The sequence below is a fragment of the Corallococcus sp. AB018 genome (genome assembly GCF_003986945.1).
In the GTDB taxonomy this organism is placed as follows: domain Bacteria; phylum Myxococcota; class Myxococcia; order Myxococcales; family Myxococcaceae; genus Corallococcus; species Corallococcus exiguus.
In genome coordinates, this window is record NZ_RAWR01000047.1 from 1 (window position 1) to 48,627 (window position 48,627).

The window sequence follows — 48,627 nt, forward strand, 5'->3', positions numbered from 1 at the left end:
CCCCCGCACGTCCTCCCCTGGCGCCGGCGCGGGCGCGTTCCAGAAGGGCCCCTTCACCTCCGGCAGCGCGTCCATGGCCTCCCGCTTCGGGTCGCCGCCCAGGTACGCACGCGTCCAATCATTGAGCACGGGATCCGAGGACACCCAGCGCGCCGTCCTGGCGTCCGCGTCCACCAGATACAGCAGGCCCGTGGGGCGCGGGTTTCGCGCGTCGAAGCGCTGCCCCACGGCGAGCGACACCAGTAGGCCCAGGCCCAGCAGCGCGGCCCCGCCCGAGACCCACGGAAGCCCACGGCCCGCCAACCACAGCCAGCCCGGCGCGAGTAGACAGATGCCGAGCATCAACAGGTCGGAAGGCACCGCGGCCCGCTCCAAAGGCAACACGGTGTAGAAAGTGGCCAGCACGTTCGGCAGCAACAGCAGGAGCGGCAGCGCCGCCAGCCCCCACAGCGGCACGTGCCATCGAGGGAGTGGCTCCGTCCCCCGGCCTCCCAGCCACAAGAGCAGCAGGACCATGCCCGCCAGGGGCCAGAGGAACAGCGCGCTCGCGCCCGGCAACACGATGCTCACCGCGATGCAGATCACCGCCCACGGCACGCATCCGCCCGCCGCCAGCTCCATCACCGGCGCGCGCCGGCGGAGGTACAGCCCGACGCCCATCGCCGCCATCACCCACAGCACCACCGCGAGGATGAAGCGCGAGTTGTCCTGCGTCTCCGACCGGCTGAGGGCGCGGAAGCCGGGCTGGAGGGCGCGCAGCAGCGGCCACGCGAGCCGCGCGAGGCTGCTGGCCAGGAAGCCCACGAGCAACAACACCAGCGACTCCCGCAGCATGGCCCACAGGCGCAGCTGCTTGCGCTGGCGCGCTCGGAAGATGGCGAACACGAACAGACCGCCCCAGACCACCGTCAGCGGAACGGCCCAGGACCGGGGGTAGTGGACGCGCAGTGGCCCCGCGTTGAAGAAGATGAGCTCCTCGCCCTCCGGCACGGACGCCTCGCGGGAGATGCGCCGCGTGAGCGCGAGCAGCGTGTCGCCCTGCTGTTGGAGGAGTCCGTTGGAGACGGCGTCCACGGTCTCCTTGCGTGAGTGGTAGGCCTGCGTGCCCTCCACGTTGGCGAAGTTCAGCCCCTGCCAACCGCCCTGCCGCAGCGCCGTGAAGTCCGTGGCGTTCTTCATCCGCTGATACACGGCCGTGAAGAGCGAACCGGCCCCGACGTCCGGGGCCTCCTCGCCGAGCCTGCGCACGAGCCAGCCGCCGCCCGGGGAGACCTCGAACATCAGGAGCGGCCCCGCGTTGCCGCGCGCGTCCACGTTGAGGACCACGCCCGATTCGCGGGCCCAGGGGTGCAAGGCCGCGAAGGCCGTGCTGCCCAGCAGGTGCTGCTCCTCCGCGTCCGTGAAGAGGAACAGCACGTCGCCCGCGAGCGACGGCCCCTGCTGGAGCGCCCGCGCCACCTCCAGGATGGACGCGACGGCGGCGCCGTTGTCGGACGCGCCCGGCCCCGTGGGCACGGAGTCGTAGTGGGCCACCAGCATCACGGCCGTGCCCTTCGCGCCGTCCTTCGCGCGCAGCCGGCCCACGACGTTCTCCACGTTCGCGGCGGGCCGGGGGATTCCCTGTTCGGGCGCGAAGACGGGCTCGCGTTGGATTTGTGCCTCCGCGCCCAGGTCGCGCAGGCGTGCCTGCAGGTAGTCCCGCACCGCCGCGTGCCTCGGCGTGCCGAGGGCGTGGGGTTCAGCGCCAATGAAGCGCAGGTGTTCCCGGGCGCGCTCGGCGGAGAACCGCTCCCCGGGCGCGGAGGCGGGCACCGGCTCTGGCAGGGGGCTTCCGCGCAGCACCAGGAGGATCACGCCCAGGCCGAGCACCGCGGTCACCCACCGTGCTACCGACGACGCGCGAGAGGAGGCACTCCGGTCCAGGCCCGCGGTCGGGGCGGTGTCGCTCATGTTTCAATCCTTCAAGGGCGCCCACCCGTTCGGGGGCCGCGGGGGGTTCGCGGAGTCCCCGTCGAAGGGGGTGTCCATCGCGCGGGCACTCTACGTCACCCGGAATCCGGCGGACACGCCGCCGTGGCCGGCGGAAGGCACTGCTGCGCCTCCGTGCTCAGCGCCTCCGCAGCCATGAGAACAGCGTGGCGCCGCGCCGCTCCAGGTCCTGGCCCTGAAGCGGATTCTGCGCCACCCATTCGAGGTAGCCCTCCAGGTCGCCCCGGGCCTCCTCCAGGGAACGGCAACCGGCGACCACGTCCAGCAGGGCCTGTTCCGCTCGCTCGACGTGGCTCTGGGAGGAGTCCGACAGCTCTTGCACGGTCGTGTCCTCGATCCCAAGCGCCGCCACCGGTGCAAGGGATTCCACGCGAGGCTTCGCACCGGGCGTGACGAAATGAACCCGCTCGGTGGGACCCTGGACCTCGAACTTCACCAGCCCGGTCGGGAGCGACTTCTTCCGGTACACGAAGTATTCGAGTCCGCCCCCCTTCGGAGGCCACTGCGTCGGCAACACGGGAGCAAGCTCCGCGCCCACCATGCCCTGCCCCAGCTCCTCACGCGCCTGCTCCGCGAGGGCACCGGCGGGCCTGGGTGAGGCGCACGTGTCGTCCATCGGTTTCATCGGTTGCACTCCCTTCGCCTGCTCCGGCGCCTTCTGACGCACGTCCTGCTTCTGCGTCCGCTCCGCACACCCGAGGAGCGGCAGCACCCACAGGAGCCGTGCGACGAACGATGCGAGCCTCATACGTTCTTCACGAGCTTCTTGCGCTCAGCCTCGGTCTTCTTGCGGAGGTCCTCGGTCGTGAAGCTGGAGGGATACTCCCCCGCGAAGGCCAGGAAGTCCGTGTCCTTGACCGAGGCCTTCCGCGCCTTGTTGTTGAGCGCGGTGAGCAGCTCATCGGCGGTGGGCTTCATCACGGTCTTGTCGAGGTAGGGATCCATCACGTACCCGAGCTTTGGCGAATTCTTGGTGATGGCGTCGCGAAGGTTCCACACCTTGATCTCTTCCCCCTTCTTCACGCGGGTGTTGTTCGCGGCGGTGGCAAGGGTCTGGACCACCGTCGCCACGTCCAGGTTGTAGACCACGAACGCATGGTCGATGTTCGCGTTGCCTGTGAAGACCGCATGGGAGACCTGCGCCCCAGGGGATTTGATGATGTCCGCGAGCACGGAGAATGAAACCTGGGCGTGCTCACCGCAGTGCCCGGAACCATATTGCAGCGCCAGCGCCGCGCTCTTATGGACGTTGAACCCGTAGGTGCTGCCAATCTCCCGGAGGAAGCTGACCGGCGATGACACCCATGTCGACTGGTGCAGGGTTCCAAAGAGGTCGGAGAGCAGCCGCTGGTGCCGTTCCGTCTTGAGATCCTCTCGTGCCTGGCCCCAGTGGTTCGCGGTCACCACCAGGCCATCGATGTCGTCTCGAAGATCCGTGGCCAGCACCACCGCGCTCTTGCCCTTGTGGCGGCTGACGAGGCCGGCACGGAACTGCTCTCCCCGGGCCATGTCCGTGTAGTTGACCAGGTAGGCCATCACGTTCTGTCGCCAGAGCTTGATCTCCGGCTTGCCAGAGGCCGCGTCGGTCCCCAACCGGGCGATCTTGGACCAATCCATGGCGATGAGCTTGCGCATGGCTTCCCTGCGAACGGCGTCGATGCCCGTCAGGAAGTCCAATTCGAAGGTGAGCGTGACCGCTGGCGGCTTGCCCGCGGGCCCCGGCTTCACGTCACTCTTCACCAGACGGCACGGCAGCGCCTTCAACGACTGGGTCGCCGTCTTGTAGCCGATGGTGATCTTCCCGGATGGCACGGCGTGGGTGAAGGTATCGAGGATGGCCTTTGAATCGCTCGGGTTCGCCAGGTTGTTCGAGGCGGGCCCGGTGAGGGTCATCTGCTCCAACAGCGCGTCGAAGAAGCGCGCGTAGGTGAAGGTCAGGTCGATGGTGCAGTTTGCCTTCGTCCCCGCGGCGACAAGGTCCTCGAGGCCGAGGCCCGAGGTGGGCGCGGTCGTGAAGGTGTTCAGCGTGTCATTGAAGAACCGCTGACCCTTCGCCGCCTTTCGAGTCAGCGCGAGGGTCTTCGCGCTCGTCGCGGCCGTGATGGTGAATTCGGTCACCGACTCGTTGGCGAGCGTGTACGGGAACTTCTTGAGGGTCGTGCTGATGGCGTTGGCGACGGTCTCGCCTTGCCACGTCAGGATGACCGCCGGGGACAGGTTTCCAGGGTAGTTGATGATGCCCATGACGGTCTTCCCTCCCGCTCACACCAGCGGATCCGTGTCGACAGACGCGGGGACCTCGGGGGGCCAGATTCCTTCGGTTCGGTACGTCAAATCGAACGGCTCCAGGAACGACCAGGGATCCGAAGGGTTGACCGGCTTGACCACGGTCATCTGCGTCTGGAAGGAGTCGGCCAGGACATCCACCCCCGGCGCCGGAGGCGTTGCGTCCACGAGCTGGACCACCGACACGCGGGCCTGGTCGTTGAACCTCGACCAGGGAGTCGACTTCTCGCGAGGAGTGGACTCGAGCGCGGCGAGACGGTCCAGCATCCACTGTGGCTTATCATGAGGCATCACGTGGCTCCGTCAGGCGGAAGGCGCGGATGCTCGAACCTACACGCATCGGGCAGTGCCGTGCGAGGGCCCGGAAACGCGAGGTTCCGGGCCCTTCGTCGCTTAAATCGTCTTCTTCCCCGGCAGATCGAAGCGGTCCAGGTTCATCACCTTGGTCCACGCGGCGATGAAGTCCTGCACGAAGTGCGCTTCGCCGTCGCGGGCCGCGTAGACCTCCGCCAGCGCGCGCAGCTGCGAACTCGAGCCGAAGACGAGGTCGGCGATGGTCGCCGTCCAGCGCAGGTCGCCCGTGGCGCGGTCGCGGCCTTCGAACAGGTTCGGCGTCTTCTCCGAACGCTTCCACGCGGTGCGCATGTCGAGCAGGTTCACGAAGAAGTCCGGGGTCAGCTTGCCCGGGCGCTTCGTGAACACGCCGTGCTGCGTGTGGCCGTGGTTGGCGTCCAGCGCGCGCAGGCCGCCCACCAGTGCCGTCATCTCCGGCGCGGTGAGCGTGAGCAGGCTGGCACGGTCGATGAGCGCGGCGGTGGTCGTCGCTTCGGCCCCCGGGCGGACGTAGTTGCGGAAGCCGTCCGCCGCGGGCTCGAGCACCAGGAACGACTCGACGTCGGTCTGCTCCTGGGACGCGTCCATGCGGCCCGGCGTGAAAGTCACGGCGACCTTGTGGCCGGCGTCGCGCGCGGCGGCCTCGACGGCCGCGGTGCCGCCCAGCACGATGAGGTCCGCCAGAGACACCCGCTTGCCGCCGCGCTGCGAGCCGTTGAACTTCTGCTGGATGGCTTCGAGCTTGCCGAGCACCTTCGCGAGCTCGGCGGGCTCGTTGGCCTCCCAGTCCTTCTGCGGCGCCAGGCGGATGCGCGCGCCATTCGCGCCGCCGCGCATGTCGCTGCCCCGGAACGTCGTCGCCGAAGCCCAGGCCGTCTTGACCAGCTGCTGCACCGACAGGCCGGAGCCGAGCAGCTCGGCCTTGAGCGCGTCGATGTCCGCGGCGTCGACCAACGGATGGTTGACGGCCGGAATCGGGTCCTGCCAGAGCAGGTCCTCCTTCGGCACCAGCGGGCCCAGGTAGCGCGACCTGGGACCCATGTCGCGATGGGTCAGCTTGAACCAGGCGCGGGCAAAGGCGTCCGCGAACTTCGCCGGGTGGGCCATGTAGTCGCGGGAGATGCGCTCGTAGACGGGGTCGAAGCGCAGCGCCAGGTCGGCGGTGGTCATCATGGGCGCGTGGCGCTTGCCGGCCACGTGCGCGTCCGGCACGGTGCCGTCGCCGCTCTTGCCCACGGGCTTCCACTGCTGCGCGCCGGCCGGGCTCTTGGTCAGCTCCCACTCGTAGCCGAACAGCGTCTCGAAGTAGGTCATGTCCCACTTCGTCGGCGTGGGAGTCCACGCGCCCTCCAGGCCGCTGGTGGTGGCGTGCTCGCCGACGCCGCTCTCGTAGGTGCTCTTCCAGCCCAGCCCGAGCTCCTCCACGTTCGCGCCCTCGGGTTCCGAGCCGACGTGGTGCACCGGGCCGGCGCCGTGGCACTTGCCGAAGGTGTGGCCACCGGCGACGAGCGCGACGGTCTCCTCGTCGTTCATCGCCATGCGCGCGAACGTGTCGCGGATGTCGCGGGCGGAGCCGACCGGATCCGGCTTGCCGTTCGGGCCTTCCGGATTGACGTAGATGAGGCCCATCTGCACGGCCGCCAGCGGGTGCGCGAGCTCACGCTCGCCACTGTAGCGCTCGTCGCCCAGCCAGGTGGACTCCGGGCCCCAGTCAATGGAGTGCGGCTCCCAGATGTCCTCCCGGCCGCCGCCAAAGCCAAACGTCTTGAGGCCCATGGAGTCCAGCGCCACGTTGCCCGTGAGGATCATCAGGTCGGCCCAGGACAGCTTGCGGCCGTACTTCTGCTTGATGGGCCACAGCAGGCGGCGCGCCTTGTCCAGGTTGCCATTGTCCGGCCAGCTGTTGAGGGGCGCGAAGCGCTGCTCACCGGAGCGCGCGCCGCCGCGGCCGTCGAAGATGCGGTAAGTGCCCGCCGCGTGCCACGCCATGCGGATGAAGAACGGGCCGTAGTGGCCGTAGTCCGCCGGCCACCAGTCCTGCGAGTCAGTCATCAACGCGTGCAGGTCCTTCACCACCGCGTTGAGGTCGAGCGTCTGGAACTCCGCCGCGTAGTTGAAGTCCTCGATCATCGGATCCGACAGCGAGGAGTGCTGGTGCAGCATCGCGAGGTTGAGCTGGTCCGGCCACCACTGCGTGTTCGTCCGTGCGCGACGGGGGCCGTGCGCGACGGGGCACTTCGATTCGTCGTTCATGCGGGTCTCCTGAGCGGGGGGCGCCGTGTACCGAAACCGTAGGTCGGCGTCGCGATCGCCGGATTCCGGCCCTCCGGTTGGGTTTGACGGCCGTTCGCTACCGAACCCAACTTCCGCGCCGAGCGCCTGTGGCGGACGGTTCGCTCATGGCAGCATGGCGAGGACCGGGAGACCCTGCCCATGACGGTGGACCTGCGAATCGCCTCGTACAACATCCTGGCGGATGCCTACATCAAGCCCGAGTGGTTCCCGCACACGCCCGCGGACCTGCTCCGGCCACGAAGCCGCCACGCGCTGCTGGCCCGCCGCATCGTGGGGCTGGACGCGGACATCGTCTGCCTTCAGGAGGTGGAGCCTGACAGCTTCGCCGCGCTCCAGGATGCGCTGAAGCCGCACGGATACACAGGGGTGATGGCCCAGAAGCAGCAAGACCGTCCCGAGGGCTGCGCGGTGCTCCACCGCATGGGACAGAGTCTGGGACACCGGGCCCACTACTTCAGGGACCGGCTGGAGGACGGACGCATCTCCGGGCACCTGGCGCTGGTCGTGGACTTCGACGTCGGCGGAGAGCGGCTGCGCGTGGCTTGCACGCACCTGCGCTGGGACCGGACTGACAGACCGGTGGAGCAACACCAGGGCATGCAGGAGGCCACCGAGCTGATCGACGAACTGATCCGCAAGGACCCGGAGGCCTTGTGGGTCGTGTGCGGTGACTTCAATGCCCGGCCCGGAGAGCCGCTGGTCCAGGCGTTCGAAGCGGCTGGACTGCGGGATGCCTACGCGGGGCGGCATCAGCCAACCTGCAACGCGAACGGCATCCCCAAGTCCATCGACTTCCTCTTCCATTCAACCGCGCTGCGAGCCCAACCCGACGCGTTGCCAGCGCTGGAGGAGCAAACGCCCATGCCCTCGGAGCAAGAGCCCTCCGACCACCTGCCCATCTCCGCGCGGCTGCTGCGCTGATGTGCCGCTGCAGATGGGCGCCCCCGGAAGAAGCGCCCATCCGCCGTGGAGCCTCAGTAGGCGCTGAAGCTCGCGAACTCGCCCGGGCGGAACGACCGCAGCGTGCCGAGCCAGATCTGCTGGCCGGTGCAATCCGCCGTCCGGTAGGCGATCACGTTCTCGAAGTTGCTCCACCCCACCAGGGTGCCAGCGGTGGCCGGGAACGCATGGCACTGGCCGTCGGGGACCGGGAAGTTCGCCACGGGCGTCACGAAATTGCCGCTGTAGAACGTCAGGCCCGACTCCCAGTCGGTCGCGGACTCGGCGAACGCGGCACTGGATGAGATGGCGATGCCCGCGACGGTGGCGACGGCAAGAGCAGCACGAAGAGCGGTTCTGCGCATGGCGATATCCTCCCAAGACTGGATTGTCTTTGAATCGAAGAATATCGAGAATGACTTGCAATATCGAGAAACCCGCTCACACCCACAGTAGGTCCGCTGAAGCGGATCAGCAGACATGCTTGATGCGCTACTTCAGGTTGGCGATCTCCTCCGGGGTGAGCTGCCGGTAGCCCGGCAACTTCGTGAGGTCCACGCCGGGCTTGAGGATGACGTGCTCCATCGTCCCGTACGGGTCCTGGAGGATGTCCTCGGGGCGGATGCGGACCTCGATGACGATGCGCTTCGTCGCCTGGTCGCGACCCGCCTTGAGGCCCGGCGCCTGGTTCGCGTACGTCAGCGCCGCGCTCTTGCTGTCGCTGAGCATCTGCCCGCCCTGGGCCCCCTTGTACGTGCCCTGGAGCTGTGCGCCCTCCTGGACGCGGATGCCCCGGTAGAAGACGGCTTCGTTGCCGCCGAACTTCTCGCGGAAGAGCCGCTGGATCTCCTTGGGATCCGTTACCACCCGGCCGACACCGACCTTCGCCTTGCCCGCTACGTCGCGGACCGCGTTGGACATGACGACGTCCGCCGAGTCCCGCCCCACCTGCCGCTCCAGCAGCGACAGCAGCGCTTCGACCTGCTTCGGGTCCTTGGACGCCGCCGCGGCGAGCAACGCCTCCGGGGAGCCGAAGGCCTCGCGGAGCACGGAGTCCTTCAACTTCCCCAGCGTCGCGCGCACCCGGGCATCACCTCCGGCGTCCTCCACCGAGCGCAGGTAGGCCGCGCGCAGGGCCGCACCGTCCACCTCTTCGTTGGCGTACGCGCGCATCACCTTGCGCAGGTCCGTCACGGCGGTGTCGACGCTCTTCGTGCCCTGGGTCGCGGCCTGGGACAGGCCCCGGCGCTCGACGTCCACGATGCGCCCGGCCAGCGCATCGCTCACGTCGGGCAGCGTCTTCAGCTCCTTCTCCAGCTTCCCCAGGTCCTTCGCCTTGGACATGCGGAAGGCCTTCACGGCGTCCAGGAGCGGGCCCGCGGCGGCCAGGTCGAAGCCCGTCTCCACCACGGCCATCACCACCTCGGCCATGGACGGATCATCCTTCAAGAGGCCCGCCCCGTGGGCCGCGTCCTGCGTCATGTAGTCCTGCGCCTTGCGGATCACCTGAGTGGCGCCAATGCCACCCGCCAGGATGATGGGCAGCACCGCCGCTCCACCGGGGAGCAGGCCAACGGCGAGCCCCATCGCGGACAGGCCCAGGTCGATGAGCTTCTCGTTGCGCTGGATCTCCGCGCCCCGGTCGTTGATGACCAGGTCCTGCACGGAGCCGGGCTGGATGCCCTGGAGCTGCTTGGAGGACTTCATCAGCACGTCGAAACCGTAGATGAGGCTGGGGTCCTGCTCGATGTTGCTCCGCGTCTTCTGGATGTCCTGCCGGCGCGTCGCGAGGTGCTTCTGGATGAGGGCCTGGATGCCCTCCGGACGGGCCTGCACCAACGTGCGCAGGTCCAGCTTCTCGTCGCGCAGGAGCGGGTGGTCCCGGGCGATCCGGTTCGCCTCCTCGCGCGCCTGGGCGCGGAAGGACCGTGCCTCGTTCCTGGCCTCCTCGGCCTGCCGGAGGATCTGCGGCGGTTGCAGTCGCGGCGAGTCCACGGCGCCCTGCTTCAGGGTGGCCGCCGTGGTCTCGGCCTCGACGGCCTTGGCCTCGTACTCGCGCGCCTTCGCCAGGCGCTGGTAGAGGTCCTGGGCCACGGCCGGGTCCTGGTACTTGTTCTGCAACTCGTAGAGCGAGTGGTCGGTCCGGGCCATCAGGTCCTTCGCCACCGACACGGTCTCCTTCTCGAAGGAGGTCCGGTAGTCACTCAGCAGGCCCCGGAACTCCTCGATGCTGGAGATGCCGTGCCGCTGCAGCTCCGAGGCGAGGTTGGCCCTCATCCCATCCAGCTTGTTCAGATGCTGGGTCAGCTCGTTGGAGTCCTCCGCCGCCAGGGCCGGAGGGTTGTTCGTCCGGTAGTCGTACGCCTTGAGCTCCTCGTAGAGGGCGGCGGTCCCTTCGAGCCGCTTCGAGTAGCCATCGAGCGCCTCCAACCCCTGGAGCCGCTCCGCGCGGTCGGCCCGGTAGGAGTCGATGGACTTGTCCAACGCGGCCCAGTCCGACGTGGTGCCGGTGGTCTTGCTCAGGTAGTCCGCCAGCTCCAGCGGGGACAGCTTCGACAGCGCCTCCGCGGCACGCAGGGCGGACGCGTAGTCCTTGGGCGCCGGTGCGCCCTCCTTGAAGAGGATGTCGCGCACGTGCGGAGGCACGTTCTTGAAGAGCTCCTTCGCGAGCAGGTCTCCCTCGATGTTCTTCAGGTAGGCCTTGTCCTGGGGCGTGCCTCGGTAGATGCCGTTCGTGCGCGACTCGAACTCCTTGTTGGCCTCGCTCTTGAGGCGCTTCTTGTCGCCCGGCGGCAGACCATTGAGCAGCCCGTCCACGGCCTTCTCGTCCTTCGGACTCAAGGGCTTGAGCGAAGCGTCCGTGACGTTGATCTCGTAGAAGGCTCCGTTGCGAATGGCGTCCGTGATCTCAGGCGTGCCGTTGGTCCAGCCCACCTCCTTGGCGGCCACCATGGCCTCGGCGCGCGTCCGGTCCACGCGGTTGTACTGCATGGCGAACTGGACGAGCAGCTCCCCGGGCGTGAGCCCCTTGCGCTGCTGGGCGGACAGGCCGGTCAGCTTGATGCGGAACGGAATGGAGACACCGCCGGCCTGGGGCGTCTTCTGGACGCCGCCGGTGCTGATGGCGCGCATGACCAGGGACGACGACGTCGGGGCCTCGGAGAGCGGAGCGGCGGGAGCCGTCCCCGTGAGGTTGGGGCCTCGCGACGTGGGCGCGGCGGCGAAGCTGTCCCGGCTCGCGGAGGAGAGCGGGGCCCGTTGCGCGGGCGCGGGAGTGGCCGGGCGGCTGGAAACCGCCGTGGGCCCCGTCCCCGGCGACGTCGGAGCGCGGAAGGTGCTGGCGGCGGTGGTGCTTTGAATCCCCATGGTGTGCCCATCCCCCTCGACGAGCGCGAAATCCGCGCCCACCAGAGGGATGTCACCCCGCTGAATTCTTTTGCATTTCCCCGGCGAAAAACCGCCGGCGCCCTACCCCGCCACGGCCTCCACGATGCTGAGCGCGGCGGGCGTGGCGATGACGCGCGAGAGGCGCAGGCCCGCCTGGGCGAAGAGCTTGCGGAAGTCCTCCTCGGTGCGCTCCCGGCCCGGGAGCGAGGCCAGCATCATCACGTCGAGCACCTTGCCCCCGTGCGGCGCGCTCCCCGGTGGAATGACCGTGTCCACGACCAGCACCCGGCCGCCCTCGGCCATCGCGCGGCGGCAGTGGCGCAGGATGTCCGCGCACACCTCATCGCTCCAGTCGTGGAGGATGCGCTTGAGGACATACGCGTCCGCGCCGGAAGGCACCGTCTGGAAGAAGTCCCCTGCCACCAGCTCGCAGCGCTCGGAGAGCCCCTCCGAGGCGATGCGTGCCTCGTCCAGGACGTGCTGGTGGTCGAAGAGCACGCCTCGGACTGACGGCCAGGAGCGAAGCACCTCGATGAGGAAGCCGCCGTGGCCTCCGCCCACGTCCACCACCTGGCGGCAGGCGCTGAAGTCATGGCTTCGGGCGATGGGGCCGTTCTCCAGGTCGGACAGGCTGGACATGCCCCGGTGGAAGGTAGCACCCGCCGCCGCGTTGCTGGCGAGGTGGTCGAAGAAGGGCTTGCCGAAGATGCGCTCGAAGGCGTTCGTCCCGGTCCGCACCGTCTGCGTGAGCGCGCCGGTCGGTGCCCAGAAGATGTCCTGCGTGAGCATCAACACCGCGCTGCGCAGGGAGCCGGGGGCCTGGGTGCGCAGCAGGTCGGACGCGGGGGTGAGCGCGAAGTTGCCATCGCCGTCCTCGGAGAACACGCCAGCGCTCGCCAGCAGCCGCAGCACCCGGTACAGCGACGCCGCATCCGCGCCCACGTCTTCCGCGAGCCGGGCCGCGCTCTTCGGGCCCTGCTCCAGGTGGTCCGCCACCCCCAGCTCCGCTGCCGTGGCCAGCGCGCCGGAGACGATGAAACCAAAGCCAAGGTCGACGATGAGCTGCGCCGGATGGACGGTCGGTGAGGTCATCTCCGGGTCGTACTCCCGGTCAAATCCAGACGTCAATCCACCGGAGGAAAAGGCGGCGCCGGCCCGAGTGCTTCAAGCGTGCAAGGTGTCTTCGAGGGTTGAGTCTTCACCTGGGTCCCCATGGGTCATTGCTTCACTTGCATTCCCATGCCTCGTATTGAGCACACTGGCTGCTCAGCGGTGCATCCTGGATTTGCAATGAAAAGACTGCCAACATCCAGGGCCGTGCAATGCACTGCCGGGACTCGATGGCGCATGAGGTGGCGACGGACCCAGAGCAATTGCAGCCAAGCAATGCGACAGAGCGGCGTTGCCGTCGGGATTGAAGGATAGGGGGAGTGTATGCCTGCAACCCATCACCTTGCCGTCGTGGCTGTTGACAAGCGGGGGGTCGCGCTCACGGTGCGCACCGTGACACTGACGTCGGGCCTGTCCGTGAGACGGGCCGTTGTTGCCGCAGACGGCGCGCGCTTCGCGCTGAGCGGACTGAACCCAGGGAAGCACGAGGTGTGCCTCTCCTTTTCAGACCGGCCGGACTTCGTCCTTCCTCTTACCTTCGTGAAAGAGGCGGACGGACCGGTGCCCACGTTCTCGCACCCTGCTCCCTTCTGCTGCCCGACCATTCGAAAGACTGTCGAATCCGCCAAAGGCACGGCGAAGACCGTCTTCACCTTGACCCTTACCCTGGCCAAGGTCCACTCCGAGGTCATCCTTGTCGCAGGGTGGGACTACAGTGGAGGTGCGAATAACGTCGCCTACTGCGAAAGCTACCGCGAGGATCTCTACGCGGGGACCACGCATAGGACGGGGACGAAGAAGACCATCCCCAAGCGAATTGACGATACCACCGTCGTCACTGTCTTTGACTTCAAGTCCGGAGAGCGGAGCCGGGCTGTGAAGAGCGCATCCGGATGGTTCGAAGTGGATCGCGTACTCCAGGGAAAGGTGAAGACGCATCTGGGAAAATTCAAAGTCGCGGCAAACGTGCAGCAGCGGCACGACGACGATTCCATCTCCATCAGGCACATCTACGACTACGTTAGCGAGCTTGGCACCAGGGCGCCGGGGGCGCTGCGGGAGTTCCACATCTTCTCGCACGCATGGGCAGGTGGGCCCCTCCTCGTCGAAACCTACGAGGACGCTGCGTACGAGACGGTCGTGCACCGGGACCCTCGTGACAAGGACCCCCGGTTCAAGGACTTCGCCCCTGTCAACATGCCTCGACTGAAGGACTTCAGGGCAGCCTTCGCTGCCGATGCCATCGTCAAGGTCTGGGGCTGCCTGGCGGTCGATGATTATCGCAACCTGGTTCGCGCATTGTCCCTGGTCAGGACTGACACTGAGAAGGTCACCGTTCCCGCTTTGGATGGGACCATGACTCCCATGGCGGCCGCGGATGCGAAGAAGTACCTTCGGAACGACATCCTGAAGTTCAACTACATGTCCAAATTGTCCGCTGCTCTTGGAGGCCGCGTGAAGGTCTATGGTGCGCCTCCCGGAATGGGAGCTAATCTCCGTGCCATTCCTGTCGGCAAGAAGGTCTTCAATTACATGTACGTGGATGGCGCTACATATAAGCGCGAATACGACTTCTTCAAGAAGACCATGAGATTGGTGATCGATGACACCGGGTATCTCCTTTTCTGATTCCGGCACGCGGATCAGGCGGGTTCAGGCGTGGCTGCGCGTGGGGATGGCCATGGTGCTGCTCCTGGCTGTCCCGGCCTGTCAGGAGCCGACCCGGGGTACCGGGGCGGTGGGACACGATGGCGGGGCGGGGGGCCGTATGGATGCCCCCGCCCTGCCCGCGAGAGAACGCTCCCCGACTGTGCTAGCGCAGCCGACGGCCGGTGATGGGCAAGGCGTCGCCTCGCATGGCATCAGCGCCGCAAAGCGGCTCAAGGCAGATGCGGCTCTTGTCGTATCGGTCCGGCTCATCGCCTGTCAGGGAGACAAGGTGTTCGCGCGAATGCCCGAACCGTTGCTGGAGCAACTCCGGCCCGCGCTCGCCCAGGCCGTGGTGACGGAGGACAAGGCCCTGACGACGCCGCCCTGGGAATCCGCCCTCCTGGAAATGCAGTTCCGGGACGGTCAGGTGGTGTTCGGGCAACTGGTACGCGGGGACGTGCTGCGCATGAACGAGACACGGTGGTGCGAGGGGGAGGAAGCGCAGGGCGGCGAACTGCGGCTCGATGACGGCCCCTCCTTGTTCCCCTGGTTCAAGCAGCACCTGGGACCGGTTCAAGCAAAGGAGCACCAACTCCTGCGAGAGCCGCCTCCGTCTCCCTGAACCGGGCGCTCCAGGGCAGAGCGGGATGGATGTCTGCTTCACGGTTCCCCCCGCGCCCGGTTTGCTCCCACGGCTGCCCCCGCCTTCCACGAACGGATTTAGACTCCTGGCATGACAACCATGCCCAGCGAGAATCCGTCTCCCACGCAGCAGCTCTTCGCGGCAATCAATGGCCATTGGATCACCCAGGTCATCGGCACCGTGGCCCGCCTGGGGATCGCGGACCTGCTCGCGGGAGGAGCCCGCGACAGTGATTCGCTGGCGGCGGAGCTGGGCCTCCACCCGGGCGCCTTGTTCCGGCTGATGCGAGGCGGCATCACCGCCGGCCTCTTCACGGCCGCCTCCGAACGGACCTTTGCCCTGACGCCGATGGGGGAAGGGCTGCGCGCGGACGTCCCTGGCTCGCTGCGGGCGGTGGCCATCATGCAGAGCGACAAGTCCCACTGGTTGCCCTGGGGGCTCCTCACCGAGGCGGTGCGCACCGGCAGGGCCCCGGTGCAGGCCGCGCTGGGCTGCGACATCTGGGAGCACTTCGCCCGGAATCCCGACGAGGCGGAGCACTTCGCCCAGGCCATGGGAAATCTGTCCGGCCTGGTGGGCAGCGAACTGACACACCACATCGACTTCGCCCCCTTCGCCCGGGTGGCGGACATTGGAGGCAGCCACGGCGATCTGCTCTCGCAGGTGCTGCGCGCCCATCCCTCCTGCCAGGGCATCCTCTTCGACCTGCCCCAGGTCGCCGAGGGCGCGAAGGCGGTGCTGGAGTCCCGGGGCCTCGCCGGCCGGGTGGACGTGGTGACCGGGAGCTTCTTCGAGCCCGGCATCCCCGCGGCCGAAGCCTATCTGCTCAAACACATCCTCCATGACTGGGAGGATGACGCCTCCATCACCCTCCTGCGCCGCATCCACGAGGCGGCACCCTCCGGGGCACGGCTCTTCGTGCTGGAGATGGTGATTCCGGACAACCGGAATCCAGACCCCAGCCACTTGATGGACCTCAACATGCTGGTGCTCGCCGACGGCCGCGAGCGCACCCGGGACGAGTTCCAGGCGCTGTTCACCGCCACGTCCTGGAAGGTGGAGCGCATCCTCCCCACCCGGAGCGGGGCCAGCATCATCGAGACGGTGAAGGCCTGAGCGTTTGAACTAGAGTCGTGGGATGACCTCACGACTCCTGCTCCTCCTCTACGTCTGTCTTCCCTTCACGGCTTTGGCCAAGGAGCCCAAGCCGCGGACCTATGACATCGTCATCGTCGGCGGCGGGAAGACCGAGGAAGAGGCCCAGGCCGCGCTCGACAAGCTGAAGCCCAAGGTGCTCTGGGTCCGCCTGTCGACCACCGGGTTCCCGGGCGTGTCGAAGTCGGATGAATATCCCGGCCTCAACAAGGGGCTGTACATTGCCGTCCTCGGCTTGTGCCCCAAGGGCGGCGACACGGACATCAAGAAGCTCATGAAGGCAGTGAAGGCACACGCGCCGGGTGCGTACTCCAAGAGCATCAAGGGCCAGTACGGCGACCCCTGCCCTCCCGACTCAGCCTTCCTGCCGCCTGACGCCGAGGAGAAGCCACTCCTGGACCGCATCGCGAAGGAGCCGGAGTCGGCGGAGGCCTTCTACGCCTACGCCGCGCACCTCAAGGAGAATGGCAGGCTGGGGGAATCCCAGGTGATGGTTGACGAGGCATTGCGGCTGAATCCGAATCACGCCGAGGCCCGGTCCCTGACGGAGGTGCTGATGGTGCTGATGACGGATTGAGCAGGGCTTTTCACCCCCTTGCGACAGGCGTGACTGGCGCTTCTTCGAGGACGAAGCCGAATTGACGCACGTCTTCCCCGACGCGCTCGTCCAGGAGGCAGTGCACGTACACCGGCCGATCCGTCACGCGCGCCGTGGAGAGGAATTCCCAGGTGATCGCCTCCGTGAACTTCACGATCAGCCGCTTCGCCACCGGACCCGACGGAGTCTCGAGCTTCAGCAGGAGCCACGCCTGGCTTCGGTCGTTATTGGAGGTGCTGACCTCCTTGATGACGGCGAGATAGCGTTGACCCTCGCGACGGACGCGTTCGTATCGGTTCTGCTCCCAGGACGGGATGCCGACGAAAAGCAGGCCTCCAATGGCCAGGAAGAGTGCGATGACAAAGATGAACATGGCTACCAGCATCGGGGCAACCTACCCGACATGCGCACCTCCTCGCGAGTGATTGTCCACTGAACGCTCGGGCTACAAAGGCAGGAGGCGAATCCCTCTCACCCGGCGCAACGCTATACACTCCCGGGCATGGCCCTCGAGTCCCCTGCCCTGCGTGCAGTCATCCTCGGTTGTGCCCTGCTGTCGTCCTCCTGCGCCGACACATCCGAGCCCCCGCCGCCTCCTCCCGAGGAACCCTGGGACGGGACCTACACGCCCCTGGTCGACCCGTCGGACTGGGTCGACCGGGGCGAGTACGCGCCCTGCGCGTTCACACCGCCCCCGGGGACCGTCGCCGACTGCGACGACCCGTCCCTCTTCGACCTGTCGAAGTGTGACACCGCCTCGCTCGCCACCCTGGAGCCGCATGGCATCTACCAGGTGGACATGCGCCACGCCTCGGGCCTCGCGGACTTCGCCGGCATCCGGGTCCCCGAGGAGGGCGGCACCGCGACCATGAACTACCTCCCGATGATGCGGAGCGCTCCGGTCACGCGGCAGCAACTCCAGGGAGGCTTCCGCGTCTCCGCGCAGTACACCTTCCGGGACACCGTCCGGAACCTGGTCTTCGCGGGCTGCGGCATCACCGCGCCCGGGCTGGTGACGGGATGCTTCGCCCGCTGCACCGATGGCAAGGTCGCCACCTCCGGCACCTTCGAAGCCGCGCGGATGACCTGGGCGCGGGGCGAGGCTGAATCCTCGGGAGGGTTGCGACTCCTCTCCGAGACCCATGTCCAGGCGGTGCGCCCGGTGGATGTGTATGTCCACCGGGGCCACGCCTACGTCGTCTCCATTGACGACCCGCTCACGCAGGCCCCGGGAGGGCTCGCGGTGATCGACGTCCGTGACCCGAGTCACCCCGTCATCAAGAAGCAGATCACCCTCCCGGGAGACTCGTACTGGAACGCAGCCTGGGCCAAGGACGACGCGCTCTACATCGCCAGCAAGAGCTCGGGCGTCATCGTCTTCGATATCAGCCATCCCGCGGACCCGACCTTCGTGCGCAGCGTGCCCGGCCGCGGACCCATCGACGTCCACACGATGTTCGTGGATGGCAACTGGCTCTACGCCGTGTCGCCGGGTCCCGCGCCCACTGGCGAGACGCTGGTCTTCGACATCTCCACGCCGCTTCAACCCGTCCTGCTCAATCGCTTCACCGCCGCCGACACGGAGTCCGCGGTTCCCTCGGCGCATGACTCCTTCGCCTACCAGGATCGGCTCTACGTCAACCACTTCAGCGCGGGCTACGTCGTCTTCGACGTGAAGGACCCGATGAGCCCGCTGGAGCTGGGCCACTACACGTTCGAGACCGACAACAGCTTCGCGACCAGTCACGCGAGCGCGGTGGGCACCTTCGCGGGCAAGACCGTCGCATTCGAGGGAGGCGAGTACCAGGGCGCCCACCTGCGCGTGCTGGACGTCACGGACCCCACGAACATCCAGCTCATGGGTCGCTACAAGCTGCGGCCACAAACCTCCATCCACAACATGATCCTCAGGGGCACGCAGCTCTACATCGCCTGGTACCAGGAAGGGCTGCGCGTGTTGGACGTCTCCGTTCCCCCACAGCCGCGTGAGATCGCCCATTTCAACACGTTCCGTGAGTCCGACGTTCACCGGGGCGATGACCTGCTCGAAGGAGCCATTGGCATCCGCGTTCCCGGAGACGGCCACGTGTACGTCGTGGACACCTCCCGGGGACTGCTCATCTTCAACGAGCCCTGAGCTGGCGCGCTGGGGTGCGAATTGGGGATGATGCCGCCCTCTTCCGGGGGATGGTGTCGATGCGTGCCGTGCTGGTGATGTGGCTGTGGGCTTCGGTGGTTGGGGCGACGGAGCTGTCCAACGAGTTCTCGCTGGAGTCGCCCCGGTACGGGCGGTTGCTGGCCAACGTCCGGGCGCCACGCGCCGCGACTGGCGGCGGCGTCACGCTGCTGGTCTGGGGCGACGAGCGGCGTGGGGAGAACAGCGCCTTCTATGGCACCGGCCCGGAAATCTATGCCGCGCGCATCGACGCGGAAGGCAACGTGCTGGACCCGGCCGGCATCCCCCTGTGCACCGCGCCCTACGGCCAGGAAGCGCCCGCGGTGACGTGGGACGGCAAGCAGTTCCTCGTCGTGTGGCAGGACTACCGGGACAACCGCAACTACGCCATCTACGGCGCGCGGGTGAGCCCCGACGGCACCGTCACCACTCCGCCTGATGGCTTCCGCATCTCCGCCCCCATCCCGGAAATCGACGGTGAGTGGGAGGAGGCCCCGAGGGTGGCCTCGTCCGGAGGGGTGAGCCTGGTGGTGTGGCAGCGCGGGACCCGCAGCATCTACGACCACGACATCCTCGGGGCCCGCATCCGCGACGACGGCACCGTGCTGGATCCCACCCCGCGGGTGCTCGTCTCTGCGTCCGGCAATCAGGCGAACCCCACCGTCGCGGGCGGTCCGGATGGATTCCTCGTGGCCTGGGGGGATGGCCGCCACCAGGTGGGCGAGACCAGCGAGTGGGACCTCTATGCCACGCGGGTGGCGCCCTCCGGCGAGGTGCTGGACGCCGCGGGCATCCCGGTGAGCGTCGTCGCATCGAGCTACCAGGGGAGTCCCCGGGCCCTCTTTGACGGGACGAACTACCAGGTGGTGTGGAGCGATGGCCGGGACCCCTCCAGCTACGGCGACTTCTATGGGGGACGGGTGAGCCTGGCGGGTGCGCCGCTGGACGGCACCGGGGTGCGCATCACGCCCGCCAGCTACGACTACAAGCAGGGCCCGGCCATCGCCTTCGACGGGACGCAGACCTGGGTCACCTGGCGCGCCGCGACTGGCTCCTACGACGAGCGCTTCTACGGGGTGCGCTTCGGCAAGGACGGCGTGGTGAAGGACACCGCGCGGGTGCCCCTCTTCACCCACTCGGGGCAGAAGGCGCTGCATGACCTCTACTTCGACGGCACGCGGCTGCGCGCGGTGTGGACCGAGTACGTCGGCTCGTTCGGCCTCAAGTCCGGACGCTTCGAGACCGACGGCACCGTGGTGGATGGAGAGGGCCGCTATCTGGCCTGGGGCGCCAACTTCCAGGACGTGCCGAGCGTGGCCTCCTCGGGAGGCACCGGGCTCGTGGCGTGGAGGGATCAGCTGGGCGAGGAGGCCGCGAGCACCGCCAGCATCCGGATCCAGCCGCTGAACGCCGACGGGCAGCCCATGGGCGACGTGCGGGTCCTCCCCTCCCCGACGTACGTGGTCAGTCCGAAGGTGAGCGCTGGCGACGGCGTGTACCTGGTGGCCTGGGGCGAGGGGGGCTCCAGCTATGACGTCAAGGCCCAGCGGGTGCGGGCGGACGGAACGCTCATTGATGCGCAGCCCCTCGCGCTCGCCACGTACACCCTGACCGGCCCCGCCTCCGTCGCCAGCGCCGGGAACACCTTCTTCGTTGTCTGGGAGGCGGCGGGCCGCCGCATCACCGGGGTGATGGTTCGCGAGGACGGCTCGGTGTCGAGCCCCATCCAGCTTCCCAGGCCTGCCTCCACCGCCCAGACGCAGAGCCAGCCCAAGGTGGCCTTCAACGGCACCCACTTCCTGGTCGTGTGGGCGAACTACAACGGCGATTACGACATCCATGCCGCCCGGGTGAGCCCCACCGGGCAACTGGTGGATGCGACACCGCGGATCATCTCCGCCGCGAGGTCCACCCAGTACGAGCCGGACGTCGCCGCGCATGGTGACTTCCTGGTCACCTGGTCGGACTACCGCAACGGAGGGGGTTTGCCGCAGATCCGCGCCGCGCGCGTGGCGAGCGACGGCACGCTGAAGGACCCGGACGGAAAGGTCATCGTCGCGGATTATTCGATGAAGCGGTTCGCGCAGCCGATGTTCGACGGCTCCGGCTTCACCGTCCTCTGGCAGCAGGGGTCGGATGCATTCATGGGTCTCAAGCTGGTGCGCGTATCGCTGGATGGGACGGTGTTGACGCCCGCGCCGCTGGACGTGTGGCCCGCTCAGGACAACGCGAACCCGGCGAGCATCTCCCTGATCGCGCCCCACAAGGCGGTCATCGTCTACCAGCGCTTCGACTCGGGCCCCGGCCTGTACGTGACCCGCGTGCACGGGCGGGTGCTGAGCATCACACCGGAAGAGGACAAGCCGGACGCCGGCAGCGGCGACGCGGGCCTGGACAGCGGCGTGGATGCCGGCACCGACGGTGGTGGCGGCGACACGGATGGTGGCGGCGACGCGGGCACGGACGGGGGTGTGGATGCAGGCACCGACGGCGGCACGCGGCCGGACGCGGGCACGACGGTCGATGCGGGCACGGGCGCTCCGGAGGAGCCCGAGGACTCCGGCTGCGGGTGCTCGTCCACGGGCGCGCCGCTCTGGGGCTTCCTGCCCCTGGCCCTGTTGCTGCGCCGCCGCCGCTCGCGGACGGCGTAGGGAGGCTGCCGGAGCGGCGTGGTTGCGCGATGCGGCCCGGCGGGTGTCTGCTGCCGGGCCCATGTCACGCAACACGCAGTGGAAGGTGGCCGGCTTCGGTGTGTCGGCCCTGGTGCTCGTCGCCGCGCTGGTCCTCGCCAACGGAACGCCAGAGGTTCATGAAACGCTGTCTTCGGCGCGGAGCGACCGGGATGAATACGTCCAGTTGGCCCTGGCCGCCCTCCGCGACGCGGACCCCACGGGCGAGCTGAAGTACGACCCGGAGCAATTCCTCATCCAGCGCATCGCCCCGGACGGCGGTCTGGGGATGTCCCTCTTCCTCGCGAACTTCTACCGCGAGTACCAGGCCACCCCGCCCGAGCGGCGCGGCGAGGTGCTCGCGCGGTTGGGGCGGGCAGGCGTGCTCCCGGAGGCCGCGGCCACCTACGAACAGGCGCGTCCCCTGCTGAGGCTCGTGGTGCGTGCCCGCGACACCTTCGAGGCATTCTCCCAGCAGGCCGGTGAGTCCGCGCCGGTGTCCTGGCGGCCGGTGGGCGAGGTGCTGGCGGAGGCGATCGTCCAGGACACTCCGGATGCCATGCGCTACGTGCCCACGGAGGAGCTGGCGCGCTGGGGCATCTCCTACGAGCAGGCCCGCGCCGATGCGATGGCCAACCTGCGACGGATGGAGGCCGTGCCGCTCCGGCACCTGACCCTGGGCGTCTGCGCCATCTTCACGAACGACAGCTACGGTGCCTCACGGCTGCTGCTGGACGACGTGGTGCGCGGCTGCGAGGTGAAGGGCGATCCGGTGGTGGTCGTCCCCAACCGGGACACGGTGCTCATCACCGGCGCCGACGACGCCACGGGCCTGCTCACGTTGGCGGAGGCCGCGCTGGAGGGCGTCCAGGCGCCGCGCCCCGTGGACGGGAGCGCGCTGCGCCTCACCGCCGACGGATGGAAGCCCTTCCTCCCCGGACCCAAGAGCCCGGCGCGGAGCATCCTGGAGAACCTGGCGTTCACCAGCAAGGTGCGCGGCTACCAGGACCAGACCGACAGGCTCCGGAAGCAACAGGAGCAGGAGCACAGCGAGGTCTTCGTCGCCAGCCTCGTGCCGGCCAAGGACGCCCAGGGTCGCTACTTCGGTCAGACCGTCTGGTCCAACGAAGGCGAGTCGCTGCTCCCGCGAGCGGACGTCATCATCTTCATCGACGCGGCGCTGGGCCCGGACGCGCCCCCGGTGGCCTCGGTCCGCTGGGACCTCGTGGTGCGCGACGCCGGAACGCTGCTGATGCCCGAGCTGGGCGTGTACCCGGAGCGCTACCGCGTGACGGGCTTTCCCTCCAAGGAACAGCTCCAGCGCTGGAAGGCGGATCCCACGGCCATGGACGTGCCCTGACGCCGATGGCGCTATGCTCGCGCGGCCCCCAACGCGGAGGATGGCCCCTGGCGCTCGTTCCCCTCTACAAGCCGCAAGACCTGGTGAAGAAGGCCTCGAAGCAGGCCGTCTTCCCGTCCCTCACGGTGCCGGCGCCGCCGTCCCAGCAGCGGTCGCTCGTCGGGTTGAAGCGCATGATGCACGAGCGCAACCTGGACCCGCACGGACTGGAGGCCACGGTCTACGACACGCAGGGCTGTGTGCTCAGCGGGGCGCTGCACGAGGCCGTCGAGCTGTCGGAGAACACGAACCCCATCACCGAGCCGGGCACCGGCGTCATGTTCAACGGGGACCACAACCTGCTGGCCCTGGTGGTGGGCGGCCCCGTGGTCGCGCAGTCCTTCGACATCTACTACCTGCACTGGGGCTTCGACAGCACCCACTGCGTGCGGCTGGGCTCGCACGCGAACTACTTCGTCACCGCCGCCCTCCAGGGGTGCTCCATCTTCGTCACCGGAGACCCCGCTTCGCCGACGGTGTACCACCTGAACGCGAACTCGGCGGGAGCGAACGCGCCCAACGACGCGGCGAGGTATCAGGCGAAGGTCCAGGTCATGGAGGCCCGCTTCAACGCAGCCCGGAAGACCCTGGGCGGCAGCCAGCAGTCGTCGGCCTCCGCGTCAATGCATGACTACATGCCCGGCATGCTGAGCACGGCGGGCACCGCGCAGCTCGAATACGAGCGCGGCGTGAGCGGCGCCTCCTGGTACGACGTGGGCACGCATGGCTTCCGGTCGTTCTGGAAGGTGGACCAGGACGAGCTGATGCAGTTCGGCACCGTGTTCGGGGTGCGGGAGTCGGGGCGCTGGTCCTTCTACTTCCAGAAGCGCAGCCGCCATGAGTACCGCTACAAGACCTGGATGTCCGGCCGCGCCCGCCATGCCGAATGGAGCGCGGAGTGCCACCGGTTCTGGCCCGCCTGAGCGGCATCTGCTCAAGTGCCGTCCGCTCACTTCCCTGGGAGGGAACGGATGGACGGCACGTACAAGTCACTGCGCATCGAGAAGGCCGACGGCATCGCCGAGCTGGTGCTCACCGGCCCGGGCAAGGGCAACGCCATGGGCCCCGACTTCTGGCGGGAGATGCCCGAGGCGCTCCGAGCGCTGGACGCTGACGACGCCGTGCGCGTGCTGCTGGTGCGCGGTGAGGGGCAGAACTTCACCTACGGCCTGGACCTGATGGGGATGATGGAGTCCCTGGGGCCGCTGCTCACCGGCGAGAGCAACCTGGCGCTGGAGCGCAGCCGGCTGCTCAAGCTGATTGGAGAGATGCAGCAGGCCACGGAAGGCATGGCCCGGTGCAGGAAGCCCGTCATCGCCGCGGTGCATGGCTGGTGCATTGGCGGGGGCATGGACCTCATCGCAGCGTGTGACTTCCGGTACTGCTCGCAGGAGGCGAAGTTCTCCCTGCGCGAGGTGAAGGTCGGCATCGTCGCGGACCTGGGCGCGCTCCAGCGGTTGCCGCGCATCATTGGCGAGGGGAACACGCGCGAGCTGGCCTACACAGGCGGTGACGTGGACGCGGCGCGCGCGCTGCGCATGGGCCTGGTCAACGAGGTCTTCCCTTCCCCCGAGGCCCTGCTCACGGAGGCGCGGGCGACGGCGAGGCGCATCGCGGACAACCCGCCGCTCGTGGTCCAAGGCGCCAAGCAGGTGATGGAGTACTGCGCGGACAAGTCCATCGCGGACGGGCTGCGCTACGTGGCGGTGTGGAACTCGGCGTTCCTCCAGTCACTGGATTTGACGGAGGCCTTCTCCGCCTTCGCCGAGCGCCGTCCGCCCAAGTTCCAGGGGCGCTGAGGAAAAGGGCATTCCAGGACCACGAGCGCGAGACACCGCGCACGTGGTGAGCGCGGGCGTGAAGAAGCTCGCGCCCCTTCCGCGCGGGCGAACTCAAGAAGAAGGACGGCGGCAGTGTCTGGGAGAAGGTCCTGGATGCCGACCGTGGCATCTACTTCTCACCCAGCCGCGGTCATTTCGACTGGTGGTCGGAACACCGGTTCTTCATCAAGGTGCTAGCGCGCCTGTGGAGCACTTGTCTCCCATCCGGCCATCCGCCGGATGCGTTGAATGTCTTTTAGGTTTTCCTTCCGCACAGGGTGCGCTTTGCGCAGGAAGAGCAGGTGTCTCTCTGCTTCATCCAGCTTCCGCCGCGCCCTCTCGGACTGGCTGGGAAACTGCTTGACGGTCAATGCAAACAAGCACGCAATGTGTGCTCGCCTTCCTGGATTGTCGTAGCCCATTTTTTCGGTGCGACGCAACGCGCGACTGAATTCAGCCCAGGTGCACTCGCGCCCGTAAGCGCCCAGTAGAATGTCTTCAGCCGTCCTTCGCTTGATGACAAGCTGCTCCTTCGGCGTCTTCGCCTTGCGCAGCCATGCTCGCTGGTGTTCCAGAAATGTGCGTTCGAACTCCGCGAAGGTCGCCTTTGACAAAGAGAGGTGAAGCCTACCGCTCTCCAGTGCACCAATGGGCTCGCGTTCTGTCTTCTGCGGCTGGCGGTTCTTCATCCTCCTGGACACCTTTTCCCGTTGGCAGAGCTGGGCCAAAAACCTCTGCGCGTGCAGTATTCGTAACAGGCTTTACATTGCGTCTCGTTGTGGACGCGGCCGGGCGTTGTTCCGCCTCCTTTGTCTACACACTTGTTGTAGTGCGGCTCGCATATTTCTGATCGCCAGCGTTCTCTCTCTGCTGGTGTTGGTAACTCTTCTGCCCTGGAGGGGCCCGTAGCCCCCGGCGGCGGGAGGAGAATGGGCGGTTGAGGCGGTCTTACAGGCGCTTCAGCTCCGCAACTTTCAGGGCTGTACGGATGTCTCTTGAGGCAACAGGAAATAGTAGAGTCGCTCTGGTTGCACTCAGCTTGCGCCAAGGCAAACGTCGTCCGGCCTGTTCTATGAGAATTGGCGGAAGTACAACCGAAGGAAAGCAATAGTGCTGCGACCGCCAGGTGCGAGGTGAAGTGCGCTCGGGCTGGTCTAGCTGCGATTAGGTCCCACATAACTGCTTCACCATCCGGACGGAGCGCATGTCGCCTTTTCTGGTTCCACGGAGAATCATAGAATGAAGAGAGTTCTAGTTGCGCCCCCATGACGCAAGGGCGGGGAAACGGCTCAGGCCGGAGTGGGTTCCGGTGAGCGTCAAGGTAGTTGTCGCGTGAAAGGGTTCAGCCGAGGCGTGAATCAGGCGCCCCAAGGATAGGGGAAAGCTCACCGCTCGCAGCGCAGCGCGACCGCGTGCGGGTTGTCCAGGTAGTCCAGCCAGAACTCCTGGCCGTACCTTGCAATGCCCTCGGGGGAGCATTCCGGGCGCATCCAGGTGAGGTTGTGAAAGCCCGCCTCGCGCAGCGCGCTTTCGTAGGTGTCCCGGCTCCAGTGGGAGAAGTGGATGGTGAAGGGCGTCTTCGTGTGCAGCTGCGCGGAGATGCCCTGCCCCTCCCTGGGTGACTCCGGGAAGTCCAACATCGTGATGCCATAGCGCGTGCTGTTCGGCCCCTTCGCGCTGAACCCGGGGTTGAAGGTGTAGGTGACGAAGCGGCCCCCGGGCTTCAGGTGGGCGTGGATGTTCCGGCACATGCGCAGCAGGTGTTCGGGCGAGTTAGCGTAGTGCAGGAGATAGACGGCCGTCACGCAATCAAAGACACCCAGTGGCGCCATGTCGGCGACGTCCGACACGTGGTACTCGATTCCCAGGGGCTGGGCTGATTCGTGCTGCCGGGCTGCGCGAATCATCTCCTCCGAGATGTCCACGCCGGCCACCCGCTGCGCTCCCCTCGCCTGGAACTGCCGCGTGTACAGCCCGTCACCACAGGCCAGGTCCAGGACGGACTGCCCCTTCACGGAGCCGAGCGCTTTGAAGAAGGTGTGACCTTCGATGTACTCCGAACGCACCGGGAGGACATCCCAGTCCGCCACCTTCACGCCAATGTCATCGTATTGCGCCGACATTCCACACGACCTTTCCTGGCATCCGCCTTCCACGGAAAGAGCCTACTCCGGGGATCCCGGCGTTAGACTCGCGCCATGGAAAACATGCCTGGCGAGAGTCCGTCCCCCACGCAGCAGCTCCACCTGGCCATCACCAGCTACTGGCGCACCCAGGTCATTGGCACCGTGGCCCGCCTGGGAATCGCGGACCTGCTCGAGGAAGGGGCCCGCGACAGTGATTCGCTGGCGACCCAGCTGGGCGTCCATCCAGACGCCTTGTTCCGGCTGATGCGCGCCGGCCTCGCCACGGGCATCTTCGTGGCCTTCGCCGAGCGGACCTTCGCCCTGACGCCGATGGGCGAGGGGCTGTGCTCGAACGTCCCGGGCTCACTGAGGGAGCTGGCCATCATCCAGGCCAGCCCGTCACATTGGCTGCCCTGGGGGCGCCTCCCCGAGGCGATTCGCACCGGGAAGTCTCCCATCGAGGCCGCGCTGGGCTCCGACATCTGGGCCCACTTCGCCAAGAACCCCGACGAGGCGGAGCACTTCGCCCGGTCCATGGGGGACTGGTCCGAGATGGTGGCCAGCCAGGTGGCCCGGCACGTCGACTTCTCCCCCTTCGCCCGCGTGGCGGACATTGGAGGCAGCCACGGAGACCTCCTGGCGCAGGTGCTGCGCGCCCATCCCTCCTGCCGGGGCATCCTCTTCGAGCTGCCCCAGGTCGCCGAAAGCGCGAAGCCCGTCCTGGAGTCCCGGGGCATCGCCAGCCGGGTGGACGTGGTGACCGGGAACTTCTTCGAGCCCGGCATGCCGGCAGCCGAGGCCTACCTGCTCAAGCACATCCTCCACGACTGGGAGGATGACGCCTGCTCCACCCTCCTGCGCCGGCTCCATGAGGCCGCTCCCTCCTCGGCCCGGCTCTTCGTGGTGGAGATGGTGATTCCGGACAACCGGACGCCCGACATCACCCACCTGATGGACCTCAACATGCTGGTGGTCGCCAATGGGCGCGAGCGCACCTACAACGAGTTCCAGGCACTGCTCAGCGCGACCGGCTGGAAGGTCCAGCGCCTCATCCCCACCCAGAGCGGGACCAGCATCCTCGAGGTGGTGAAGGCCTGAGTGAGGGGGCGGCGCCACGACCGCCGCCCTCTGTCACACGGTGAGACGGATTACAGCCGGACCTGGAGCTCGTAGCGGCGGTTCTGCGCCTTCTTCGCCTCGGTGTTGTCCGGCTTCACCAGCATGCGCTCTGAGCCGAAGCCCACGGCGGTGATTTCGCCGCGGGGGATGCCTCGCGCGACGAGCTCCTTGACGATGGCCTCCGCGCGCTGCTCGCTGAGCGCCTTGTTCTTCGCGGCGTCACCCGTCGAGTCGGTGTGGCCGGAGACCTCGAACTTGTAGCTTTTGACACCGGCGGCCACGAGCTGCTTCTTCGCGTCCACGAGGGCGTTGGTGAGCTTCTTGAGCTTCGCGTCGCAGCCGGGGGCCAGCTCGGCGGTGCCCGTCTTGAAGCTGCACTGGTTCTTGCGGCCCTCGTCCGTGAGCTTCGTGTTGACGCGCTTCTCCACGGTGGACTTGCCGGCGTCGCCCGCGGCCTTCTTGAGCGAATCCAGCGCGCCTTGCGCGGTGGCCACGCCCGGGACGGCCAGCAGCGATACGGCGATGCAGAGCGCCTTGAGCTTCATCCTTGGGACTCCTTGGGCTCCAGGGGGAAGGGAGCCGGAGCCAGACGCTGCCGAGGGCAGCGCGCCGCGTCCAGTGACACGGCGTGGGCCGTGGGGACGCCTGCCGCCTACTCGCCCCTCTTTTTCTTTCCCCGCGCGACTTCTGTAGCCAGGGCGTCCAGCTTCGGCGTCCAGAACGCACGGAAGCGGTCCAGCCAGGCGTCCACCTCCGCCAGCGGCGCGGCGTCCACGGCGTACAGACGCCGGGCGCCATCCACCCGCACCGTCGCGAAGCCGTTGTCCCGCAGGACCTTCAGGTGCTGCGAGACAGCGGACTGCGTGATGCCGAACTCACGCTGGATCACGTCCACGACCTCGCCCGAAGCGTGCTCGCCTTCCGCGAGCAGCTCCAGGATGCGGCGGCGGACCGGATCGCCGAGGACGTCGAAGGCGTGCATCAGCCCCCTGTATAGAACGCGGCCGTGCGCTCGGCCATCCCGCGTGCCACGTCCGGCGCCTCTCCGCCCGCCACGTGTGCGTCGGCCCAGGCCTGGGCGCTCGCGCGCATGAAGGTCTTCGCCTCGTCGGAAGTCCCCCAGGACGCGGCGGCTTCCGCGGCCACGTCCTTGCCCGTCTCCAGGTACATGCCCAGGCCCAGGAAGCTCAAATCCCAGCCCACGCCCGTGGCGCCAGGACCGAACTGGCTCCAGAACTGCTCCACATCCGCCGAGTGCACGATGTGCTCGAGCGTCAGCCGCGTGCCCTTCCCTTCCGACGCCAGGCGGATGGTGACCCAGCTCATCCCGCCGTTCATCTCCCAGGTCAGATCGAACGCCGAGGGCTTGTCGCACCGGGTGATGGTCCCGCCCGCGTTCCCCTTGATCTGATAGCGGCCGCCCTTCTGCAGCTGCCCCTCGACGGGCGCGAACCAACGCGGGATGCGCTCGGCGTTGGTGACCGCGTCCCACAGGTCCTCGATGTGCGTGGGGTACACGCGCTGCGCGACGACCACGTGGGCCGGCTTGCCTTCGTAGTCACGTTCGACGCAGGTGCGGAACTGGGCGCCAATGAGCTGGTGAAGCATGTGTGGACCTCCTCCGTTCACGGAGTCACTACAGTCCGCACTCATATTAGTCAAATCTAATATGACTCCAGGGCTTCAGTCGCGCTCCAGCAGGACGAACTCGAGGATGTAGGCGCGCAGCCGTTGGCGCGCGTCATCGCTCATCGTCAACGTCGCTTGCGGATGGACGCGCGAGGCGAGCTCGAAGAGCACGACCATGTCGACCATCCCGGCCTCGACGATGCGCTCCAGGCGCTCCAGGCCCTTGTCTGGAATCGTCGTGTCCGTGTCCGCGTCCTTCTGTTCCTTCGCGACCTCGTAGCCCGTGAGCGCGGCGCCCAGGCACTCGAGCTCCTCGGTGGAGGTGAATTGGGTGTCACTGTCGCTGCCCGTCATCTCCTTGCGATGCGAGGGCTCCCCCAGCCACAGCGCCTTGCACGCCGCGAACGCGAGCCACGCGGTGCCGTAGTGACCGTCGTACCTCGCCGCCACGCCGGTCTCCGTTCGCTCGGCCATGCCGCGCGGCACCACCACGTCTGGCGTGATGACGAGCCCGAACCCGGGATACTTCTTGAGCAGCGTGCGCAGCGTGGGCAGGCGCGGGTTGAGTACCAGCGCGGAGGCGAAGGCCTCGCGGGCCTCGGCACGCCGCCCCAGCCGCGACAACGCGTGCCCCATGAAGAAGTGCCCGCGATAGTCGTCGGGGTTGAGCTCGGCGGCCTTGCGGTAGTAGCCGAGCGCCTCCTCTGGCCTGGCGGCGAAGAGCGCCGCGTCGCCTCGGAAGATCCAGGCGTTCGCACACGTCGGACAGGCCTCGGTGGCGCGCGCGTAGAACTTCGCGGCTTCGTCGAAGCGGTTGTCCTTGAAGTGCGGCTCGGCCTCCGCGAGCAGGCGCTCTGACTCGGGGGTCTCGTGTGGCGGCGCGAGGGTGGCCGAGCCCCCTTCCCTCACGACTCGCGCATAGGGCAGCGGAGGTATCCGCTGGGGCCAGAGCGTGTCAGCCCATCCATCCGGCGGGGAGTCCTTCTCGCCCAGCTCGTACTTCACGGGCGAAGCCTCCATGCGTTGGAGGATCTCCGGCAGCGAAAGCAGGCCCTTCTTCTCCGCGGGGGCCGCCTGCACGGGCGCGGCGGCGCGAGGGGTGGCGGGCGTCGTGGCACAGCCGAAGGTGAGCGGCAGCAGCAAGAAGAGGAAGGAGCGATGCATGGTCCGCCTTTCTGGGCGTGAGCATCGTACGCCTGCCCCTCCGCTCCGCGTCACCCGCCCCTCATGCCTTCATCATGGTTCGCGCATGATCAGTCCTTCGTGTCGTCCACAAGCTGCACGGGGACACCGGGCTCGACGGGGTCTCCGTCCGCGTCCTGGAGGTCCAGCGGTCCGGTGGAGAGGACCCAGACATCCAGGGTCGCGTCGTCGTCGGTGTTCCCCACGCACGCCAGGGTGATTTCGCACGTGGGGCACGTGCCGGAGACACCAAGCCGGGCCCTCAATGACGGATGAAGCGCCTCCACGTCGATGGGGCGCAGGTAGGTGAACCGATAGGTGTCCGCACCGATGGACACCGCGCCTTCAGGGGCCTCGCTCCGCTCCTGGTCGCGAACCTCCATCGGTCCCCGGCCCGCGAAGTATGCGTAGCGGTTGCCCCGCTCGGGCGCGAAGCCCACCTTCGCGAAGACCGGCTCGTAGGTCTTCGTGTCCTGGAAGTGCCGCCGCTGGAGCGCGTACCAGGCCTTCAGGTTCGACTTGCACTCCGCCGCGCGGGCGCGCTGTCCGAAGCGCACGAAGTTGCGGACCGTGTTGACAACCACCACGCCCAGACACGAACAGGCCATCACGCCAAGGACGATGAAGACCCACTTCCGGCGGGAGCGACTCTCCTCACCCGTGCGGGTCCCTGCGTCCTGATTCACGGCCTCACTCCTCGCCCGCGAAGGCGGAGACCACCCGCTCGATGACGTCGCGGCCGGCCTCGTCCGTCGCATCGGCGGTGGCCCATATCAGCCAGTCTCCGTTGACCGTCACGGCGCCGTGCTTCCCTTCGGGCACCTGTTTCCTCAGCCGCGCATCCGCCGTGGTCGCGTCACCGTAGCTGTCGAACAGGTAGACCGACGCTCGGGCCGAGCACGACGTCCAGGTCTGGCCGAACCCCGCGAGGGCTCCGAGCTCCTGGGCAGTGGGGACCGGCTCGGCCGGCAGGACCACGTCGCTGCCAGTGCCATGGCGCAACAGTGCCTCACCACGCTTGAGGGACGGGGCATCCGGATTCATGGGGCTCCTTGGCGGCAGGCGCTCCTCGCCGGGTTCCTCCGCGCGCGGTGACGGACCGCTTGCACACGCGCAGAGCAGCAGTGGGACGAGCAGCGAGAGGCGAGATCGCATGACTCCCTGCGATAACACCTCCCCGCACCGCACCGCCAGCCGCCCTCCGCGTCACTCATTCAGCCAGCGCGCGGAGGACACCTTGTCGTTGAAGCCCCAGGCCTTGCTGTTCAGGTTGGCTTCGTGGAGCGTGCCGTCGCCCACGAGGTCCCTGTAGCTGCCCTTGTAATTCGAGTCGTCGTAGAGCCGCACCCGGTAGCCCGGCGGAATGCACCAGCGGACCGACGAGGTCTTGTCGTTGAACCTGTCGACGTCGTCGAAGCGCGCCCAGTTCTTCAGGCCCTGGTCCTCGAAGTCGAAGATGACGCCCCGGTCGCTGAAGTTGGAGTCGTCGTAGAAGTCGACGTAGGCGTGCCAGATGTCCGTGCGGCAGCGGGTGTCCGCCCAGATGCCGCGGAACTCCACCATCTTCACCGTCGAACCGGGACCGTCATCCGCGTGCTCGGTGCCGTAGAGGATGAGGCCGCGGTCGGGCCCCACGAAGAGACCCGCGGCGGCGTCCAGGTTGCACTGCCGTGAGCCATCGTTGCTGCAATACAGGTGCTTGGAGGCGACGTGCTCCAGGCGCATGTGGCCGTCCAGGTGCACCCGGTATAGGTGCGCGTAGTCGTCACTCACCGCGCCCCAGCGCAGGCCCCCCAGCCGGGTGCCCACCAGGTAGAGCTGAGAGTCATTGCAGTCCGTCACGAAGTTGAGGTTCTGGAAGGCGCCCCACTGCCCGTCCGGCAGCTCCGACTTCCGCCACGTGTCGACGCGCACCCACTGGTTGGTCGCGGAGTGGAGGTCGGCCTCCGAGGAGCGGAAGACCTCCAGCGTGTTCGCGTCCACCTGCCCGAGCAGGAGCAGGAAATGCCCGTCCGACAGCTTCGTGAACGAGGCCGTGCCCGCGGTCGCCGTTTCACCGTGGACAAAGGCAAACGGGCTCGGCGTCAGGGATGGGTTGTAATCATAGAGCGCGATGCGCCCCAGACCGGGCCCCTGCTCCATGGGCAGCGCCAGGATGCTGCCCACCGCCTGCATGCCGCCGCCGTGGCGGTAGCCGTCCAGCACTGGCAGCGCCGCCACCGCGGCGTCCGCGCCCGGCGGAGAGGTGTCCTCGGGCTTCTTGATGGAGGGGCTCAGCCGGTTGGAGCGGAAGCGACCACCCTCCCCATTACGGGTGGCCATGTGCACCAGGTGCCCCACGTTGCCCCCGGGGGCGTCATCCCGCTTGGACAGGACGAGGAGGCGTCCCGAGCGGGTCGACAGGCGCTGGATGCCTTGCCAGTGATTGCTGCCCGGATAGGCCACGTTGAGGTTGAACGGCCCGGGATGGAAGCCGAGCACCTCGCCGTGATCCCTCAACTCCTGGAAGCGCAGCGGCACATCAGGGCTGCACAGGTTGCAGTCCGGGCTTCCCCAGATGCAGGAGGTGTCGCCTCCAAGTCCGAGGGTCAGTGGAGCCGCGGTGGCAGCGAGGGCCTCACGAGGAACCGCGGCGGGCTCGCGGGCCTCTGGCTCACAACCCGCGAACGCCAGCAATCCCGCCAGCGACAGGGCCGCGGCGGGCCCGTAACGACGATGGATGTGTTGCATGGTTCTTTGGCCTGCCCCCGTGGCTACGGATCCTGCGGCACCTGCGGGCAGTTCGGCCCCGTGCAGATGGGGCCGCAGTCCAAGCACCAGCCCATCTCGTGGGCCTCGCAGAGGTAATCCCCGCACGTCAGGCTGCCAGACAGTTCCACGGGCCCACGCCACCACAGGGACATTCTGACCCGAGCGCGGATTCGCTCCGCGCCAGCGACGTGGAATCCATGTCCACGCTGCCGCACGCGGCAAGCAATCCCAACGACACCGACGCGAACACCATCAACAGACGTGCTTTCACGAAAGGCTCCCGGTTGGAGGGACTCTCAGTGATAGCACAGCCCTACTCCGCGCCGCGGGCCCGCCGCCACTCATCCACGGAGAGGTGGTCGTATTGCACGGCGGCGAGGAGGACGACGTAGAAGCCCAGGTAGGTCATCTGGATGCTCGCCGCGTTCCAGTTCTGCGCGGAGCAGGCGCCTCCAATGAGCAACATCATCAGCAGCGTCCCCGCCACGAGCACCCGACGCACCTCCACGCCCACGAGCAGCAGGAGTCCCACCACCGCCTCCGCCACCGGGATGGCCAGGCTCACCGCGTACACCCACGAGGGCGGCAGCGGGCTCTTGTCGAAGGAGTCGCGCATGCCCACCGCGAACGCCGTGAGCTGCGGCAGGCGGAAGAGGCCGTGGAGCGCGATGTTCATCCCCAGGCCCACCCGGGCCAGGGCGTGCGCGAGGCGTGCGTTGTCGACAGGCTGCGAGGGCGCGGGCATCGGGAAACCTCCAGAGGCTTCCCGTGTCCCTCTGAACGCCCGCGAGGACAAGGCTCGCGGGCGTCAAATCATTCTTCGATGGACTCGAAGGATGCGCGTCAGTCCCAGCGGCTGGTGAGCTTCAGCTTCCACTCGCGCAGCTTGCCGTTGCCCACGCCCGACGGGTTGACGATGTGCAGCTTCCACAGGCCGTTGATGGTGCCGTCGCGGGGGATGCCGCGCGTCACCGGGATGCGCTTGGGCGGCGTGCCCTCGTTGGGGCCGTCCCACAGGAGCGCCGTCTCACCGCCCGGATCCTCCAGCGTGAGCACCAGCTTGGACGGGTTGTTGTGCGCCAGGTCCAGCTCCACCGTGATGTCCTCCGGCACCGTCGCCAGGCCCACCACCGCCTGCGTCGCCGTCAGCGGCGTCGTGTTGCCCTGCAGCGTCAGGTCCGCGTACGCCGTGAACTCGCCCGACATCCACGCCGGACGGCACCAGCCCTCCGTCGCGCCCGAGTCCAGGCCGTGGCACGCCAGCCCCTCCTGACACGGCACGAAGCGCGAGCACGACTCGTGGTCGCCCGGGATGGCCAGCGTCGTCACACAGCGACCGTAGAGGCTGGAGCCGTCATACGGCTTGCCCTCGCAGTGGAGGTTCGTCCCGCACGTCCCCACGCCCGTGCACGGGTCGCCTTCCTCGCCCAGCTGCGTGGCCGCCTTGAGGTTCTGGAGCGCCACCGTGTTCACGGCCGGCAGCCGGCCCAGCTTCAGGATGTCGTAGAAGGGCCGCGCCGCCACCATCGCGTTCGCCGCCGCCGAGGGCACGTTGTACGTGGACTGCAGCGCCGTCAGCGACTGCGTGTTCACCACCGCCAGGACCCGGCGCGCCTCCGCGACGTTGAACGACACGCCCTGGTACGTGCCCACCCAGCCGTCCACCGGCAGCTCCACCCGGCCCGTGCCCCGGGCGTACGCCTCCAGCGCCGCCAGCGCCGCGGGCCCCACCTGGGGCAGCGCGTCCACCTGCTCGATGGAGACGAAGCGCTTGTCATCCGCCGTGTGCGAGATGCCGTCCGGCCCGAAGCGGTAGTTGATGATGCTCTGCGCCGCCAGCGCGTTGAGCGGCACCTGCGTGTCCAGCACATTGAAGGTCAGGGCGTACTCGTTGAGGAACATCACCACCCCGATGCCCGCGGGCGTGCCCGTGGCCAGCTCCTGCGTCTGCACCGCCAGCGCTTCGGCCGGCGTGTCCGACACCGCGGCAGCGCCGCAGCTCAGGAGGAGGGGGACCGAGGAAAACGACAGAAAACGACGGAGTCTGGAGTTCATGGCGTCCATGTACTCCAAGAAAGGCCGCGTGTCGGTGACCGTTCAGGTTCTCTCTTGATACAGGGCGATGACGCCGTGGACCTGGTCGGTGACCTGCTGGAGGCGGTCCGCCGCCGCGTGGGTGGCCTCCACGCGGGCCACCGAGGCCTGCATCAGCGCCGTCAGGTCCGACACGGCGGTGAAGATTTGTGCCACGCCCGCCGACTGCTGGCTCACCGACGCCGAAATCTGGCGGACGGCGTCCACGTTGCCATTCACCAGCCCGGACAGCATGCCCAGCCGTTCGCCGGAGGCGCGGATGGTCTCGATGCCCCGGCCCATGCGCTCGCCACCCTGGCGGGTGAGGTCCACCACCCCCTGGATTCGGGAGCGCGTGTCATCCAGCACCGCGCGCACCTGCTGCGTGGCCGTGACGGACTGGGTGGCCAGGCCCCGGATCTCCCGCGCCACCACCGCGAAGCCCCGGCCCACCTCTCCGGCCCTCGCCGCCTCGATGGCCGCGTTGATGGCGAGCACGTTGGACTGGTCCGCCAGGTCCTGCACGGTCCGGGTGATGCCGGCGATCCGCTCGGTGTACGCCGCGAGCTCCTGGATGCGCGCGGAGAGGTCCTCCGTCTGCGCGCGCAGGTCCGCCAGTCCCTCCACGCTCCGGCCGATGGCCTCCTCCACCGCCGCGCCCACGTCCCCGGCCTGCTGCGTGGCATTCAGCACCCGGGCCGCCTGCTCCGAGGCGACCAGCGACGTCTGACGGATCTCCTCCGCCGTCACCCGCGTCTCCTCCAGCGCGCGGGCCTGGCGGGAGAGCTCGTGGCGCTGCTCGCCGGTGGACTCCGTCAGCGTCCGCACGGAGTCGCGCAGCGCGTCCGCGGAGCCCATCAGCGGCCGGACGACCTGCTCCTCCACCGCGGTCCGGGACAGCTCCAGCTGCGCCTCGCGCCGCGCGGACTCCCGGAGGTCGCGCCGGCCCTGCACGCAGGAGGCGATGAGGAAGATGTCCTCGAACGCCACCCACGCGGTGTGCTCCATCCACCGCCAGGACTCGCGGGCGTGCATGCCGAAGATGGACTCCGGCCAGAGCAGGCCGCGCAGGAGGTGGTCCGCCGCCACCACGCCGCTGAAGGTGAGCAGCACCTTCCAGTCCCGGTAGATGGAGAGCAGCGCCAGCGAGCCGAAGATGTGGAAGTGCGTCTCGATGCGGCCGCCCATCAGGTGGATGAGCAGCCCGGACATCAGCGCCTGCCCCACCGCGATGACGTGCCGTGTGGACTCGAGGCCGGGCCGCGTGAGCGCGAGCACCACCGGAAGGCCGCCCAGGAGCAGGCCCAGCCCCACCGCGGCCACCACGTGGGAGTGGACCGTGCTCTGCAACCCCTCCCAGGCCCGGGGCGACAGGTACACCGCCGCCGCGATGCCGCCCAGCCACTGCAACGCCATCAGGACCACGAAGGTCCGGTCCGTCCGCCGGCCCAATGACAGACACTGCGCATCGAACAGCTGGCGCGCACGCTCGGACACGACCGATTCGGACAGCTGGATTCTCATCACGTGTCATCACCCGCGGGCGTGAGCGGTGTTTCGAGGGCACAGCCAAAAACAGGCGCGGTGGAGGGGCTGGAGGCCTCCGCGTCCAGAAGGTCCCGGATGGCACCGCCCCCCTCGCTGTCACCTTCGTGGCCTCGCGAGGGGGTGATGCCGCCGGCGAAGCGCTCCACTCCGTCCGGCGAGAAGAGGACCAGCTGTCCCGAGGTGCGCGCGCCCAGCTCGTGCGCCACCTGCCCGTCCACGTCCGCCACCACCTCCACCCCTGGCAGGGCCACGGCGCGCGTCCACAACTCCGAGCGCTCGAAGCCCGGCGGGGCTTCACGCGGCGCCCAGACGAACACGTGCGTGGAGAGCCGCGCGCCGTGCCGGTCCAGGAGCTTCGCCAGCTCCGACAGCGTCGCGCGGGAACACGGGCACCGCGGGTGGAGGAAGACGAGCAACGTCCACATGCCCGGCGCCCGGGTGAATCGCTCCGGCAACCGGCCAGGGGGCGTGGCCGCGAGCCCCGCGACATTCGCCTTCGCCCCCATGAGCCCCAGCCCCAGCACGCTCGCCACGAGCCAGCCGCCCACCAACCACGGCAGCGCCCGGCGCCGGAGCGCACTGTGTTTCAGGCCCTCGTCATGGGACGCCCGGGCCGGGGCATCCGCGGGGCCCTGCGAGACAACCGGGGCGGACATGCATGGTCATGCTGAAGAATTCCCGTGCCAATGGCAACGCGTATTCAAGCAACCAAGTCCATACACTCCCCAGCCCGGGAACAACGACAAGCCCGGTCGTCAGCCTCTTCCGGGAGAGAAGCCCGCCTTCCTTGCGGGCAAGCCCGGACTTCTATCCCTGAATTCTTGTTATCACCGTTCCCAGAGCCGGATTTCGGTCCCTGCACGGCGCACGAGCAGCGGGCTCGCGGCGCCGTCCACCGGCTCGATGCGGCCCGGAAGCGTCGCGGACTGGACGCACCTCCAACCGCGCGTGGCGAGCGCGGCGTGCACCTGGGCGCCGAAGCCTCCGCCATAGGACGTGAGCAGGTGGGACGCGCGCAGCCGGTTCAGCAGGTCGCGGCCGGCGTCCTCGGACAGGTAGTAGAGCACCTCCGCGAGCAGCACCAGGTCCGCCTCCAGCGCCACGTCCTCCGCGCTGGCCTCGACGATCCGCACACGCGCGTGGCTGCCCAGCCGCTCGCGCAGGCGCGTGACGAAGCGGGGCTCGGACTCCACGGCGCGGACGTTCGCCTCCGGGAAGAGCGTCAGCAGGTGCTCGGTCATGAGCCCCTCGCAGGCGCCCACGTCCACCACGCGCCGGGGCGCGCCCGCGTCGCGCAGCGTCCCGAGCACCTTCGCGGTGAGGGCGAAGCGCTCCCCCTCGTAGGTGGATTGGGCAAAGCCCCAGGGGTCCGCGAGCTCGGAGAAGATCTCCGGCTTCGTGAGGGAAAGGGCGCGCACCACGTCCGCGGCCCGCACCTCCGCGAAGGCCTCGATGCCGGGCCCGTCACGCACGGGATCCGTGCAGGCGCCCGCGCGGGCTCCGTCCGGACGCTCCCGGTAGAGCGCGTTGAGCAGGCCCAGCTTCCGCTGGAAGGCCGCGTCGTCCAGCACCGTGCAGGCGGTGGGCCTGGCGCCCGTCGCGGGGACCCACAGTCGCTCGAAGACGCGGCTGACGAGCAGCGCCACCTCGCGGTGCAGCGGGGCGTCCTCCTGCGGGCTGTGCGTGAAGACGCGGACGTCGCCCCGGGAGCGCTGCTCGCGGCACCACGGCCCCACCTCCGACGGGGACAGCAGGAGGTGCGTGCTCCTCGCGCCCAGGGCCCGGCCCACGGCCTCCAGCTCCCGGCCCGCGCTCCCGTCCTCCGTCACCACCGCGACGTCCGCCCCCGGCGCCACCGTGCTGAACAACCGGACCACATCCTCCGGGTGTGCCACGACGATGAGCGCCGGGGCCTGCTCGTTCTCAGCCATGTTCCGCGCTCCACATTGAAAGGGATTCCGCCAGGGGCTCAGCCATGGGCCGCGCTCCAGTCGGACACGTCCTGCGCCGCCTCCTTCGGGAAGCGGAGCAGCGGCAGCAGCTGCTCGCGGATGAGCGGCTCCCAGTGCAGCCGCTCCGACAGCGCCCAGCCCGTAGCGAGCAGGAGGCGGCCTTCGTGCGCATCACGCGGAAGCCGCCGCACCACCTCCTCCGCCACGCGCTCGGCGGTGCGCAGTTCCTGCTCTCTCAGGACGCTGGCGGGCAGCGCCTTCCAGGTCTCCATCGAGTGCGCCAGGCCCGCGACCCGAGCATCCGCCACCGGGTCCGACACCACGAGGTTCGGATGCGCGGCCTCCGACAGCCCCTGCCGCTCGCACACCGCCTTCAGCGCACGCCGGGCGCCGCTGGCTCCAGAGATGACGCAGATGGCGCCGCAGCCCAGGGCCTCCAGCTGCGCCAGGCCATAGGACTCGTACAGCGACTGCCCCAGGGACACGTCCGTGGCGCGGTGCAGGTCGTCCCGCGTGAAGTCCAGGCCCGCGGGCCACGTGGGCTGGTTCACCAGCGCGATGTGCAGGCCCGTGTCCTTCGCGTTGAACGCGTCCACCCGTGCCTTCAGGGCGCGTAGGTTGTCGGACGGCTCCGCCTCGTTCCACTCCGTCACCATCATCAGCAGCGCGGGCTTGCGCTCCGGTGGCAGCAGCGTGGCCAGGTGCTCGCACACGTCCACGTCGCGCCAGAGTCCCTTGCAGACCTCGTCCCGCGCGATGTGCGTGAGCAGCAGGCGGAAGTCCTTCCCCCACGACTTGCGCGCATGGGCCAGCACCTTCGCGCGCGCGGCCTCCTTCGCGTCCCAGCCCGTCTCGATGGGCCGGTGCCCGTGGGGCACCACCGTCACCGGCTGGAGCGCATAACGCACATCCAGGAACCGCAGCTCGTCCGCCACGGACGCGCTCACCGCGCCCACGCGGTCACACAGGTGGCCGTTGCGCAGGATTTGAAAGTTGGGCCAGGTGCTCACGGGGTACACCTGGTCCAGCGTCTTCCCCTGCTCCAGCCCCAGCCGCTGGATGTTGTAGAAGCGCGCGTCGGACGCGCCCTGCCCTGCCTCGCCGTACTCCACGAGCACGCGGGGCGTGCGCACCTCGCCCGCGTAGTACACGGTGCGGCACCAGCGCCGCCCGTCGAGCAGCGCCTTGTACGCGAGCGGCAGCGACAGGTGCTCCTGCGCCAGGATGACGGTCCCCGCCCCGTCCTTCGGGCGCAGCCGCTCCAGCGCGTCGAAGACGGGCTCCGCGAGCACGATGGCCAGCATCGCGTCGTGGTCCAACGCGGGCGCGTCCAGGAGGCCGTGCCGGACCGCCTTGCGGAACAGGCGGTTGACCCAGGGCGCCGCGCCCAGCCGCGTGCCGAAGCGCTCTCGCCACACGCGTGACAGCCCCCGCCACGCCGCCGGCCGCGGCCCCCGGCAGTCGAACGGGAGGTCCACCCCGAGCAGCGTGTGCAGCCGCGCGAGGAACTTCGGCAGCGTGCCCATCCTCACCCGGTAGCCCCGGAGCACGTCCGTGAGGTCCACGAGCAGCACCTCCACCGGACCGCCCGGAGCGTCGCGCCGCCCGTAGACGAACGACACGTCGTGCTGCTCCTCCACCGGCCGGAAGACGCGCGCCCACCGCTCCGGGTTGTCCCGGCGCAGGCCGCTGTAGAACACCTCGCCGTGCGTCTCCAGGTCGCGCGCCAGCGACTCCTCCGGCGCGTAGCTCCCCAGGCCGCACGGCCGCACCGTGGGGCTCACCAGCAGCGTGCGCGGGAAGGCCTGCCGGTACTCGGGCGCGGACAACAGGTGCTCCAGCACCACGCCCATCCCGCCCAGCGTGCGCGTGGCCTCATAGGAGAGGTGCACCAGCATCTCCCCCTCCGCCCAGGGCTCCCGCGTGCTCATGGCGCCACCGTCCACACGCGCTCGGCCATTCCCCGGCCCGCGCCCAGCCGCCGCGCGTGAGACTCCACCGCGGGCAGCGTCTGGGGCTCCAGCTGGCTCGCGTAGAAGGACAGCCCGCGCAGCTTCGCGGACCACAGCGTCGTCACGTCCAGGCACCGGGGCGACAGCCCGAGCGCCCACGCGTAGTCGACGATTTCATCCTCCGGGTGGTGCGCGGAGTACGGCAGGTCCTCGTAGTAGACGACGTTGCGCTCGCCGCGCAGGGCCCGCACCGCGTCGCGCACCATCAAGTGGTCCGCGTGGCTGGAGATGCCCAGGGGCACGTAGCAGACCGCGTCCTGGGACACGGTCGCCAGCACCTCGTCCAGCGCCAGCAGCACGCGCGAGGCCAGCGCCGACCGCGCCTCCTCCGACTCCACGGGGCCGCCCGGTGGCGCGCGCAGGCTGGTGTCGCGGAAGCCCAGGTGCACCAGGTCCAACCCGTGCGCCCGGGCGAATCTCCGGTCCTCGCCCATCCGCAGCGACGTCACCGACATGGCCCGCGACGGGTCCACCGGCAGCACGAACTCCCAGCAGCTCTGGGAGAAGACCGTGACGAGCGTGGGCACGATGCCCCGGGGCACGTCGAGCAGGCTCGCGTACGCCCCCAGCGCCACGTCGTCCGGATGCGGGGAGAAGAAGACGTGCTCCGGCCCCTCGTTCCTTCCATTGCGCGCGCGCTCAGCCACGGGCGCCTCCCGCGAGCGGCGGCGCGGGCCACGCGTCCAGCGGCAGGTCGTGCAGGTCGCCCTCGGGCGTCACGAAGCCCAGGACGACCACGCGCTCACCGTCGTTGTGCACCGTGTGCCGGAACGCCCGCACCGGCGCGTCCAGCTCGCGCGTCAGCCCTTCGGAGAAGCGGCCGGAGGTGATGAGCCAGTGCCCTTCGTCGTTGGGCATGAGGCGCGGCGTGTTCCCGTCCAGCCACACCAGCCCCGGCCGGGACTCGCCCAGGTTGAAGGTGAAGAAGCTCTTGTCCGAGTGCGGCTCCGACGCGTGCGCCACCACGTCCCGCCTGCGCCGCGCGGTGCTGGGCGCGTGGTACTTCACGAACCGCACCGCCCCTTCCGTGCGGCGGCGGAACAGCCGCGTGAGCCCCCCGGCGCGCAGGCCGTAGCCCAGCTCCAGCGCCTCCAGCAGCACGACGCCCACGGCGTGACAGGCGTCGTACGCATCCTCCGAGGCCTCCAGGAGCTCCCGCACCGGCTCCGGCACCACGCGGCGGCGGAAGACCGTCCACGTCGCGGGCTTGGCCATGAAGGCCTCGATGGGCTGCCGCACCACCGGCGACTCCGGGTACCAGGTGGCGTTGTAGCCCGTCTCGAACACCGAGGCCGCGGGCAGCAGCGCGTGCAGGTACGGATGCGCCAGCAGCGCGTGCTGGAAGGTTGCCTCGTAGCGCTCGAACAGACCCGCCAGGGCGTGCCGCTCCAGGAAGGCCGTGGGTCGCTCCAGGTAGAAGAAGCCGCGCTCCGACAGCTGGGTGACCAGGCGCCGCGCGAAGGACTCCCGCTGGCGCGGCGTCCCGGACACGAAGTCCTCCAGCTTGAGCGGCCGGATGCCCGCGAAGCGCTGGGGCTGACGGCGCACGAGGCCGTCCCGCGCGGAGGTGAAGGGTCTGGGTGGCAGGGACGGTGCCGGTGTCCGTGGCGCGGTGGCGGGCATGGGATGTCGGGTCGTCATGGGTGGGATTCAGGCTGGAACGTGTCGCAGGTTACGGGTGGCGTCTGACATGCGTGGATCCACCCGGACCCGGACCCGGGTCCAATGCCTCTCAAACCCAGTCACCTCCCAGGTTGCCCGGCACACACGCGCCGTCATTTACGCGTGCGAGGGTCGCGCTCCGTGAACGGGGGGCCCAGGGCTCGCGTCTAATTCCTGTCCTGCCTCCGCATGCGAGACGTCTGATCATCACTCGCTCCGGCCGCGTGCGGGTTCACCGCCCGGCACGGCTGACGCGTCATGCAGCTCCGCTGACGTGTCACACGGCGACGAAGATGACGCTCCGTCGCGCGTCCAGGTGCGCGTCTCGTCCGGACAACCACGGCGCATGAGCGCGGCATGTCGCTTGCTGTCTCCCTCCGCACTTGTTCCAGGAGAATGCATGCGCTTCATGAGCGGAGTCGTCGTCGCGGTCGGTCTTCTCGGGTGCGGTGGTCCGGAGGCCGAGCAGGCCCCCTTCGAGACAGTGGGTCACACGGACCAGGAGATCGTGGGAGGCATCGAGGCCCGGCCGAACTCCCACCCCTGGATCGTCAGCCTGCAGCAGTACGGCAGCCATTTCTGCGGGGGCAGCCTGGTGCGAGTGGGCGACAAGGAGGAGAGCGACATCGTCATCACCGCGGCCCATTGCGTCTATGACGGTCTCGCCAACGCCACTGCGGTCGCCGGGGCGCATGACCTGTACAACCCCACGTCCACGCAAGTGACAGCCCGGGTGACGAAGGCCGTCTACCACCCGCAGTACAATCCGGACACGACGCTGAACGACATCGCCGTCCTCAAGCTCGACAAGCCCATCAAGTTCGACACGACCGTCGCCAGGGCTTGCGGCCAGTCCTCGGGCATGCGCCCCAACCTCGCCCCCACGCTCGCGGGCGGCAACACGCGCGTCCCTGTCTGCCTCCCCTCCTCCGGGGCGCGCGTCGCGGACAACACGATGGCGACGGTCGCGGGCTGGGGACTGACACGCGAGGGGGGTTACGACACGTCAAGCATCCTGCTGCAGGTGGGCGTCCCCGTCCTCAGGCATCAGGACGTCGCCAATAGCTACAGGTCACAAGGAATCAGCATCGACGAAAATGCCATGTTCGGGGCTGGGTACAAGCAAGGGGGCAAGGACGCATGCCAGGGCGACAGCGGCGGGCCGCTCGTCGTCAATGGCCCCCAAGGCTACGTGCTCCAGGGCATCGTGAGCTTCGGGGTGGGCTGTGCGCGGGCAGGGCTGCCCGGCATCTACACGCGGGTCTCCAATTACATCCCGTGGATCAACACGCAGATCCGGAGCCTCAGCACCGTCAGGTAGGGCGCGCGGCAAGGGCTGCCCTCGCCAACTCCAGGTCCGTGTAGAGGCTCGCCTCGGGGATTCCCGCCTCCTTCAACTGACGAGCGGCGATGCGGTTGACCCACCACACCGTCCCCCCGGGACGCTGGTGAAACCGGGCGAAGCGCGGATAGAGCAGCGTCCCCATTCCCTCGAAGCCCGTCAGATCCATCAACAGCGGTGTCTCTGGGGGAGTCGCCGCGAAGAGCGAGTCCAGGGTCTCGGACGACAACGACGACAGCCTTCCGAAGAGACGAACTCGGCGAGGCGTCTCCTCGAAGACTTTCACGGGGAGCCCCGCCTCCAGATAGCCGTGGATGCCTTCCAGAAACGTGATGCTGCCGGCCTCGCGAGCCAGCTCGGTCGCGAGCCGAAAGAGCGCCAGGACCAGGGCATGATGCCGGGGCGCACGGTGGGCGTCCGGGCTCCACGCGACGAAACCGCGCTCTTCGCTCGAATGACGGAGGCGGAAATAGAGGCTGATTCCATCCATCCCGATGACGTCCGAGTCGGTCATCTCCAACGGGGCCAGGCTCGCGACTTCATCGAGGAACTGGCGTCCTCGCTCCTGGGGAATGGGGACACACTCCGGGAGGGGCAGGCTCTCGCTGGCAATCACCAGGGTGCCGTGGGGTTCGCGGAAGATCGTGGCGAGCGCGCCCTTCTCGAAGAACGAGGGGCTGAATTCGACGCCATGGAACGTCGCGGGATGCGGAGGCAGGTGCAGCCGGGGAACGTGCTTGTCCTCCTCCTCCACAATCACCTTGAACCCACAGGCCTCCGCCGCCGCACGGAGCTCGAGCATCTCCGGGTGCGAGAGTCTCCGCCCCGTCCACCCCGGCAGACCTCGATATTGGTCGCGCACACACTGAATCGACTCATTCGCGTGGACGGGGAGGATCTGCCGCAGGGAGGCCGCCTCTTTCAGCGTCAGTTCGGGCCCACGCCAGGGAATCTGGACGCGCCACCCAGACGCCGTCCCAGGGATGGGCGCACAGCAGGCAGCCGCCATGGCCTGGTCACACCGAAGACAGGGGGTGAAGACGATGCCACGCTCACGGGTGGAATCCCCGAAGCTCCCTCCGCAGCGGGGACAGGTCAGGCGCTCTTCCGGCTCGTCGTTCATCGCAAGCTCCACATCGCGAGTGCGCGCTGGGGACGCACCGCCTCGAAGGGGCCTGACGCGCTCCAAGCCCGCCTGGGCAAGGGTACGCGCCGTCCGCGCCTGGCGCACGCGACCCGGTCCTGCTCGTGAAACGCTGAGTCCTGTCCTTATGATGCGCGCCGTGTCACGGGCCCTTCCTGCCGTGGGTGAACGCATGTCCGTCGCTCTTGGAGTCCTCGCTGGTGTCGCCGTGCTGGTGCTCACCGCGCGCTGGTGGTTGATGCACCGGGTGGGCACACCCCGCGGTAGTGAGCCCTTCGACGGACATGTCTACCGGGTGGGCAAGGCCGTCATCGCCGAACGGCGCTGCGAGCAGCCCCGCGCCACGGTCATCGTCATGCACGGCTTCGTGGCGGACATGCGCTACTTCACGCACCACTACCGCGAGCCCGACCTCCAGCTCATCCTGCTGACGAGCTGCGACTACCACCTGCCCATCACCGACCCTCGCGAGGAACCCGCCCCCTGGGCGAAGGTGCCGGCCGAACCGGAGGGCACCATCTCCCATGACGCCGCGGTGCTGGTGCAGGCCCTGGAGCACCTGCCCCGGACGGACGTCGTGCGCGTCCATGGACATTCGCGCGGAGGCGCCGTGGTCCTGGAGGCCGCGAAGCTGCGGCCGGACCTGTTCGAACGGGTGGAGGTCGTGCTGGAGGCGCCCGTGCTCCCGCAGGCCCGCCCCTATCGGAGCCTGACGCCCTCGCAGCTCTGGCTGCTGCCGTTCCTCATCCCGCTGTGGCGGCTCGCGCCCATCGCGCGGCACAACCGGGGCGCATGGGGGCCGCTGGAGAATGCTCGCAAGCGTGAGCTCATCATGGCCTTCCCGTTCAACCCGAAGCGGGTGGCGACGATGATGGCCAACCTGCGGGACATCGAAGCCTGGAGCCAGGCGCGCGATGCATCCCTGTTCGGCAACCTGCGGCGCGGCACGGTGCTCGTTCCGGGGAAGGACCGGGTGCTGGAGTCCGCGTCCATGCGCGAGAGCGCCGGGCGCGCGAAGCCAGGGCTCGACGTGGTGGAGCTGGACGGGTGCAGCCACTTCGTCCTGTGGGACCGCCCGGATGCGATGCCCGTGCTGGCGCACACACCCGAACGGTCCACCGGCGGCGATTGAGCTACGCGCTCTTGCGACGCCGCATCATCGCTTCGTACGAACGGCCCACGCCCTGGGAGAGGATGAGCAGTTCGCCCACGTCCGGCGGGGTGAACTGCTCCGCTCCGTTGTCCACGTAGAGCAGGTGGACCACCTTGCCGCGCACGAGCAGCGGCAGGATGACCGCCGTGGTGGGGAACCCGCCACCGAGCAATTGGTAGAACATGCCCATCGCCGCGTCGCGCTTCACTGGACCGACGTAGTGGGAGCGCAGGTCGCGCACGAGGCGGAAGGTGCTCTGGTCTCGCAGCGGCACGCCGATGCGACGGACGCCTTCGTCGCTCACGCCCTGCCCCATGCCGTGCCAGCCGGTGACGAGGTTGCCCTGCACGGACAGCAGCAGGCACCGGCGCCACTTGCCCATCGCGAAGCGGAGCACCGTGCGGGCCACGTCCTCGCGGTCCGAGCTGCGTGCAAGCTCCGCCTGGGCCTCCGGGAACGTGAGCGGCGTGGGAGGGGGAACCACCGGCTTCGCGGCCACGGGCGGGCTCGCGGCGGCTCCCGGCGGCATCGCGCCCGTCGCACTGGCCTGGGCCGCGACGTGAGCGGGGACTCCCTGCGCACCCGCCTGGGCCGCCACATGCGCGGGCACACCGCGCGCTCCGGCTTGTCCCGCCAGATGCGCGGGCACCGCCTGAGCTCCGGGCTGACCCACCACGTGCGCGGGCACTCCCTGCTGACCCGTCATGTGCGCGGGCACTCCCTGCTTCGCCGCGCCCTGCCCCGCCGGACTCGCGGCGGCACGGGCCATCTGCGCGGGAACTCCCTGCGCGGGGACGGACGGAGCGACGTGCGCGGGGATGTCCACTCGCGGCGGCGCGGCCGCTCCGGGACGCGGCTGCGCCGGCATCGCGGGCCGGCCCTGGGGCGGCGTGGCCACTGGAGACTCCACCACCTCCTCGCCGGTGATGATGATCTCCCCCTCCAGCACGTCCGCTTCCGCATCCGAGCCACCGCGCAGCGCCTGCGCGTAGACGGACTGGAACTCCTCCTCGCTCATCAGGTCCGGCGGCCGCTCCGCCGCCTTCGCCAGCTCCGCCGCCGCCGCGCCCTTCGCGGGCCTCGGGCGGACGGCGTTCATGTCGATGGCCCGCAGCTGCCGGAACGCCTTCGCGTGGCGACGGAGCAGCTGGTTCATCCGGAACTCGGGGATGACCACCGGCACCACGCGCTTGCCCGTCTTGAACGCGATGGCGTCCAACGTCGTGAAGTCATGCGGGTTCAGCACCGCGACGCTCAACCGCGTCGCGTCCGCCCGCATCGGCAGGTACTCCTTGTCGTCCGCATCGTTGGGGTTCACCAGCGCCACGGCCTTCGGGTCGGGCACCATCTCCCCGGACGCGTAGGCGCAGTTGTGAAGCCTACCCAGCGCCTTGGACAGGTCCTGCTCGGACAGGAGGCCCAGCTCCACCAGGTTCGTCCCCAGCCGGCCGCCGTGGACCACCTGGGACTCCAGCGCCTCCTCCAGCCCCGCCGCCGACACGAGGCCGTCCTTCACGAGCAATTCACCCAGGCGCATGGGGCCGCTTGTAGCCATGCCCCGTCACCCTCCGCAAGCACCCGGCCGGGCACTCGCCCCTAGTCGTCTGGATGGTGGCTCAGCCCCACCCGGTTGCCCTCCGGGTCCCGCACATAGAGCGTCCAGCGCGTCTCGTGCTCCAGCGCCACGCCCGCGCGGGCCAAGGTCTCCACCACCCCACCCCGTGCCTCGCGGGCAATCCGGAACACGAGCATCAGCAGCCCCGGCGCCGGATGGCGGAACGGCTCCACCTCCGGCGTCCCGTCCACCGCCTCGATGGCCAGGAAGGCGCCCCCTGGGACGCCTACCCAGACGCTCCGCAGGGTGCCGTCCTCCCGCAGGTGGCGCTTGAGTTCCGGAAAGCCCAGCAGGTCGCGATAGAACGCCGTCACGCGCTCCACGTCCTTCGCTTGAATCGCCACGTGGTGGAAGCCCTGAACGTCCTTCATGGGGTTGATGGTAGGGTCTGCCGGCCCATGGCGCGACTGCTCATCGTGGAGGACAACCAGGAACTCGCCTCCCTCATCGCCACGGTCGCGGAGACCCGAGGCCATGAGGCGGTCACCGTCTTCACGGGTGAATCCGCGCTGGAGGCCCTGGGTCCCCACTCGCGCTTCGACGCCGCGCTGGTGGACCTGCTGCTGCCGGACATCCGCGGCAGCGAGGTGCTGGGAGCCCTGCGCGCGCACGCCATCCCCGCCATCGCCGTCAGCGGTGTGTACAAGGGCGACCGCTTCGCCCGGGAAGCCACGCAGGTGCACGGCGCCTGCGCCTTCTTCGAGAAGCCCTTCGAACTGGACGGCGTGATCAACGCGCTGGAGGAGGCCGCGGGCGTGCCGCCCGTGACGCACGGGGAGCTGCTCGATGAGGTGGACCTGCTCGTCCTGGAGGAGCTGGTCCAGGAGACGCCCGCGGCGGATGAGCCCGCGCTCGAGTCCGTCCTCTCCC

At 68.6% G+C, this 48,627-nt stretch carries 43 protein-coding genes; 14 read left to right on the top strand and 29 right to left on the bottom strand.

The genetic code is table 11. The features are described 5' to 3' along the window. The 5 genes from D7Y11_RS12485 to katG all read right to left on the bottom strand — a co-directional run. On the bottom strand, nucleotides 1-1,950 hold a 1,950-nt coding region (locus tag D7Y11_RS12485), incomplete at its 3' end, for a M20/M25/M40 family metallo-hydrolase (protein ID WP_126933798.1). Nucleotides 1,951-2,107: 157 nt separating this feature from the next. Continuing rightward, complete coding sequence (locus tag D7Y11_RS12490) at nucleotides 2,108-2,737, bottom strand: hypothetical protein (protein WP_126933799.1); 630 nt, start codon at nucleotides 2,735-2,737, stop codon at nucleotides 2,108-2,110. Next, the gene (locus D7Y11_RS12495; RefSeq protein ID WP_126933800.1) at nucleotides 2,734-4,233 is read right to left on the bottom strand and encodes a hypothetical protein; all 1,500 of its coding nucleotides are present in this window, start codon (nucleotides 4,231-4,233) and stop codon (nucleotides 2,734-2,736) included. Before D7Y11_RS12495 ends, D7Y11_RS12490 begins: the two co-directional genes overlap by 4 nt. 18 nt (nucleotides 4,234-4,251) lie before the next feature. Continuing rightward, on the bottom strand, nucleotides 4,252-4,542 hold the full coding sequence (locus D7Y11_RS12500; RefSeq protein ID WP_121777272.1) for a hypothetical protein: 291 nt from the start codon (nucleotides 4,540-4,542) through the stop codon (nucleotides 4,252-4,254). Between the two features lie 126 nt (nucleotides 4,543-4,668). Beyond that, on the bottom strand, nucleotides 4,669-6,861 hold the full coding sequence (gene katG / locus D7Y11_RS12505; RefSeq protein ID WP_126933801.1) for a catalase/peroxidase HPI: 2,193 nt from the start codon (nucleotides 6,859-6,861) through the stop codon (nucleotides 4,669-4,671). 180 nt (nucleotides 6,862-7,041) lie between these two features. Here katG and D7Y11_RS12510 point away from each other — a divergent pair, with 180 nt between their 5' ends. Continuing rightward, nucleotides 7,042-7,824 (top strand): endonuclease/exonuclease/phosphatase family protein, encoded by a 783-nt coding sequence (locus D7Y11_RS12510; protein WP_126933802.1) that lies wholly within the window; start codon nucleotides 7,042-7,044, stop codon nucleotides 7,822-7,824. A gap of 53 nt (nucleotides 7,825-7,877) precedes the next feature. On the opposite strand, the gene D7Y11_RS12515 is transcribed toward D7Y11_RS12510, so the two are convergent. The 3 genes from D7Y11_RS12515 to D7Y11_RS12525 all read right to left on the bottom strand — a co-directional run bounded on the left by D7Y11_RS12515 (nucleotide 7,878) and on the right by D7Y11_RS12525 (nucleotide 12,321). Continuing rightward, the gene (locus tag D7Y11_RS12515; protein WP_120579068.1) at nucleotides 7,878-8,207 is read right to left on the bottom strand and encodes a hypothetical protein; all 330 of its coding nucleotides are present in this window, start codon (nucleotides 8,205-8,207) and stop codon (nucleotides 7,878-7,880) included. 127 nt (nucleotides 8,208-8,334) lie between these two features. Beyond that, nucleotides 8,335-11,208, bottom strand: coding sequence for a hypothetical protein (locus D7Y11_RS12520; RefSeq protein WP_126933803.1), 2,874 nt, complete (start codon nucleotides 11,206-11,208; stop codon nucleotides 8,335-8,337). A 102-nt stretch (nucleotides 11,209-11,310) separates the two neighbouring features. Next, on the bottom strand, nucleotides 11,311-12,321 hold the full coding sequence (locus D7Y11_RS12525; RefSeq protein WP_120579070.1) for a methyltransferase: 1,011 nt from the start codon (nucleotides 12,319-12,321) through the stop codon (nucleotides 11,311-11,313). Nucleotides 12,322-12,663: 342 nt separating this feature from the next. Here D7Y11_RS12525 and D7Y11_RS12530 point away from each other — a divergent pair, with 342 nt between their 5' ends. The 4 genes from D7Y11_RS12530 (at nucleotide 12,664) to D7Y11_RS12545 (ending at nucleotide 16,364) form a co-directional block, all read left to right on the top strand. After that, nucleotides 12,664-13,968, top strand: coding sequence for a hypothetical protein (locus D7Y11_RS12530; RefSeq protein WP_126933804.1), 1,305 nt, complete (start codon nucleotides 12,664-12,666; stop codon nucleotides 13,966-13,968). Nucleotides 13,969-14,290: 322 nt separating this feature from the next. Beyond that, entirely contained in the window at nucleotides 14,291-14,611 is a 321-nt protein-coding gene (locus D7Y11_RS12535) for a hypothetical protein (RefSeq protein ID WP_120581367.1), read from the top strand. Nucleotides 14,612-14,731: 120 nt separating this feature from the next. After that, nucleotides 14,732-15,748 (top strand): acetylserotonin O-methyltransferase, encoded by a 1,017-nt coding sequence (locus tag D7Y11_RS12540; RefSeq protein WP_233607271.1) that lies wholly within the window; start codon nucleotides 14,732-14,734, stop codon nucleotides 15,746-15,748. Between the two features lie 22 nt (nucleotides 15,749-15,770). After that, nucleotides 15,771-16,364 (top strand): hypothetical protein, encoded by a 594-nt coding sequence (locus D7Y11_RS12545; protein WP_120581365.1) that lies wholly within the window; start codon nucleotides 15,771-15,773, stop codon nucleotides 16,362-16,364. 10 nt (nucleotides 16,365-16,374) lie between these two features. Here the strand turns inward: D7Y11_RS12545 and D7Y11_RS12550 are convergent, their stop codons facing one another. Then, complete coding sequence (locus D7Y11_RS12550) at nucleotides 16,375-16,758, bottom strand: hypothetical protein (protein ID WP_126933806.1); 384 nt, start codon at nucleotides 16,756-16,758, stop codon at nucleotides 16,375-16,377. A 129-nt stretch (nucleotides 16,759-16,887) separates the two neighbouring features. On the opposite strand from D7Y11_RS12550, the gene D7Y11_RS12555 reads away from it, so the two are divergent. The 5 genes from D7Y11_RS12555 (at nucleotide 16,888) to D7Y11_RS12575 (ending at nucleotide 24,428) form a co-directional block, all read left to right on the top strand. After that, nucleotides 16,888-18,522, top strand: coding sequence for an LVIVD repeat-containing protein (locus D7Y11_RS12555; RefSeq protein ID WP_126933807.1), 1,635 nt, complete (start codon nucleotides 16,888-16,890; stop codon nucleotides 18,520-18,522). Between the two features lie 59 nt (nucleotides 18,523-18,581). Next, nucleotides 18,582-21,212 (top strand): MYXO-CTERM sorting domain-containing protein, encoded by a 2,631-nt coding sequence (locus D7Y11_RS12560; RefSeq protein ID WP_126933808.1) that lies wholly within the window; start codon nucleotides 18,582-18,584, stop codon nucleotides 21,210-21,212. A gap of 61 nt (nucleotides 21,213-21,273) precedes the next feature. Then, nucleotides 21,274-22,590 (top strand): hypothetical protein, encoded by a 1,317-nt coding sequence (locus D7Y11_RS12565; RefSeq protein ID WP_126933809.1) that lies wholly within the window; start codon nucleotides 21,274-21,276, stop codon nucleotides 22,588-22,590. Between the two features lie 5 nt (nucleotides 22,591-22,595). Then, on the top strand, nucleotides 22,596-23,552 hold the full coding sequence (locus tag D7Y11_RS12570) for a hypothetical protein (RefSeq protein ID WP_126933810.1): 957 nt from the start codon (nucleotides 22,596-22,598) through the stop codon (nucleotides 23,550-23,552). A 48-nt stretch (nucleotides 23,553-23,600) separates the two neighbouring features. After that, nucleotides 23,601-24,428 (top strand): crotonase/enoyl-CoA hydratase family protein, encoded by an 828-nt coding sequence (locus tag D7Y11_RS12575; protein ID WP_120581043.1) that lies wholly within the window; start codon nucleotides 23,601-23,603, stop codon nucleotides 24,426-24,428. 215 nt (nucleotides 24,429-24,643) lie between these two features. On the opposite strand, the gene D7Y11_RS12585 is transcribed toward D7Y11_RS12575, so the two are convergent. Further along, nucleotides 24,644-25,138 carry a hypothetical protein gene (locus D7Y11_RS12585; RefSeq protein ID WP_121753213.1) on the bottom strand — a complete coding sequence of 165 codons (495 nt, stop codon included), beginning with the start codon at nucleotides 25,136-25,138 and terminating at the stop codon, nucleotides 24,644-24,646. 696 nt (nucleotides 25,139-25,834) lie between these two features. After that, nucleotides 25,835-26,572 (bottom strand): class I SAM-dependent methyltransferase, encoded by a 738-nt coding sequence (locus D7Y11_RS12590; RefSeq protein ID WP_126933811.1) that lies wholly within the window; start codon nucleotides 26,570-26,572, stop codon nucleotides 25,835-25,837. Nucleotides 26,573-26,647: 75 nt separating this feature from the next. On the opposite strand from D7Y11_RS12590, the gene D7Y11_RS12595 reads away from it, so the two are divergent. Further along, the gene (locus D7Y11_RS12595; RefSeq protein ID WP_126933812.1) at nucleotides 26,648-27,673 is read left to right on the top strand and encodes a methyltransferase; all 1,026 of its coding nucleotides are present in this window, start codon (nucleotides 26,648-26,650) and stop codon (nucleotides 27,671-27,673) included. Between the two features lie 50 nt (nucleotides 27,674-27,723). On the opposite strand, the gene D7Y11_RS12600 is transcribed toward D7Y11_RS12595, so the two are convergent. From D7Y11_RS12600 to D7Y11_RS12675, 15 genes are all read right to left on the bottom strand, one after another. Beyond that, nucleotides 27,724-28,239: an OmpA family protein gene (locus D7Y11_RS12600; protein WP_126933813.1), complete on the bottom strand. Its 516-nt coding sequence runs from the start codon at nucleotides 28,237-28,239 to the stop codon at nucleotides 27,724-27,726. 107 nt (nucleotides 28,240-28,346) lie between these two features. Next, nucleotides 28,347-28,676 carry a helix-turn-helix transcriptional regulator gene (locus D7Y11_RS12605; RefSeq protein ID WP_014396181.1) on the bottom strand — a complete coding sequence of 110 codons (330 nt, stop codon included), beginning with the start codon at nucleotides 28,674-28,676 and terminating at the stop codon, nucleotides 28,347-28,349. Beyond that, nucleotides 28,676-29,302 (bottom strand): SRPBCC family protein, encoded by a 627-nt coding sequence (locus tag D7Y11_RS12610; protein ID WP_126933814.1) that lies wholly within the window; start codon nucleotides 29,300-29,302, stop codon nucleotides 28,676-28,678. The genes D7Y11_RS12605 and D7Y11_RS12610 overlap by 1 nt, the downstream gene beginning before the upstream one ends. A 75-nt stretch (nucleotides 29,303-29,377) precedes the next feature. Further along, entirely contained in the window at nucleotides 29,378-30,487 is a 1,110-nt protein-coding gene (locus tag D7Y11_RS12615; protein WP_126933815.1) for a tetratricopeptide repeat protein, read from the bottom strand. 89 nt (nucleotides 30,488-30,576) lie between these two features. Next, nucleotides 30,577-31,191, bottom strand: a complete 615-nt coding sequence (locus D7Y11_RS12620) for a fimbrial protein (protein WP_158624511.1) — start codon at nucleotides 31,189-31,191, stop codon at nucleotides 30,577-30,579. A gap of 4 nt (nucleotides 31,192-31,195) precedes the next feature. Next, a complete protein-coding gene (locus D7Y11_RS12625) occupies nucleotides 31,196-31,660 on the bottom strand; it encodes a hypothetical protein (protein WP_126933816.1) in 465 nt (154 codons plus the stop codon). Nucleotides 31,661-31,711: 51 nt separating this feature from the next. Continuing rightward, complete coding sequence (locus D7Y11_RS12630; RefSeq protein ID WP_126933817.1) at nucleotides 31,712-33,235, bottom strand: hypothetical protein; 1,524 nt, start codon at nucleotides 33,233-33,235, stop codon at nucleotides 31,712-31,714. Nucleotides 33,236-33,569: 334 nt separating this feature from the next. After that, complete coding sequence (locus tag D7Y11_RS12640; RefSeq protein ID WP_126933818.1) at nucleotides 33,570-34,001, bottom strand: MauE/DoxX family redox-associated membrane protein; 432 nt, start codon at nucleotides 33,999-34,001, stop codon at nucleotides 33,570-33,572. 98 nt (nucleotides 34,002-34,099) lie between these two features. After that, complete coding sequence (locus D7Y11_RS12645; protein WP_126933819.1) at nucleotides 34,100-35,311, bottom strand: proprotein convertase P-domain-containing protein; 1,212 nt, start codon at nucleotides 35,309-35,311, stop codon at nucleotides 34,100-34,102. Between the two features lie 42 nt (nucleotides 35,312-35,353). Continuing rightward, a complete protein-coding gene (locus D7Y11_RS12650; RefSeq protein ID WP_120579553.1) occupies nucleotides 35,354-36,853 on the bottom strand; it encodes a methyl-accepting chemotaxis protein in 1,500 nt (499 codons plus the stop codon). Beyond that, the gene (locus D7Y11_RS12655) at nucleotides 36,853-37,533 is read right to left on the bottom strand and encodes a RedB protein (RefSeq protein ID WP_126933820.1); all 681 of its coding nucleotides are present in this window, start codon (nucleotides 37,531-37,533) and stop codon (nucleotides 36,853-36,855) included. The genes D7Y11_RS12650 and D7Y11_RS12655 overlap by 1 nt, the downstream gene beginning before the upstream one ends. Nucleotides 37,534-37,704: 171 nt before the next feature. After that, entirely contained in the window at nucleotides 37,705-38,808 is a 1,104-nt protein-coding gene (locus D7Y11_RS12660) for a class I SAM-dependent methyltransferase (protein WP_120579551.1), read from the bottom strand. Nucleotides 38,809-38,846: 38 nt separating this feature from the next. After that, nucleotides 38,847-40,760 carry a glycosyltransferase gene (locus D7Y11_RS12665; RefSeq protein ID WP_126933821.1) on the bottom strand — a complete coding sequence of 638 codons (1,914 nt, stop codon included), beginning with the start codon at nucleotides 40,758-40,760 and terminating at the stop codon, nucleotides 38,847-38,849. After that, nucleotides 40,757-41,488, bottom strand: a complete 732-nt coding sequence (locus D7Y11_RS12670; RefSeq protein WP_120579549.1) for a PIG-L deacetylase family protein — start codon at nucleotides 41,486-41,488, stop codon at nucleotides 40,757-40,759. The genes D7Y11_RS12665 and D7Y11_RS12670 overlap by 4 nt, the downstream gene beginning before the upstream one ends. Further along, complete coding sequence (locus D7Y11_RS12675; protein WP_126933822.1) at nucleotides 41,481-42,482, bottom strand: hypothetical protein; 1,002 nt, start codon at nucleotides 42,480-42,482, stop codon at nucleotides 41,481-41,483. The genes D7Y11_RS12670 and D7Y11_RS12675 overlap by 8 nt, the downstream gene beginning before the upstream one ends. Nucleotides 42,483-42,903: 421 nt before the next feature. Between D7Y11_RS12675 and D7Y11_RS12680 the strand changes: the two genes are divergently transcribed. Continuing rightward, on the top strand, nucleotides 42,904-43,824 hold the full coding sequence (locus tag D7Y11_RS12680; protein ID WP_126933823.1) for a serine protease: 921 nt from the start codon (nucleotides 42,904-42,906) through the stop codon (nucleotides 43,822-43,824). Here D7Y11_RS12680 and D7Y11_RS12685 read toward each other — a convergent pair. Continuing rightward, nucleotides 43,817-44,647 carry a hypothetical protein gene (locus tag D7Y11_RS12685; RefSeq protein WP_126933824.1) on the bottom strand — a complete coding sequence of 277 codons (831 nt, stop codon included), beginning with the start codon at nucleotides 44,645-44,647 and terminating at the stop codon, nucleotides 43,817-43,819. The genes D7Y11_RS12680 and D7Y11_RS12685 overlap by 8 nt on opposite strands. A 514-nt stretch (nucleotides 44,648-45,161) precedes the next feature. Between D7Y11_RS12685 and D7Y11_RS12690 the strand changes: the two genes are divergently transcribed. Continuing rightward, a complete protein-coding gene (locus D7Y11_RS12690) occupies nucleotides 45,162-46,121 on the top strand; it encodes an alpha/beta fold hydrolase (protein ID WP_126933825.1) in 960 nt (319 codons plus the stop codon). A gap of 1 nt (nucleotide 46,122) precedes the next feature. On the opposite strand, the gene D7Y11_RS12695 is transcribed toward D7Y11_RS12690, so the two are convergent. Continuing rightward, nucleotides 46,123-47,697, bottom strand: coding sequence for a general secretion pathway protein GspE (locus tag D7Y11_RS12695; protein WP_233607272.1), 1,575 nt, complete (start codon nucleotides 47,695-47,697; stop codon nucleotides 46,123-46,125). 41 nt (nucleotides 47,698-47,738) lie between these two features. Next, complete coding sequence (locus tag D7Y11_RS12700; protein ID WP_120580650.1) at nucleotides 47,739-48,128, bottom strand: VOC family protein; 390 nt, start codon at nucleotides 48,126-48,128, stop codon at nucleotides 47,739-47,741. Between the two features lie 27 nt (nucleotides 48,129-48,155). Here D7Y11_RS12700 and D7Y11_RS12705 point away from each other — a divergent pair. Next, nucleotides 48,156-48,627: response regulator (locus D7Y11_RS12705; protein ID WP_148139202.1), on the top strand; the 472-nt coding region annotated here is incomplete at its 3' end.

Bases quoted from the DNA above. Each gene is read 5' to 3' on its own strand.
- D7Y11_RS12490 (WP_126933799.1), bottom strand. From the start codon at position 2,737: ATGAGGCTCGCATCGTTCGTCGCACGGCTCCTGTGGGTGCTGCCGCTC.
- D7Y11_RS12495 (WP_126933800.1), bottom strand. From the start codon at position 4,233: ATGGGCATCATCAACTACCCTGGAAACCTGTCCCCGGCGGTCATCCTG.
- D7Y11_RS12500 (WP_121777272.1), bottom strand. From the start codon at position 4,542: ATGCTGGACCGTCTCGCCGCGCTCGAGTCCACTCCTCGCGAGAAGTCG.
- katG (WP_126933801.1), bottom strand. From the start codon at position 6,861: ATGAACGACGAATCGAAGTGCCCCGTCGCGCACGGCCCCCGTCGCGCA.
- D7Y11_RS12510 (WP_126933802.1), top strand. From the start codon at position 7,042: ATGACGGTGGACCTGCGAATCGCCTCGTACAACATCCTGGCGGATGCC.
- D7Y11_RS12515 (WP_120579068.1), bottom strand. From the start codon at position 8,207: ATGCGCAGAACCGCTCTTCGTGCTGCTCTTGCCGTCGCCACCGTCGCG.
- D7Y11_RS12520 (WP_126933803.1), bottom strand. From the start codon at position 11,208: ATGGGGATTCAAAGCACCACCGCCGCCAGCACCTTCCGCGCTCCGACG.
- D7Y11_RS12525 (WP_120579070.1), bottom strand. From the start codon at position 12,321: ATGACCTCACCGACCGTCCATCCGGCGCAGCTCATCGTCGACCTTGGC.
- D7Y11_RS12530 (WP_126933804.1), top strand. From the start codon at position 12,664: ATGCCTGCAACCCATCACCTTGCCGTCGTGGCTGTTGACAAGCGGGGG.
- D7Y11_RS12535 (WP_120581367.1), top strand. From the start codon at position 14,291: ATGCCCGAACCGTTGCTGGAGCAACTCCGGCCCGCGCTCGCCCAGGCC.
- D7Y11_RS12540 (WP_233607271.1), top strand. From the start codon at position 14,732: ATGCCCAGCGAGAATCCGTCTCCCACGCAGCAGCTCTTCGCGGCAATC.
- D7Y11_RS12545 (WP_120581365.1), top strand. From the start codon at position 15,771: ATGACCTCACGACTCCTGCTCCTCCTCTACGTCTGTCTTCCCTTCACG.
- D7Y11_RS12550 (WP_126933806.1), bottom strand. From the start codon at position 16,758: ATGTTCATCTTTGTCATCGCACTCTTCCTGGCCATTGGAGGCCTGCTT.
- D7Y11_RS12555 (WP_126933807.1), top strand. From the start codon at position 16,888: ATGGCCCTCGAGTCCCCTGCCCTGCGTGCAGTCATCCTCGGTTGTGCC.
- D7Y11_RS12560 (WP_126933808.1), top strand. From the start codon at position 18,582: ATGCGTGCCGTGCTGGTGATGTGGCTGTGGGCTTCGGTGGTTGGGGCG.
- D7Y11_RS12565 (WP_126933809.1), top strand. From the start codon at position 21,274: ATGTCACGCAACACGCAGTGGAAGGTGGCCGGCTTCGGTGTGTCGGCC.
- D7Y11_RS12570 (WP_126933810.1), top strand. From the start codon at position 22,596: ATGGCGCTATGCTCGCGCGGCCCCCAACGCGGAGGATGGCCCCTGGCG.
- D7Y11_RS12575 (WP_120581043.1), top strand. From the start codon at position 23,601: ATGGACGGCACGTACAAGTCACTGCGCATCGAGAAGGCCGACGGCATC.
- D7Y11_RS12585 (WP_121753213.1), bottom strand. From the start codon at position 25,138: ATGAAGAACCGCCAGCCGCAGAAGACAGAACGCGAGCCCATTGGTGCA.
- D7Y11_RS12590 (WP_126933811.1), bottom strand. From the start codon at position 26,572: ATGTCGGCGCAATACGATGACATTGGCGTGAAGGTGGCGGACTGGGAT.
- D7Y11_RS12595 (WP_126933812.1), top strand. From the start codon at position 26,648: ATGGAAAACATGCCTGGCGAGAGTCCGTCCCCCACGCAGCAGCTCCAC.
- D7Y11_RS12600 (WP_126933813.1), bottom strand. From the start codon at position 28,239: ATGAAGCTCAAGGCGCTCTGCATCGCCGTATCGCTGCTGGCCGTCCCG.
- D7Y11_RS12605 (WP_014396181.1), bottom strand. From the start codon at position 28,676: ATGCACGCCTTCGACGTCCTCGGCGATCCGGTCCGCCGCCGCATCCTG.
- D7Y11_RS12610 (WP_126933814.1), bottom strand. From the start codon at position 29,302: ATGCTTCACCAGCTCATTGGCGCCCAGTTCCGCACCTGCGTCGAACGT.
- D7Y11_RS12615 (WP_126933815.1), bottom strand. From the start codon at position 30,487: ATGCATCGCTCCTTCCTCTTCTTGCTGCTGCCGCTCACCTTCGGCTGT.
- D7Y11_RS12625 (WP_126933816.1), bottom strand. From the start codon at position 31,660: ATGCGATCTCGCCTCTCGCTGCTCGTCCCACTGCTGCTCTGCGCGTGT.
- D7Y11_RS12630 (WP_126933817.1), bottom strand. From the start codon at position 33,235: ATGCAACACATCCATCGTCGTTACGGGCCCGCCGCGGCCCTGTCGCTG.
- D7Y11_RS12640 (WP_126933818.1), bottom strand. From the start codon at position 34,001: ATGCCCGCGCCCTCGCAGCCTGTCGACAACGCACGCCTCGCGCACGCC.
- D7Y11_RS12645 (WP_126933819.1), bottom strand. From the start codon at position 35,311: ATGAACTCCAGACTCCGTCGTTTTCTGTCGTTTTCCTCGGTCCCCCTC.
- D7Y11_RS12650 (WP_120579553.1), bottom strand. From the start codon at position 36,853: ATGAGAATCCAGCTGTCCGAATCGGTCGTGTCCGAGCGTGCGCGCCAG.
- D7Y11_RS12655 (WP_126933820.1), bottom strand. From the start codon at position 37,533: ATGTCCGCCCCGGTTGTCTCGCAGGGCCCCGCGGATGCCCCGGCCCGG.
- D7Y11_RS12660 (WP_120579551.1), bottom strand. From the start codon at position 38,808: ATGGCTGAGAACGAGCAGGCCCCGGCGCTCATCGTCGTGGCACACCCG.
- D7Y11_RS12665 (WP_126933821.1), bottom strand. From the start codon at position 40,760: ATGAGCACGCGGGAGCCCTGGGCGGAGGGGGAGATGCTGGTGCACCTC.
- D7Y11_RS12675 (WP_126933822.1), bottom strand. From the start codon at position 42,482: ATGACGACCCGACATCCCATGCCCGCCACCGCGCCACGGACACCGGCA.
- D7Y11_RS12680 (WP_126933823.1), top strand. From the start codon at position 42,904: ATGCGCTTCATGAGCGGAGTCGTCGTCGCGGTCGGTCTTCTCGGGTGC.
- D7Y11_RS12685 (WP_126933824.1), bottom strand. From the start codon at position 44,647: ATGCTCGAGCTCCGTGCGGCGGCGGAGGCCTGTGGGTTCAAGGTGATT.
- D7Y11_RS12690 (WP_126933825.1), top strand. From the start codon at position 45,162: ATGTCCGTCGCTCTTGGAGTCCTCGCTGGTGTCGCCGTGCTGGTGCTC.
- D7Y11_RS12695 (WP_233607272.1), bottom strand. From the start codon at position 47,697: ATGGCTACAAGCGGCCCCATGCGCCTGGGTGAATTGCTCGTGAAGGAC.
- D7Y11_RS12700 (WP_120580650.1), bottom strand. From the start codon at position 48,128: ATGAAGGACGTTCAGGGCTTCCACCACGTGGCGATTCAAGCGAAGGAC.